Here is a 57,671-nt window from a genome sequence, read left to right as displayed (position 1 = left end):
GGGTGGGGTGGGGCGGGTTGGGTGGGCCGGGGTGAGTGGGGGACAGGCGGTTGCGTACGAGGAGGGCGGCGCCCGCGACGGCGGCCGGCATCGCGATCACCGCCGCCAGTGGCACCAGGAAGAGCAGGAACACCGCCACCCCGAACCCCAGCGCGCTGGCCTTGTTGGCGCGCAGCAGCGCGAACCGCTGCTTGCGGGCCATCCCGCGCCGCTCCAGGGCCAGCGTCGTGAGCTCCACGGTGAGGAAGAACCCGGACACCGCCGCCCCCAGCACCGGCACCACGGTCTGCCCCACGACGGGCACGAAGCCCAGGACGAACAGCGGAATCGTGAACATCAGCACATAGCACAGCGTCACCAGGCTGTCCCTGATCGAGCGCGGCAGCGTACGCCACCACGGCTGCTCGACCTCGTGCTCAAGCACGTCCACCGCCGCCGACAACCGCTCGTAGAACGGCTCCCCGATGACCAGCGTGACGGCCGCGAACGTGATCACCGCCAGCGTCAGCCCTCCGAGGAAAAGGGCGATCCCCACGAGCGTGCGGAACAGCTCCCGCCAGCCCCACGAATCCGCGAACGGCGTGAGGAACGTGGCCAGCTCGGCGGCGTTGGTGCCCAGGAAGATCAACGCCGCCACGTAAACGGCGAACGCGATCAGCGCCGGGATGAGCCCGAACGCCCACCACCGCCCGTTCCTGGCCACCCAGCCGAACCCCTGGGCGAAGAAGCCGACCCCAGAGGTGAAATCACGCAGTGATCGCATGCCCGGCAGGCTAGCGCAAACAGTCGTTCCATACGCCTGCCGGTGAGCCAGGGCGGGCCCACGCTCGGCGCTCTACCGGGCGAGAACCTCGTACCTGACCCTCATGACGCCCGCGCCTTTGTTGCCGATGGCGGCGAAGGCGGCCGCGGAGAGGTCGAGGCAGCGGCCGCCGATGTACGGGCCGCGGTCGTTGATGCGGACCGTGACCGATTCGCCGGTGTTCGGGTTGGTCACGCGGACCTTGCTGCCCAGGGGGAGGGTCTTGTGGGCGGCCGTCATGGCGGAGGGGTTGAAACGCTCGCCGCTGGCCGTCATCTGGGGTTCGTCGTAGAAGGACGCGCCGCACGAGCCGGACGCGAGCACGCGGGCCCTGGGCTTCGCGGCCTTGGTCTCGGCCTTGACCGGCCGGCGGGACGTGGCCGGCTCCGCCGCGGGCTTGGTGGGGTTCGGGCGGGAGGCCGACAACGGCGTGGGGGCGGGGGAGGGAGTCTTCGGGGCGGGCTGGCGGGCGGCTTCGTTCGGCGTCGCCGGCTCGCGGGCCGGGTCGGTGGGCTTGCCGGTCGGACCGGTCGGGCCCTGGGCCGTGGAGGGCGTGGGGGAGTCGTCGGCGAAGGCCGCCCAAGCGGCGGACGAGGCGGTGGCGATGACGGCGACGCCCGCTGCGATGGCGGTCCAGCGCCGCGTGCCGGAGGGGGACGGCTTCTGGGAGTGCTGGCCCAACGGAGACCACGTTCCTAGGTAGGGGACAGGGGCAGGGAAAGGCCAGGCCGACGGGGGATGGAGGCGTACGGTGGCCGATCCGCCGACGCGGTGGGGGTCCGCGCGATGAGGTAGAACATATGGGGTAAATAGGGCACAAAGGGACATTAAACCGACATAAAGTGATATATCTCACTTAGTGCGCAAGATTGCCCATAGTGCCAAACCGACGCCATGGATCTTCCACGTTCCGGGAAAACGCGGGCATGCCGCTTGATCGCGAGACCGGTGCCGGGCCCCGCGACAGCCGGCGGCGTCGAACCCTGAGAGCCTCAGAACATGAGGGAGCGGACCGTGTCGACCGTGTCGGCCTCCTCGACGCGCTTGTCCAGGCGGTAGCGCAGCACCCGGGCGAACCGGAGCGCCATGCCGCCGGGATAGCGGGGCGAGCGCTGGACCCCGTCGAAGGCGATCTCCACGACCAGCTCGGGCCGGAGATTGACGGTCCACGTGTCCGTCGGCCCCTCGGCCAGCTCCAGGAAGCGCTCGGTCTGCCAGGCCAGCAGCTCGTCCGTCAGGCCCTTGAAGGTCTTGCCGAGCATCACGAAGCCGCCCTCCGGGTCGCGGGCGCCCAGGTGGAGGTTGGACAGCTTGCCCTCGCGACGGCCGTGGCCCCACTCGGCGGCCAGGACCACCAGGTCGAGGGTGTGACGGGGCTTGACCTTGATCCAGCCGGCGCCCCGGCGACCGGCCGCGTACGGGGACGACAGGGCCTTCACCACCAGGCCCTCGTGCCCGGCCTTCACCACGTCGGCGAAGAACCTCTCCGCCTCCGCCACGTCGTCGGTGACCAGCCGCGGCGTCAGCAACGTCTGCGGGACCGTGCGGGCCAGCGCCTTCTGGCGCTCCGAATAGGGCAGGTCGAGCAGGTCGGCGCCGTCGACCCGCAGCGCGTCGAAGAAGAACACGCTCAGCGGCGTCTGCTCACGCAACTGGGCGACGTTGGTCTTGCTGGTGGCGCGGCTCGCCGTGACCTGGAACGGGTGCGGGCGTCCGTCGGGACGCAGCGCGATCACCTCGCCGTCCAGCACGAGGTCTTCGGACGGCATCTCCAGCACGGCCTCGACCAGTTCGGGGACCTGCGGCGTGATGTCGTCGAGCGTACGGGTGAAGACCTTCACCTCCGAGCCGGAGCGGTGGGCCTGCACGCGTACGCCGTCGAGCTTCCACTCCAGCGCCGCCGGCGTGCCGGCCTTCTCCAGCGCGGCGGCGACGTTGGGCGCGCTGCCGGCCAGCATGGGCGAGACCGCCCGGCCCACCTCCAGCTTGAACTCCCGCAACGCCGCCACACCGCCGCGCAGCGCGGCCGCGCCGACGGCGGGCAGCCAGCCCCGCAGCGTCAGGGCACGCCGCACGTCCGCCGACGGCGCGCCGGACGCCTTGGCCACCGCCTCGATCATGACGCCGTCGAGTGCGCCCTGCCGCAGCTCGCCGAAGAGCAGCCGCCGCATGAACTGCTGCTCCTGGCTCGTCAGGCCGGCGAACAGCTCGGCCACCAGGGCCTTGCGCGCCGCCTGCGAGCCCGGCCCCGACACGGACTTGATCCTGGTCAGCAGCGCGTCGACCGCAGTCAGCGTGGCGGTGGCGGCCAGCTTGGGCTGCGGGAGATCCTCCAGCGTGCGCCAGCCCACGCCCACCTGACGCTGGGGCAGCTCGCCCGACAGGTAGGAGATCGCGATCTCCGCTTCGTCGGGGCCGACCCGGCCCAGCAGCTCTGCCAAGTGGGCGATCTTGCCTAGCCTGGCGGACGTGCGCGTCACCGCCTCGGAAACTCGGACCACGTCGATCAGAAGCACACGCCTATCGTGCCTCACGCGGCCGACATTCCCTACCCATATCAGCGGTGTCCGACGAGCCTGACCGGCCCCGGATCCCACCCACTCGGCCACACGGTCCCGCCCGCCCCGTCGCCGGGCGGCGTCCGCGTTCGAGGCGCTCGACTGACGCCGCCCTCAGATCCCCGGCCCTCTCGGTGCCCCACAGCTCGTGCGGAGAGGGGGCGCGGTGCCGGGATGCGCCGCGTCGTGCCGAAGGGCGGCTGCGGGGGCGCGACGGCGAGACCCGCATGCCCTCATGCCGGATGCGGGACGCCGAGCGGGCGGCTCGGACCGAGACGGGCCGCGATGGCGGAGACAGGGGTGGGGAGTCGGGCAGGGAGACGGGCAGGGTGGAGTCCGCCAGCCGGCGAAAGAGCGATGATCGTCAGCTGACGGACGCGGATGTTCGTCAGCTCACGGCGAGCAGGTCGACGACGAAGATGAGCGTCTCGTTCGGCTTGATCGCACGGCCCGCGCCACGGCTGCCGTAACCGAGGTGCGGCGGGATGACGAGCTTGCGCCGGCCGCCGACCTTCATGCCGGCGACGCCCTGGTCCCAGCCTGCGATGACGCGTCCGCCGCCGAGCGGGAACTCGAAGGGCTGGCCGCGGTTCCACGACGCGTCGAACTCCTCCCCGGTCGAGAAGGACACGCCCACGTAGTGGACGCGGACGTTGTGGCCGGGCTTGGCCTCGGGGCCGTCGCCCTCGACCAGGTCGACGATCTCCAGGTCGGCGGGCGGGTTGCCCTCGGGGAAGTCGATCTCGGGCTTTTCGAGTGCCACGAAAGTGCTCCAATTGCGATTGTCGGCGTAGAGATACGGACCCGACGACTCTATGCGGTCGGGATATCGTCATCGTTCATGGCCGCCCTGTCTCCCGACGCGATCCTGCTCACCGGCCGCGTGGCCGTCGTCACCGGGGCGGCCCGCGGCATCGGGCTGGCGATCGCCGAGACGTTCGCCGCGTTCGGCGCCCACGTCGCCGTCTGCGACCGCGACAAGCCGGACGCGGAGCTCGCGATGACGCTCGACGTGCGCGACCCGGTGGCGGTGGAGGTGTTCGCCGAGGCCGTACGCGAGCGCTGGGGCCGCGTCGACGTGCTCGTCAACAACGCGGGCGGCACCTTCCACGCCGCGTTCGCCGACACCTCGCCGCGCGGCGAGCAGACCCTTGTCGCGGAGAACTTCACGCAGGTCACCGGCATGATCCGGCGGGTGCTGCCGATGATGCCGCCCGGGTCCTCGATCATCAACGTCACCTCGAGCGAGGCGCACCAGGCGGCGCCGGGGTTCGCGGTGTACGCGGCGATGAAGGCCGCGCTGGAGAGCCTGACGAAGTCGCTGGCCCTGGAGCTGGCGCCGATGGGCATCAGGGTGAACGCGATCGCCCCCGACGCGATCCCGACCGAGGGCGAGGCGGGCGTGCGCGAGCGCATGCTGGCCCGCCCGCTGCCCTACGAGCCGGTACGCGTCCCGCCGCTCGGCCACCTCGGAGCCCCCGAGGACGCCGCGGCCGCGGCCGTGTTCCTGGCCAGCGACCTGGCCGCGTTCGTCACGGGCACGACGGTGCACGTGGACGGCGGGATCAACGCGGCCGGCGGCTGGCGGCGCACCTGACCCGGATCACCAGCTCTGGTGCAGCGGCATGCCTTCGGCGTACCCCGACGAGCCCTGGACGCCCACGACGGCCTGCGCGTGGAACTCCTCCAGATTCGACGCCCCCGCGTACGTGCACGCCGACCGCAGCCCGGCCACGATCGCGTCGATCTGGTCCTCCACACTGGGCCGCTTCGGATCCAGGTACATCCTGGACGTCGAGATGCCCTCCTCGAACAGCGCCTTCCTGGCCCGTTCGAACGCCGAGTCCTCGGCCGTCCTGAGCCGCACGGCGCGTGCGGAGGCCATGCCGTAGTTCTCTTTGTACTTGCGCCCGTCCGCGTCGGTGTGGGTGTCGCCGGGCGACTCGTACGTGCCCGCGAACCAGGACCCGATCATGACATTGGAGGCCCCGGCGGCCAGCGCCAGCGCCACGTCGCGCGGATGGCGCACGCCGCCGTCCGCCCACACGTGCCGCCCGAGCCTGCGGGCCTCGGCGGAGCACTCCAGCACGGCCGAGAACTGCGGCCGCCCCACACCGGTCATCATCCGCGTGGTGCACATCGCGCCCGGCCCCACCCCGACCTTGAGGATGTCGGCCCCGGCGTCGACCAGGTCGCGCACACCGGCGGCCGTGACCACGTTGCCCGCCGCGACGGGCACGCCGGGATCGAGGGCCTTGACGGCCTGCAGGGCCGAGAGCATCTTGTCCTGGTGGCCGTGCGCGGTGTCGACGACCAGGCAGTCGATCCCGGCCTCCAGCAGCTCCTTGGCCTTGGCGGCCACGTCGCCGTTGACGCCGACGGCCGCCGCGACGCGCAGCCGGCCCTGGGCGTCGACCGCGGGCTGGTAGAGGGTGGCGCGCAGCGCGCCCGTGCGGGTGAGGATGCCGACCAGGCGGCCGCTCCCGTCCACGATGGGCGCCAGCCGGTGACGGCCCTCGTGCAGCCGGTCGAACGCGCTCCGCGGGTCGAGCCCGGTGGGCAGCGTCAGCAGCTCGCTCGACATGACCTGGGAGAGCTGCGTGAACATGTCCACGCCCTGGCAGTCGGCCTCGGTGACGACGCCGACGGGACGGTTTTCCCAGTCGACCACGATGATCGCGCCGTGCGCCCGCTTGGGCAGCAGGTGCATGGCCTCGCCGACGGTGTCGTGGGGGGTCAGCGTCAGCGGCGTGTCGTGGACGAGGTCGCGTTTCTTGACCCAGTCGACGACGTCGGCCACGACGTCCAGCGGTATGTCCTGGGGGATCACGGCGATGCCGCCCCGCCGGGCCACGGTCTCGGCCATGCGCCGGCCGGCGACCGCGGTCATGTTGGCCACGACGATGGGGATGGTGGTGCCGGTGCCGTCGTTGGTCGACAGGTCGACTGCGAGCCGGGACCCGACGGAGGAACGCGACGGGACCATGAAGACGTCGCTGTAGGTCAGGTCGTGGTGCGGCTCGAGGTCATTAAGAAACTTCACGTTCATCCATCTTATGTGGTGACAACGTCAACAAGGGGTTTCCCCCTTTCCCGGGGCCTTATGATCGGCCGGGACACTTTTGGGGGAGGGAGGGCCTGTGGACGTCACCGAGCGACCCGAGCTGACCGTGGTCGGCTTCGTCGTACGCACCACCAACGCCGACGAGATGGATCCGGAACGCGCCAAGTTGCCCGCGTTGTGGCAGCGGGCGGGGGCGCCGGGGGCCTTCGCGCACGTGCCCGGCCGCGTCGACGAGAACCTCTACGCCGTGCTGACCGACTACGAGAGCGACCACAACGGGGCCTACACGCAGATCGTCGGCATCGGCGTGCGCACGGTGCCGCGGTTGCCCGAGGGCATGGTGGCCGTGCGCGTGCCGGCCGGGCAGACGCTGAAGCTGGAGGTCCGCGGCCCGATGCCGCAGGCGCTGATCGAGGCGTGGCAGCAGGTGTGGAAGCACACCGAGGCGGGCGGCACTCCGTCCCGCGTGTTCACGACGGATCTCGAGGTGCACCACCCGGGGGGCGTGGACCTCTATCTCGCCGTCTGAGACGGTCCTAGCGCGGCGGCCGCCGCCTCGACGGCCGTCGCCTTGACCTCCTGCATCGGCAGGTGGGCGTATTCCACCGTGCAGTCGGACATCCCGCCCAGCGCCACCGTCGCCCTGATTCGCTGGGCGTGCGTGAGTTCGGCGCCGAACAGCAGGGCGATCAGCCGGCGCCGCCAGTCGAACATGCGCTCGCCCAGGTCCGTGTAGCCCAGCACGGACATCTCGCGCACGAGCATGACGAGCACCTCGCGGTGCCGCCAGATCAGCTCGAAGTAGTCCTCCAGCAGCTCGCGGGCATCGCCGGGCTCTCGCGTGGACAGGAACCGCTCGACGTCCTCGACCATCGGCTGGACGATGCTGCGCACCAGGTCCTCGCGCGAGGCGAAGTGGTAGTACAGCGCCGGTTTGGTGATGCCCAGCCGTTCGGAGATCTGGCGCAGGCTCGTGTTCTGCACGCCCTGCTGGACGAACAGCTCGCGGGCCACGGCCTGGATGCGCGCTTTGGTGTCACTGGGCATATGCGAAGAATACCCCTTACCTATCGTTAAGTAAGAACGTATGCTGGTATCGACTTACCTTCCGTTAAGTAAGGGGATCGGCATGAGAATCCTCATCTCAGGCGCGAGCGTCGCGGGACCGGCTCTCGCGTACTGGCTCAACCGGTACGGCTTCGACGTCACCGTCGTGGAGCGGGCCCCGGCGCTCCGCAAGACGGGCGGCCACGCGATCGACCTGTTCAGGCCGGCGATGGACATCGTCGAGCAGATGGGCGTCCTTGAGCGGGTGCTGGCCAGGAAGACCGGTACCGAACGCCTGACGATGTACCGCGAGGGCCACGACAAGCCCGTCGAGCTGGAGATCCGCCGCGTCATCGCGGCCGTCTCCGACCGGCACGTCGAGATCATGCGCGACGACCTGAGCGAGATCTTCTACGACGCCACCCGCGACGACGTCGAGTACGTCTTCGGCGACTCGATCGCGTCGATCTCCGGCACAGGCGAGGTGACGTTCGACAGCGGCAGGGAGGAGCGCTACGACCTGGTGATCGGCGCCGACGGCCTGCACTCCAACGTGCGCCGCCTCGTCTTCGGCCCCGAGTCGCAGTTCGCCACCTGGATCGGCGCCTACCTGGCCGTCGCCTCGGTGCCCAACTACCTGGGCTTCGACGGCCGCATGGAGGGCATCACGGGCGTCGGCAGGATGGCCGGCCTGTACGGCGCCGCCCGCCTCGACGACGCGCGCGCGTTGTTCCTGTTCCGGACGCCGGAGCCGCTCGACTACCACTACCGGGACGTCGCCCGCCAGAAGGAGCTGCTCCGCGAGCACTTCGCGGGAGTCGGCTGGGAGGTGCCGAGGCTGCTGGCGGAGCTGGACCGCGCGCCCGCGTTCTACTTCGACTCGATCACCCAGCTGCGCCTGGACACCTGGTCACGGGGCCGGGTGACGCTGGTCGGCGACGCGGGCTACTGCCCGGGGCCCGCCGTCGGCGGCAGCACGAGCCTGGCGGTCGTGGGGGCGTACATCCTGGCGGGGGAGCTGGCCTCGTACGGAGGCGACCACACGCGCGCCTTCCCGGCCTACGAGGCGGAGATCGGCGACTACGTGCGCCGCAGCCGCACGTTCGCGATCAACGCCGCCCGGCGCATCGTCCCGGGCAACGCCTTCGACCTGTGGGCGCTGGCCCGGATGGCCTGGCTGATCGGCCACCTGCCCGCCGGCCTCACCAGGGCCGCCAGCAAGATCGGCAGCAAGGGCGTGCGCCTGCACGACTCGATCGCCCTGAAGGACTATTCGGCCTTCACCGCGGCCGCAGCTCGACAGGGAACGACGTCACGCCCCTGACGAAGGCGTTGGGCTGGATCCGCGGCCCGGCGTCGTCGGCCCAGGCCGCCTCGCCCACCCGCGCGACCCACTCCTCGAAGAAGATCCGCAACTCCAGCCGGGCCAGCGCGGCGCCCAGGCAGAAGTGGGTGCCGAGGCCGAAGGCGATGTGGCCACCCGGCTTCCGCCGCACGTCGAACACGTCGGGGTCGGCGAACACGGCGGGATCCCTGTTCGCCGACCCGTACATCAGCAGGACCTGCTGCCCCTCAGAGATCAGCCGCCCGTGCAGCCACGTGTCGCGGGTGGCCGCCCGGCACATGTTGAGTATCGGCGTCGTCCACCTGATGAACTCCTCGACCGCGCCCTCCATCAGCGCCGGGTCCTCGCGCAGCAGCCGCCACTGCGCGGGGTGGCGGATCAGCGCGTCGATCGCCGTGGCGATGACCGTCCTGGTGGTCTCGGCGCCGCCGTCGAGCAGCAGCAGCGCCTCGCTCGCCAGGTGCTCGTCGTCGTAGACGGGGCTGGCGCACCACAGCGACAGCAGGTCGTCGCGCGGGCGCTCGCGGCGCTCGGCGACCAGCTCGAGCACGGCCTGCGCGTACTCGCCGGCCGCGGCCGCCGCCTCATGCGTCACGTAACGCAGCCCGCCCCCGGCCACGATGGTGGTCTCCGACCAGTGCTTGAGCCGCGGCCAGTCCTCGTCGGGGAACCCCAGCAGCCAGCCGATCATGCGGGCGGGCAGCGGCGCGGCCAGCTCCGCCACCGCGTCGACCGTGCTGCGCTCCAGCGCGCGGTCGAGCAGCTCCACGACGACCTCGCGGGCCCGATCGGCGTAGCGTTCGTGCACGTGGCGCGGGGTGAAGCGGCGGTAGACCAGGCGGCGGCGCTCGGCGTGCTCGGGGTCGTCCATGCCGATCATCGACGGGTCGGACGGCAGCTGCGGCCGGTAGCCGACGGTGCTGGTCCACAGCTTGGGGTCGCGCTCGATGGCCGAGATGTCGGCGTGGCGGGAGACGCCCCACAGCCCGTTGGCCTCGTCCCAGTAGGCGGGGGCGTGCTCGCGCAGCCAGGCGTAGACGGGAGTGGGGTCACCGGCGTATAAGTCACCGTCGAGTAAGTCGATCATGCGAGCACTCCTTGGCCGCGCAGCTTGTCCGCCTGCTCCTGCGACAGACCCCATCCGGACAGGTCGGTCAGTCGGGTGGCGGGGGAGAGGTCCTGGGCGGGCACGCCCAGGAGGCGGGGCGCCGGCATCGGCTGGGTGACGCCGCCGACCTCGGTGAAGCTGCCCCGGGCGACGTTGTGCGGGTGGGCGGCGGCCTCGGACATCGACAGGACGGGCGAGACGCACGCGTCCGAGCCCTCGAAGAGAGCCTCCCACTCGGCCCGTGTCCTGGTCTTGAACTCCTCGGACAGGCGGGCCTTCAACGCGGGCCACTGGGACCGGTCGTTCCTGTCCGGCAGGTCCGTGAGCCCCATCAGGGTCACCATCGCCTCCCAGAACTGCGGCTCCAGCGATCCCACCGCCACGTATCCGCCGTCGGCGGTCTCGTACGTGTCGTACTGCGGGGCGCCCGTGTCCAGCAGGTTCGTGCCGCGTGGCCCCCAGAAGCCGCTCTGCACGCCGTGGTAGAACATCGCGAACAGGATCGCCGCCCCGTCCACCATGGCCGCGTCGATCACCCGGCCCTTCCCGGTGCGCTCGCGCTCGAACAGGGCCAGCAGCACGCCGTAGGCGAGCATGAGCCCGCCGCCGGCGAAGTCGCCGAGGATGTTGATCGGCGGCGTCGGCTTGTCGCCCTCGCGGCCCAGCAGCGACAGGATCCCGGAGATCGCGATGTAGTCGATGTCGTGCCCGGCAGTGGGCGCCAGCGGCCCGTCCTGCCCCCAGCCGGTCATCCGGCCGTAGATCAGCCGCTCGTTCACCGCGTGCAGGTCGGCGGGGCCTATGCCGAGCCGCTCGGCCACGCCCGGCCGGAACACCTCGATCACCACGTCGGCGTGCCGGGCCAGCTCCTTGAACGCCGCCACGCCCTCGGGCGCCTTCAGGTCGAGCCCGATCGTGTGCTTGCCCCGGTCCATGACGTCCGCCCGCGGCCGGTCGGAGACCGCCTTGACGCGGTCGACGCGCAGCACTTCGGCCCCGTGGTCGGCCAGCATCATCCCCGCGAACGGACCGGGTGCCAGCCCGGCGAGCTCCAGCACGCGTACCCCGGCCAGTGGACCCCGGCGAACTTCACTCATACGCACAGTAGAACAACATTCGGTGATCTCTGGCAAGCAGCCTTCGCGAGCTTCCCCTCGCACGCCCTATCGGGTGTGGGAAACTTGCCCACTGTTCGTGGTGGTCTACAGGGGACGGACATGGTTTCGGATAGCAACCGGCTCATCGCCAGGCGCTACGAGTTAGTGCGCGAGCTGGGCCGCGGGGGGATGGGCGTGGTCTGGGAGGGCCGCGACACGCTGCTCAACCGGCAGGTCGCCATCAAGGAAGTGGTGCTTCCCGAGGGGTTGTCGCCGGGCGACCAGGAACGCCAGCTCATGCGCACCGTCCGCGAGGCCCGTACGGCCGCCAAGCTCAACCACCCGTCCGTCGTCGGCATCTACGACGTCGTCGAGGAGGGCGGCCGCCCCTGGATCGTCATGGAGCTGCTGAGCTTCCCCACGGTCGAGGAGGTCGTGCTCAGCAGCGGCGCCCTGCCCGTGCGGGAGGCGGCGGACGTCGGCAGGCAGGTGCTGTCGGCGCTGAAGGCCGCCCACGCCGCCGGCATCCTGCACCGCGACGTCAAGCCCAGCAACATCCTCATGACCGACGACGGCCGCGCCGTGCTCACCGACTTCGGCATCGCCACCGTCGAGGGCGACCCGTCGCTCACCAGGACTGGCATGGTCACCGGCTCGCCGGGCTTCCTGGCCCCCGAACGCGTCCGCGGCGAGGACGCGGGACCGCCCTCCGACCTGTGGTCGCTGGGCGCCACCCTCTACGCCTGCATGGTGGGGCGTTCGCCGTTCGAGCGGGGCGACCCCATGGCCACGCTCAACGCGCTGCTCACCGAGGAGCCCGACTACCGGCGCATCCCGCCGATCTTGCATCCCATCCTGCGCGGCCTGCTGCGCAAGGAGCCCGCGGACCGCGTGGACGCCGAGGAGGCCGATCGGTTGCTGGCCGCCATCGCGGCCGCCAAGCCCGCTTCGGCCGACCGCGACGTGCCCGAGCGGACGGGCGGAGGCCGGGGGCGGACGCTGCTGGCGATGGGGGCGGCGGCGGTCGTGGTGATCGCGGCCGGCGCGTTCGGCTACTTCAAGTTCGCCTCCCCCGCCGAGGGCACGCCGCGCGCGACCGCCCAGCCCGCCGCGGCGACGAGCCCGCTCACGCCGAGCGCGACCCCGCCCCCGACGACGGAGCCGACCACGACCTCCACGCCGACGCCCAGTGTGAGGCGGACGGCGCAGGGCGTGCGGGCCTGGCAGTCGCGCGACGGCTGGTCGATCATGCGGCCGGTCGGCTGGAAGGGGGCGCGCGGTGAGGCGTACACCGAATGGACGCGCCGGGACGGAAACGCCCATCTCGGGGTCGCGGCCGTCTACTCCACCCTCGACCTGAACGAGCTCCTGCAGAGCGAGGAGGACGAGCTGCGGCAGAGCGCGGAGAACGTGGTGAACCGCGGCCGCCGCGCCGTCGCGCACCAGGGCGTCAAGGCCCTGCAGCAGGAGTTCGCCTGGACGGCGGGCACGGAGGGCCGGCCGCGCTGGGCCACCGCCGGCACCCGCTACCGCGAGATACGCAGGGCGGTGGCGATCGGCGACACCGCGTACATCCTGTCCTGGACCGTCACCGAGGACCAGTGGCTGCGCAACAGGGGGCTTATGCGGCAGGTGATCAACAGCTTTACTGTGGGGGCATGAGCCCCTGGAACCTGCTCGCCCTGCCCCCGCTCCCCGAGGAGCTGGTGCGCCGCCTGCTCGCCCCGCTCGGCGACCGGGTGGACATCCGCGTGCCCGCGGCCCGCGACCGGGACGCGCTGCTGGCGGCGCTGCCGGAGGCGGAGATCGTGCTCGGCGACTGGACCGCCACGCTCGCGCTGGACGCCGAGGCGGTCAAGGCCGCGCCTCTGCTGGCCTTCGTGCAGCAGCCGTCCGTGGGCGTGGACGGCCACGACCTCGACGCCCTGGCCGTCGCGGGGGTGCCGCTGGCCAACACACCGGGCGTCAGCGCTGTCGCGGTCTCGGAGTGGTGCCTGGCCGCCACGCTCTCGCTCTCGCGCAAGCTCGCCGAGGCGGACGCCGCCGTACGCGCCGGCGAATGGCCCCAGCAAGGCCTGCAGCCGCACGAGCTGCGCGGCCGCCGCGTCGGCGTGGTCGGCTACGGCCCGATCGGCGCGACCTGCGTCGAGATGTTCCGCGCGCTCGGCTGCCAGGTGTCGTTCTGGACCCGCACGCCCCGCGAGGACCCCGCGTTCGAGGACCTCTCCGCGCTGCTCTCGGCCAGCGACGTCGTGGTCGTCGTCATCGCGCTGTCGGACGAGACCCGTGACCTGATCGACCCGGCCCGCATGAAGCCCGGCGCCCTGCTCATCAACGCCGCGCGCGGCGGCGTGGTGAACCAGCAGGCGCTCGTGGACGCCTTGCGGAGCGGGCATCTGGCGGGGGCGGCGCTGGACGTGTTCGAGGTCGAGCCGCTGCCGGCCGGCGACCCGCTGCGCGACCTGCCGAACGTCCTGCTCTCCCCGCACGTCGCCGGCGTCACCCCGGAGGCCACGGGCCGCCTTCTCACCGCCACGCTGGAGAACCTGACCGCCGCCGTGGAGGGCCGAGAGGTGGACGGAGTGCTCAACGGTGTATCTCCCGTTGTGCGGAGGAAGTTTACGCAATCACCTACCAATTAGGCATTTCACCTGGCACGATGAACAGTTTTCGTGTCTTTAACGACCCCGGTCTGTTCGAGGTCGCGCGCGAGAGATACGGTCTTCTGGACGATCTCTACCGGCTCTAGGGGGTGCTTTCGTGACGACGACGATGTCGGCTCACCAACGGGCAGTAGAGCAGATCCGGCAGTCGTACGCCGAGATCCCAGGTGGCGCCGCCCCGCGGCTGGCCAAGTCGACGTCCAACCTGTTCAGGTTCCGCGACTCCGCGAAGACGGCCAAGCTCTCGGCCAGGGATCTCGACGAGGTCATCAGCGTCGACCCCGAGACCATGACGGCCGAGGTCCAGGGCATGACCACCTACGAGCACCTGGTCGACGCCACGCTTCCGCACGGCCTCATGCCTTACGTCGTGCCGCAGCTCAAGACCATCACGCTCGGCGGCGCCGTGACCGGGCTCGGCATCGAGTCCACCAGCTTCAGGGACGGCCTGCCGCACGAGTCGGTCGAGGAGCTCGAGATCCTCACCGGCGACGGGCGCGTCATCGTGGCCCGCGACGACAACGAGCACCGCGAGCTCTTCCGCGCCTTCCCCAACTCCTACGGCACGCTCGGCTACGCGCTCCGCATCCGGATCAAGCTCCGCAAGGTCCAGCCGTACGTGCACCTCACGCACGTCAAGTTCACCGACGCGGCCAAGTGCATGCTGGCCATGCAGGAGATCTGCGACAGCATGGTGCACGACGGCGAGAACGTCGACTTCGTGGACGGGGTCTACTTCAGCCCCGGCGAGATGTACCTCACGGTCGGCCGCTTCGCCGACCGCGCTCCCTACGCCTCCGACTACACCGGCATGCGCATCTACTACCAGTCGATCAGGCAGCGCAAGCGCGACTGGCTGACCGTCCGCGACTACCTGTGGCGCTGGGACACCGACTGGTTCTGGTGCTCGCGTGCCTTCGGCGTGCAGCAGCCCGTGGTCCGCTCGCTCATGCCGCGTCGCTGGATGCGCTCCGACGTCTACCGCCGCCTGGTCGCCCTCGACCGGAAATTCGGCGTGACCGCCCGCATCGACCGCTGGCGCAACCAGCCCGTCCAGGAGTCGGTCATCCAGGACGTCGAGACGCCGGTCGAAAGGGGCGCGGAGTTCCTGGAGTTCTTCCACGACAAGGTCGGCATGACGCCGGTGTGGATGTGCCCGCTGCGGGCCGGCTCCCGCTGGCCGCTCTACCCGCTGGAGCCCGGCAAGCTCTACGTCAACTTCGGCTTCTGGGGAATGGTGCCACTGCCACGGGGGCAGTTCGACGGCTACTACAACCGGCTCATCGAGAACGCCGTGCATGAGCTCGACGGTCACAAGTCGCTCTACTCGACGTCCTTCTACGCCCGTGAGCGGTTCTGGCAGCTGTACAACGGCGACGCCTATTGGCCGGTCAAGCGGGAATACGACCCGAACGGTCGCCTGCTGGACCTGTACGACAAATGTGTACGGGGAAGGTGAGTCGATGGCTCTCGCGAGCATCTTTGAGAAGATCGTCGGCACGGACGCAAATGTCGCGTTCACAGCCTATGACGGAAGCAAGGCGGGGCCGGACGGGGCCGACCTCGCCATCGAGGTCAAGTCCCCGATCGCGGTGGCCTATCTGGCCCAGGCCCCGGGGGAGCTGGGTCTCGCCAGGGCGTTCGTCTCCGGTCATCTCGACGTGCACGGGGACCTGTACACCCTGCTCGACCGCATGTGGAACATCACCACCAATGACCTGACGACCGCCGAGAAGCTCGCCGCGGTCCGCGCGCTGGGCATGAAGCCGCTGCTGATGCGCGTGCCGCCGCCGCCGCAGGAGGTGCGCCAGAGCACCCTGGCCCGCCTGGGCTCCCGCCACGCCAAGCAGCGTGACGCCGAGGCCATCCACCACCACTACGACGTCTCCAACCGCTTCTACGAGTGGGTGCTCGGGCCGTCCATGGCCTACACCTGCGCCGTCTTCCCCGCCGAGGACTCCACGCTCGAAGAGGCCCAGTACACCAAGTTCGACCTGGTCGCCCGCAAGCTCGACCTCAAGCCCGGCATGCGCCTGCTCGACGTGGGCTGCGGCTGGGGCGGCATGGTCATGCACGCGGCCAAGCACTATGGCGTCAAGGCCCTGGGCGTGACGCTGAGCAAGCAGCAGGCCGAGTGGGCCCAGAAGGCCATCGTCGAGGCCGGCCTGCAGGACCTGGCCGAGGTCCGCCACATGGACTACCGCGACGTCAGGGAGACCGGCTTCGACGCGGTCAGCTCCATCGGCCTCACCGAGCACATCGGCAAGGCCAACGTCCCGTCGTACTTCGAGTTCCTCCACGGCAAGCTGAAGCCCGGCGGCCGGCTCCTGAACCACTGCATCACCCGCCCGACCGGCAAGGAGAAGACCTTCAACAAGGGCGGCTTCATCAACAAGTACGTCTTCCCCGACGGCGAGCTGGAGTCGGTGGGCTGGCTGATCCGGCAGATGGAGGACCTCGGCTTCGAGATCCGCCACGAGGAGAACCTCCGGGAGCACTACGCGAAGACCCTGCGGCACTGGTGCGACAACCTGGACGCCAACTGGGAGGACGCGGTCCAGGAGGTCGGCATGGGCACGGCCCGGGTGTGGGCGCTCTACATGGCCGGCTGCATCGTGGGCTTCGAACGCAACAAGGTCCAGCTCCACCAGGTCCTGGGCGTCAAACTGGACGAGCACGGCCGCTCCGGCGTCCCCCTCCGCCCTGCGGTCAACTGGCCCTGAGACCGGCCCGAGGTGAGAGGGCGTGCTTGACCGGCCCTCTCACCCCTTCCGGCTCTCGAACGGCCGAAGAACCCATCAAAAGGGCGGCATCGAATCGATGACTTTGGCCGCGACCTCCGTGATCGCTTCGACCTTCGGTATGTCGGCGCGAACATCATCCGCGCTGAAGCCTGGCGAACCGAGCCGCGGATACTCCGCCTCGTTCCGACGCCGTCGCATCCGGTCGAACGACCGCAGGGTCTTCCCCAAAGGGGGATCGAGCTGCGCATTGACCGCTTCGTACACCGCGATGTGCCCACCCCGGCTGGTCGCCCGAAGGCCCTGATTCTCCAGAACGGCGCACAACGCTTTCCTCGCCGCGTCGTACAACAACTGATAGGCGCCGATCGGATCAGACTCCATCGCCAGACGGGCCGTTGTGAGGTGCTTCGCGGCCTGATCAAGCAGTTCCTCTGCCTGTGAACGACTGGCCACCACCTTCTCGATCTCACCCCGGCTCAGCATGCCTTCGATCGCGGCACGCCCTTGCCCCCATCTCATCTCTTCCCCTCATCGATCTTGAGGCGTACCAACGGCCGTGCCTTGATCGTTTTCAGGAACGGATCATCCTGCGAAGACTGCCATTCGTCACGGCTCAGGCGACGGATGTTCACCTCTCTGCCGAGTTGTCGCTCCGCATCCCTGGCGACGTCATAGAGATCATCTTCATCGGCGGAGCCGATGACCAGAACATCCACGTCGTTCGGCACCCTGCCTGGTTCACCTGAATACCGCGCGGCCCACGAACCATAGATGTAGGCCTCCTCGATGCCGTCCACGTCGGACAACTGTTCGCCCAACACCGCCGCGGGCCCGTAGGTCAAGGCGAGCAACTCGGTGAGAGGGCGAGCCACGGCCACATCCGTATCCGCGCGGACCATCCGCATGTTTCCGGTTCGTCGAGTGACCACCAGGCCTGCTGCCGCCAGACGATCCACTTCGCGCGTCACGGACGATGGTGACACCTCGAATCTTTTGGCGAGCTCGATCTGCGGATACTCGACCTCTGGATGCAAGAAGAGCCAGGCCAGCAGCTCTCCTTGGAACGGGGAGCGCAACAGAGGAAGCAGGCTAGGAGGAGGTTGTTTCATAACCTGAAACATAGCTTGCAGTTTGCGCAAGTCCATAGCTTGCTCGCGGCCTGTAATCGAAAATATTCGCTCGGTGAGATATGGTCTTGCGGTCGGCTCGCCGTGGCGCTGCTCATGCTGGCGGCGCTGCTGGGTGCGTTCACGTACCTCACGCTGTACGTGCAGGGTCCTCTGGGCGCGAGCCCGGCGGAGGCCGGGGCGCGGTTCCTGGCCTTCGGCGTGGTGGCCGTCATCGGGCCGCGCCAGTCCACCTCCGGCGACAGCCTTCCGGCCGCGACGAACCCGAGCAACGTCCCCAGGTCGGGGCCGACCTCGTGGACGTCGCCGAACGTGCTCATCGTCTTGGCAGGGCCGATGGAGAACAGCGAGTACGGCTCGAACACCGCCGGCTCGTCGGACGCCCATCCGATGTTCTGCACCCCGCCGCCCGGCGCGAGCAGTTTCCAGGCGGCGGCCAGCTGCGGTCCGCCCACATTGTCCAGGATGAGATCGACCGGCCGGTCGACGCCGTCCAGGCCGATCACCACTTCGTCGGGGCCCAGTTCGGCGAGGCCGTCGGCGCGGGCCGGCGAGCCGACCGAGGCGATGACGTGGGCGCCGCCGAGTGCCGCCAGCTGGACGGCGTACCGGCCCACTCCGCCCGCCGCGCCGGTGATCAGCACGCGCCGCCCCCGAACGCCGCCACCCTCGTGCCCGCGGCCGGTCCGGTGCCGTGGGCCGCCGCCCGCACGACGATCCCGCGGCGTCGTAACCGTGGACCGTGCCGGGCGGTCGCTGCCCGGCGAACGCCACTTCGCCGCGATTGAGCGAGATGTGCCGGACGTCGAGCACCACCTGGTGGGACGCGGGCACCAGCTCGGCGGCCGTGCCGAGGCGCGAGGAGAGATCACGCGACCTGTGCGAGGCGGTCTCGAACGGCCCTCCACCGCTCGGCCCCGGGGCGCCCGCACGGGAGCGGCTGCTCGCGTTCCCCAAGGGGTTGGGCGCGATCGCCGAGGGCAACGCCATCCTGCTGGCCGCGCACGAGCAGGCCTGCGCCGAGGACAAGTACGCCGGCCCGAGCTACCGGTTCTGGCACCGCCACCTCAGCGGCCTGCTCGCCGCGGAACGCCCCGATCTCGACGCGGACTTCCTTGCCCACGCGATCCTGGCCGTCTTCGACGGAGCCCTGATCCGCCACCTGACCCAGCCCGGCGGCCCCCGCTGCTTCACCCGCTCCGTCCAGGAGATGGCCACGGCCTTGATCGGCGATACCCCATAAGGTGGGGTTCATGGGGGTGCTCAGTGATGCGTACGGCGTCCGGGTGCCCACCGCGCCGGGGACGGACCAGCCGATGCTCCGGCGCTGGATGTTCGCCGTGGCGGCCGGGGCGCTCCTCGTCTACAACGCGCTGTTCTTCGCCATCAGCGCCGGGTTCGGAGTGCTGGCCGTGCCCGCCTCCGCCCTGCTCGCCGGCCCCGTGCTCTGGGCGTGCTACCGGCCCCTGCTCGCATGGGCCGTCATGACGGCCGCCGTGCCCCTCGTCACCGGCCTGGGGCTGGCGCTGGACAGCGAGATCGTCCCGCAGCCGTGGCTGTTCGACGAGACGGCGGCCCAGCTGCCCGTCTTGTACGTGCTGGCACTGTCGTCCACATGGCGCGTGACGGCGATCGCCTTCGCGGTCACCGTCGTGAGCGGGCTCGCCGTGACCGTCCCCCAGGACATGGCGCCGGACAGACTCGCCAGGAGCCTGCTGGCCTGGGTGCTGGCCCTGCTCCTCGCCGTGGTCCTCGGTCACGCCAGGCGGCTGCGGCGCCAGGCCACCTTACGGATCGCCGAGGAGTACGGGCGGGTGCGGCTCCTGGAAGAGCGGGCGCGGATCGCCAGGGAGCTGCACGACGTGGTGGCCCACCACATGTCGGTGATCGCCGTGCAGGCAGCCAGCGCGCCGTACCGGATCGAGGGCGGGGTGAGCGAGGCGGCGGCGCGGGAGTTCGCGGCCATCAACGCGGCCGCCCGCGAGTCCCTGCGTGACATGCGGCACCTGCTGGGCGCGCTGCGCGGCTCCGACGACGAGCCGCGGACCGAGCCGCAGCCGGGACTGGGCGATCTCGGCCGGCTGGCGGAGTCGGTACGGCGGGCAGGGGTGCCCGTCGAGCTCACCGTGCCCGAACCGGCGCCATCGCTTTCGCCCGTGGACTCCGTCACCGTCTACCGCATCGTCCAGGAGGCGCTGAGCAACGTCGTACGCCACGCTCCCGGCGCCCGCACCACAGTCTCCGTTCACGCGGGCGACGGCGCCGTGACAGTGACGGTGCGGAACGAGCGCCCCGCCCGGCCGGTCGGAAATGGGCAGCCGGGGACGGGACTGGGGCTGGTCGGCATGCGGGAGCGGGTGGCGGCGATCGGCGGGGAGCTGACGGCTGAGGCGAATGACAGCGGAGGCTTCACGGTGCACGCGAGGCTCCCAGCGGAAGACGGAGGCGACTGGGCCGCGCGGGCACCGGCCGAAGACGGAGGCGACCGGGCCGCGCGGGCGCCGGCCGGGGACGGCGGACGGTCCCCCGAGCCGCCGAAGGGAGACGACGAATGATCACCGTGGTGGTCGCCGACGACCAGGCGATGATCAGGGCCGGCTTCGCGGCCCTGCTCGCCGCGCAGCCCGACCTCCAGGTGGTGGGCGAGGCGGCCGACGGCCTCGAGGCGGTGGCGGCGGCCCGCGCCCTGCGGCCGGACGTCGTGCTCATGGACGTCCGCATGCCCAACCTCGACGGCCTGGAGGCCACCCGGCGCATCACCGAGGCGGGCCGCGAGACGAAGGTGCTGATCCTCACCACCTTCGACATCGACGACTACGTCTACGCCGCCCTTCGCGGCGGGGCCAGTGGCTTCCTGCTCAAGGACGCGCCCCCGGCCGACCTCGTCACGGCCGTACGCGTCGTCGCCGCCGGTGACGCGCTGCTCGCACCCTCCGTCACACGCCGGCTCATCGAGGAGTTCGCGACCAGGCGGCCCGTCGACGAGCGGGAGGCGCTGCGGCTGAACGCGCTGACCGCCCGCGAGCTGGACGTGCTCAGGCTGGTGGCCTCCGGGCTCGCCAACGCCGAGATCGCGGCCGAGCTGACGATCGCCGAGGAGACGGTGAAGTCGCACGTGGGACGGATCTTCGCCAAGCTGGGCCTGCGCGACCGGGCGCAGGCGGTGGTGCTCGCCTACGAGAGCGGCCTGGTCGTGGCCGGTCATCCCCCTGCGGGGGCACGCCGGGGCCCGAGACTGCGCTCCTGAGGGGGATCCGCCTCTCTGCACTCCCTCCCTACCGTCACCGGCATGATCAGAGTGGGAGCCGCGGCCACTGTGCTGCGGGCGGGGGCCAGGATGTCGCTCAGCGAGCCCGAACTGCTCGGGTTGGCCGGGCTCGTCCGGCCGGGAGCGGTCTGCTTCGACGTCGGGGCCGCCTACGGGATGTACACCTATCCGCTGGCCCGGCTCGCCGGACCGGCCGGTCAGGTGCACAGCTTCGAGCCGCTGCCGGTGCCGTACCGGATCCTGGAGGCCGGGTGGCGCGTGTCCGGGGCGCGCAACGTGCGGGTGACCAACGCCGCGCTCGGGTCGTCCACCGGGTATCAGCGGCTACGGCTGCCGTACCGATGGGGGCTGCCGATCCACGGCTGGGCTCACCTGCAGGAGGGGCTGAAGCGCCCGGGACGGTTCGCCGCCGCCAGGACACTGGAGGTGCCCGTCTATACCGTCGACCGGGTGTGCGAGCTGCGGGAGATCTCGCGGGTGGACTTCATCAAGCTGGACGTGGAGGGGTATGAGGCGGAGGTGCTGAAGGGGGCGGAGTGGACCATCGAGCAACACCGGCCCGCGCTGCTGCTGGAGATCGAGGACCGCCACCTCGGCAAGTACGGCAGGACCTCCGCCGAGGTGGCGGACTCGCTGATCGAGCGCGGCTACCGCATGCACGTCTGGCGCGGCCGCCGCTGGACCAGGACGGACCTGATCACCACGCGACGGCGCAACTACCTCTTCACCGCCGCGCCGTGACCTACTTCTTGTCCTTCGGCGGGGCGGCGTGTTTGCCGCGGCTCTCCTGATGCTGGTTGGCGGTGGAGCCTTCTTCGGTCTCGTCCGGCTTGTCCTTGGGGCTGTGGGGCTTCTCGTGCCGGCCCACGCGACCTCCTCTTGCATCTCATGATTGCGTGCCGTTACCGAAAGATTACAATCAGCTCCGGTCGAAGGCGAACTAGTCAGCGGCCGAGCAGCGCGAGCACACGGCCAGTCAGCGGCCGAGCAGCGCGAGCCCGCGGCCGTGCGCCTGCCCCGGGTCTGCCCGGACCTAGCGCGCCAGGCCTTCCAGGGTGGCGGTGAGCCCGTTCCAGCTCTGCTCCGCGTCCGGCGTGCGGCCGTGCGGCGAGCGGAACCAGGCCACGAACTCGGCCACGTCGTCCAGCGCCCACCGCAGCCGGTAGAGCTCCAGGGCGGCCGGATCCGGGACGCGGCTGGTGGCGTCGGCGTATCGGTCGAGGTCGGCGGAGGTCTTGGCGACGTGCATGAGGTCGCGTTCAGGGACGGCCAGCCCGACGGTGTCCCAGTCGACCAGCAGGAGCCGCCCGGCTCCCGCCCGCAGCAGGTTTCCCGGGTGCGGCTCGCCGTGCGTGACGACGGGTTCGCCGATCTTCTCGGCCCGCCGGTCGAGCTCGTCGAGGCGGCGGCGCAGCGTCCCGGCGTGGCCGGCGATCAGGGCTCTGGCGGGCTCGGCGTACGGGCCGCCCAGCCACGGCCGGTTCGTCTCCCTGATGGCGTCCTCCAGCCAGGCTCGCCCCGCCAGCTGGACCGGCCGGACAGGGGTCGAGATCGGCGGAGGTGTGCGGTGGAGCTCGGCCAGCAGGTCGATGACCAGGCCGCGCTCCTCGGGTGACCGCTCCTCGCCGAAGTGCCCGGAGGCGCCGTCCTCCAAGGGGAACACGCTCATGGCGTAGCGGTGACGGTCGAGCCGCCGCAGCGTCGTGCCGTCGGCCGCGCGCAGCGGCGCGACCACGAAGCCGAGCCCGGCCTGCTCGCGGAGGGCCGCCGCCGTCTCCATGGCCATCTGGAGCCCGTCGTACGGCCTGCGCCGCACGTCAGCGACGGTGACGAACCACCGCCCGTCCGCGACCCAGTGATAGTCGCCGAACCCCACCGGCGCGTAGTCGAGCGTGACCGCGTCGACGCCCCACTCGCGCAGCGCGGGCCTCAGCAGTTCTTCGTCGAGGTCCTCCGGCCGATCTCGCATGACCACGACGCTATCGGTCCGGGGCGCCGGATCTCATCCCATTAACACGTCGATGGCGGCGACCACGTCGGCCGCGACGTGATCGGCCCCGTCCGCCGGGCCGGCGAGGCCGCGGTCGATCCAGATCGTCCGCAGCCCGGCGGCCCGCCCGCCCGCGACGTCCTTCTCCGGGTCGTCGCCGACCATCCAGCCGCCGCCGGCCAGCGACGTGCCGCACCGTGCGGCGCCGATCTCGAACAGCCGCACGTCGGGTTTCCGCACGCCCTCCGCACCGGAGATCGCCCACCCGTCCACCCGCTCGGCCAGCCCCGTACGCCGGATCTTGCCTGTCTGGTTGTCGGCCATCCCGTTCGTCACGATCCCGATCGCCCACCCGGCCGCCCGCAGCCGATCGAGCCCGTCGAGCGCCTCCGGCCGGCACGTCACCAGGTGCGGCAGTCGCGTCCGGTAGGCGCGCCACAGGTCCTCCGCCGGCTCGGCCAGCCCGAAGTGCTCGCGTACCAGGCCGAAGAACACGTCCATGGGCATCGACCCGTCCGCGTCCGTCTCCACCAGCCACGCCGCCCCGTCCGGCCCCAGCCCCCGGGCGGCGGCGAACTCGGCGGCCCACTGCTGGAACGCGGCCAGCCGGTCGATCAGCGTGTTGTCCAGGTCGAAGAGGACGAGCGGCCGCATCATGATCAGCAGTCTAGGCCCGGCGGCATCCCCGACCTTGAGGCTCCGCATGCGCTCGCAGATCTCCGCCCGGCCGGTGGTGCGGCGGGGTAGGCGAGCCGGGCACGAAGCACGCCGGTCGCCGGTCAGGAGCGGTCGGCGCGACCTCCTCGGGAACGTGCGGAAAGGCGCGAGCACCCACCCGCGCCTTTCCATGGGGCACGACCGATTAGCGCAGTTCGCGCTTGAGGATCTTGCCCGTGGCCGTCATCGGCAGGCTGTCGCGGAACTCGACGATCCGGGGGTACTTGTAGGCCGCCATGTTCTCCTTGCACCAGGCGACCAGCTCCTCCTCGGTGATCGTCGCCCCAGGCGTCCTGATGACGTACGCCTTGACCTCCTCGCCCAGGGACTCGTGCGCGACCCCCACCACGGCGGCCAGCGACACGGCCTCGTGGGTCATCAGGACCTCTTCGAGCTCGCGCGGATAGACGTTGAACCCGCCACGGATGATCATGTCCTTGGCCCGGTCGACGATGGAGTAGTACCCGTCGGCGTCCCGCGTGGCGATGTCGCCGGTGCGGAACCAGCCGTCCTTCATGACCTCGGCCGTCGCCTCAGGGCGGCCGTAGTAGCCCTTCATGACGTTGTGCCCGCGGATCGCGATCTCGCCCGGCCCTTCGCCCTCGACGGTCTTCCAGTCGCCGTCGATCAGCTTCATCTCCACGCCCCAGATCGGGGTGCCGATCGTGCCGGGCTTGGTCGGCCGGCCCAGCTGGTTGAAGCTGGCCACCGGCGAGGTCTCCGACAGCCCGTACCCCTCCAGGATGCCGATCCCGAAGGTCTGCTCGAAGTCCTTGAGCACCTCCACCGGCGACGACGCGCCGCCCGCCACCGCGACGCGCAGCGAGCGGGGCACCTCCACGCCGTCGGCGTGGATCTTGGACAGCATGCCCCAGTACATCGTGGGCACCCCGGCGAAGAACGTCACGTTCTCCTTCACCATCAGGGCGAGCGCCTCGCCCGGGTCGAAGCGCGGCATCAGCACGACCGTCGCGCCACGCAGGAAGCCGGTGTTCATGACGACGCTCTGGCCGAAGGAGTGGAACAGCGGCAGCACCGCCAGATATGTGTCGCGGCCCTCCTCGCTCCGGGGGAACATCTTGTCGCTGACCAGGGCGTTCATCAGCATGTTCTGGTGGCTGAGCTCGGCCCCCTTGGGCTGGCCGGTCGTGCCGGAGGTGTAGAGGATCACGGCGGTGTCGTCCGGCGCCGTCTGCGCGGTCTCGAACGTGTTCGCCATCCCGCCGAGCGCCGCCCAGATCGACTCGCCGTACGGGGACTCGGTCGCGAGGGGCGTGGCCGGGAGCACGAAGAAGTGCTCGCATCCCGCGGCCGCCTCGAAGCCCGCCTTGCCGCGCTCGCCCAGCGGCAGCTCCGGCGTGCCCTCGAAGCAGAACAGCGCCTTGGCGTCACTGTCGTCGAGGTGGTAGGCGATCTCACGCGACTGGAGCAGCACGTTGAGCGGCACCACCGTCGCGCCGGCCTTGAGGATGCCGAAATAGACGAACGGGAAGTACGGCAGGTTGGGGCAGGCCAGCGCGACCTTGTCCCCTCTGCCGATGCCGCGCGCCACCAGCAGGTTCGCCACCTGGTTGGCGACATCGTCGATCATCTTGTACGGCAGTCGCATGTCGCCGAAGACGATGGCCGTGCCGTCCGGATTGTTCCTGGCGCTGTCCTCCAGGACGATCGACAGATTGAGCATGACGCCTTCCTCCCTCTGTAGCCGCCTTCGGCGCCATCTAAGCAGGATCCACAAACCGACTGGTAGGTAACAGAGGTCACAAGTGGATATGGACGCGCCCTGCTACCTGGAGTAAGCAAGTGGTTATGGAGTACGACTATGTGATCGTCGGCGCCGGCTCCGCGGGGTGCGTGCTGGCCAACAGGCTGTCGGCGGATCCGGACGTGTCGGTGGCGCTGGTCGAGGCGGGCGGGCAGGACGACAAGCTGGAGATCCGCATGCCCGCGGGCTTCGCGAAGCTGTTCAAGACCGACTACGACTGGAACTACACCACGGCCAAGCAGAGCGAGATGTCCGGCCGGGAGCTCTACTGGCCGCGCGGCCGGGTCATCGGCGGCTCCTCCTCGATCAACGCCCAGATGTGGGTGCGCGGCTGCCAGCTCGACTACGACCAGTGGGAGGTCCCCGGCTGGTCGTACGACGACGTCCTGCCGTACTTCACCAGGGCCGAGCGCCGCGTCGGCAGCAACCACGGTCACGTCTACGGCACCTCCGGCCCCCTCTACGTCTCCGAGCTGCGCAGCCCCAACGTCACCACCGCGGCCTTCCTCAAGGCGTGCGAGGAGCTCGGTTTCGAGCGGTTGAACGAGCTGAACGGCCGCTCCAACGAGGGCTACAGCGCGACCCCCGTCACCCAGAACCGGGGGCGCAGGTGGAGCTCCGCCGACGCCTACCTGCGCCCGGCGGCCGGTAGGCCCAACCTCACCGTGATCACCGGGGCCACCGTCGACCGGGTGGTGTTCGACGGCAGGCGCGCCACCGGGATCCAGCACAGCGGTGGCGCCCAGGTCAGGGCCAGGCGCGAGGTGATCCTGTCCGCGGGCGCGATCGGCTCGCCGTACCTGCTCATGCGCTCCGGCGTGGGCGCGGCAGGCGAGCTGCGCGACGCGGGGGTCGAGGTCGTGCACGACCTGCCCGAGGTCGGCAAGAACCTCCAGGACCACCTCGCCTCCGGTGTGTACGTCGAGTGCCGCCAGCCGGTCACCCTGACCAAGGCCGAGTCGATCGGCAACCTGCTGCGTTACATCGTGCTGCGCTCCGGCATGCTCACCTCGAACGTGGGCGAGGCGGTCGCGTTCATCAGAACCTCGGCCGAGGAGCCCGCGCCCGACATCGAGCTGATCTTCGCGCCGGTGCCGTTCAAGGACCACGGCCTCACCCCGCCGACCGGCCACGGGCTCACCGTCGGCGTCGTGCTGCTGCAGCCGGAGAGCCGCGGCAGGATCGGGCTCAACGGCAGGGACGTGGTGATCGACCCCGGCTACCTGACCGCGGAGGCCGACGTCAAGCGGCTGGTGTCCGGGCTGAAGACGGCCAAGCAGGTCTTCGCCACGGCCGCGATGAAGCCGTACGCGGGCGGCCCGATGGCGCCGTACTGGGCGCCGGAGAGCGACGAGGAGCTCGCCCAGTGGGTACGCGAGCGCGGCGAGACCCTCTACCACCCGGTCGGCACCTGCCGCATGGGCGCCGACGAGGCGTCGGTCGTGGACCCGTCCCTGCGGGTGCGCGGCGTCGAGGGGCTGCGCGTGGTGGACGTGTCGATCATGCCGACGCTCAACCGCGGCCACACCCACGCCCCCGCCATCATGATCGGCGAGAAGGGCGCCGATCTCATCAGGCACTCTTGACGTAAGTGGGCACTTGCACAAATCCTTGAGGGTATGACGCTGTCCGCGGACCTGGACCTGTCGCAGATCCCGTTCTGGGGGTTGCCGCAGGCCGAGCGCATGGAGGCATTCCGGAGACTGCGCGCGCTGGAGCATCCGGTGTTCGTGCCCGAGCAGGAGGTGCCGTTCGTCGGCGGCGGGCCCGGCTACTACGCCCTGGTCCGCCATGCCGACGTGACCGAGGCCAGCAGGAACGCGGCCGTGTTCAGCAGCGAGCCGTGTTCCAACAGCATCCCCGACATGCCGCGCTGGCTGAGCGTGTACTTCGGATCAATGATCAACATGGACGATCCGCGGCACGCGAGGCTGCGCCGGATCGTCTCCAGGGCGTTCACGCCCCGCATCCTGTCCAAGATGGAGGAGGACCTGGCCAGGGCCGCCGCCGAGATCGTGGACCAGGCCATCGCGGAGGGGCCCGGGGACTTCGTGGCGCAGGTGGCGGCGCGGCTGCCCGTACGGGTCATCTGCGACATGATGGGGATCCCCGCGAAATATCACGACATGGTGCTGCGGCGGACCAACGTCATCCTCGGCAACGCCGACCCCGAGTACACCGGCCTCGCCCCGAACTTCAGCCGCGTCAACGTCGCCCGCGGCCTGGCCAAGCTGCTGCACGCCGGCTTCTCGCTCAACCGGCTGGCGGCGCGGCTGGGCGACGAGCGGCGAAAACGGCCCACGGGCGACCTGGTGAGCCTGCTGGTCAACGGGGACGAACGGCTCTCCTCACAGGAGCTGGGCTCGTTCTTCATCCTGCTCGTGGTGGCGGGCAGCGAGACCACGCGCAACGCGATCGCGTACGGGCTCAAGCTCTTCACCGACCACCCCGAGCAGCGGGAGCTGCTGCTGAGCGACTTCGACCGGCGCATCGTCGGGGCCTGCGACGAGATCGTCAGGTACGCCACGCCGGTCATCCAGTTCCGGCGCACGCTCACGCGGGACCACGAGATGAACGGCACCGCGTACAAGAAGGGCGACAAGGTGCTGCTGTTCTACAACTCCGCCAACCGTGACGAGTCCGTCTTCACCGACCCGGACGCGTTCGACATCACCCGCGACCCCAACCCGCACGTCGGCTTCGGCGGGCCGGGGCCGCACTACTGCCTGGGCGCCCACCTGGCGCGCAGGGAGATGACCGTGATGTTCCGCGAGCTGTTCACCCGCCTGCCGGGCATCAGGTCCGTGGGCGAGCCCGACTTCCTGCTGTCCAACTTCATCAACGGCGTCAAGCACCTGCGCTATACCTTCTGACCGGCGCGAGCACCTGTCCCCGTCGCATGCGATCTCCTTCGCCGGCGGCCCGTTGTGTAGTTCGTACTCCTGCGCGGGGGGCGAGTGCTAGGTTTCGCAGTCATGGAGATCAGGACTATCCACGCCAATGGGGTGGAGTTCGCGTATCTGACCCTGGGGGAGGGGCCCCTCGCCCTGTGCCTGCACGGCTTCCCCGACACCGCGCACACCTGGCGCCACCTGATGCCGGCGCTGGCCGAGCGCGGTTACCGCGCGGTCGCGCCGTTCATGCGCGGCTACGCGCCCACAGAGGTCCCCGCCGACGGCGCGTACGAGGACGCCGCGCTGGTCGCCGACGTCCGCGCCCTGCACGAGGAGCTCGGCGGCGACGCCGACGCGGTGATCATCGGCCACGACTGGGGCGCCTTCCCCGTCTACCACACCGCGGGCCGCTTCCGCCGCGCCGTCACGCTGGCGGTGCCGCCGCCCGGCTCGCTGGTGAGCACCTTCCTCGACTACGAGCAGCTCAAGCGCTCGTTCTACATCTTCCTCTTCCAGACCTCGCTGGCCGAGACGGCCGCCGCCATCCCCGGCTTCATCGAGAGCCTCTGGCGCGACTGGTCTCCCGGCTACGACGCCGGGGAGGATCTGGAGTTCGTCCGGCGCAGCATCGGCGACCCCGCCAACCTGAGCGCGGCGATCGGCTACTACCGCGCCATGCTCGGCACCACCCCGCGCTCCGGCCGCTACCCGGCCGTCGAACCCGGCGTCACCGGGCCCGTGCTCTATCTGCACGGCGCCCAGGACGGCTGCCTGGGCGCCGAGCTGGTGAAGGACGCGCCGAGCCACCTTCCGCCCGGCTCCAGGACCGAGCTGGTGGCCGGCGCCGGCCACTTCCTCCACCTCGAACGACCGGCCGAGGTCAATCAGCTCATCCTGGACTGGATCGGCCCCGCTTCCTGAGCACCGCGATCACGGGGTGCCGACCCGACAGGCTGACCCGGAGCGCCTCCTCCACGGCGAACCCGCGTGGGATCACGTCGTCGGCCAGCGCCACGGCGAGCCCGTCGGCGGCCAGCACCCGCCGCACCTCCCGCCACAGCAGGCCGAGGTCGGCGGCGAGCAGCCCCCGCGGCGGCACCTGGCGCCCCCAGGGCGGGTTCACCAGTACGCGATCGGCACTGCCGTCGGGCACCGGGATCCGCCCCGCGTCCGCCACGGCCCACCCGAACCTGCCTTCAGGCGAAAGGCGCAGGGCGGCGCGGGCGTTGGCGGCGGCCGCCGCGAGCGCGGACGGGTCGTGATCGAAGCCCAGCAGCCGCGGGCCCGCCGCACCCCCGGCCGTCTCCATGGAGGCGTGGGCCTCGATCAGCGTGGTGCCCGCGCCGCAGCACGGGTCGAGCACCGTGCCCGCCCCCTCCAGCCGCGCCAGCTCCGCCATGGCGGCGGCCACCGGCGGGTGCAGGGTGCCGCGGATGGAGGCCGTCTTGTACGGCCTGCGGTGCAGCGGCCGGTCGGCCACCCGGAGCGCGATGACGGCCTGGTCGCCCTCGATGGTGACCCGCCACGACATCGCCTCCCGCGGCGGCCGCCCGCCGTCACCCCTGGAGTGGTACGGCAGCCCCAGCGGCCGCGCCAGCTCGGCCCCGACCGCGTCCTCGATCTCGAACCGGGTGTAGTTGCGGCGGCCGACGAAGGACGCCGACACCTCCAGCCCGTCCCGGTCCACGCCCCTGCCCGCCAGGCGCACCAGCCGGTGGGCGTCCAGCTCGCGGGCCGCCCTGGCCAGCCGGCGCAGCGCGGCCCGTTCGCAGCCGATCCCGTCCACGACGGCGGCGGCCAGCAGCACGTCGTCCGCCGTACGCAGCCCCAGGAGCCCGGCCTCGTCCGCGGTCTCGAACCACACCTCGCGGTGACGCAACCCGCGCACCACGCCCAGCCGGGAACGTCGAATCTCCGTGGCCACCAGGGGCTCGATGCCATGCACGGCCCTGGCCACGGCAAAAGTAGCCAATTGTCCTTCTCCCACGTCGCGACCCGGGACGGCGGTCGCTCAGCCGTCCCGCATCGCCGGCGGTGGGTCGTCCGCGACCCGCCGGCGGCTCGCTAACGCAGGTGGAAGAAGGTCATGGAGATCACCTTAGGGCCGGGCGGCTCAGGGCTGCCACACATTTTTCCGACATGACATACGTACGGCGTACGTGTCAGCCATTGACGTAAGTGGCCACTTTTCGAATGATTGCCTCATGAGTGTCGTCGACTTCGACCTGTCGGACCGTGACTTCTGGGCCAGGCCCATGGAAGAGCGCGAGGTGGCGTTCGACCGCCTGCGCTCGCTCGAGAGCCCCGCGTTCTTCGAGGAGATGGACATCGGCTTCGCCCCCAAAGGGCCGGGCTACTACGCGCTGGTCAAGCACGCCGACATCCTGGAGGCCAGCCGCAACCCGGAGGTCTTCTGCTCGGGCGACGGCGGCGCGACGGGCATCCCGGACATGCCGGCCGAGTTCGCGGAGTACTTCGGGTCGATGATCAACATTGACGACCCCCGTCACGCCAGGCTCCGCAGGATCGTCTCCCGTGCGTTCACGCCCAAGATGATCAAGCAGTTCGAGGCGGACGTCGAGGAGGCCGCGGTCGGCATCGTGGACGACCTCCTGGCCAAGGGGCCCGGCTGCGACTTCGTGACCGAGGTGGCCGCCCGCCTGCCCCTGAAGATCATCTGCGACATGATGGGCATCCCCGAGAGCGACTACAAGTTCGTCTTCGACCGCTCGAACACGATCCTCGGCGGCTTCGACGCCGAATACGGCGGCACCGACGTCGACGAGATCGCCACGCGGCTGCTCCACGCCGGCATGGAGCTGCAGCAGCTGGTCCAGGACCTGGCCGCACACCGCGCGGAAAAGCCCACCGACGACCTGACGTCGTCCCTGGTCAACGCCAACATCGACGGCGAGCGGCTGTCGCTGCAGGAGCTGGGCTCGTTCTTCATCCTGCTCGTGGTGGCCGGCAACGAGACCACCCGGAACGCCATCTCCTACGGCCTGCGCCTGCTCACCAAGAACCCCGACCAGCGCGCCCTGTGGCTGGAGGACATCGACGGCCACGCGCCCCAGGCCGTGGAGGAGATCGTCCGCCTGGCGTCCCCGGTGAACTTCATGCGCCGCAAGCTCACCAGGGACTACGAGATGAACGGCAACCTCTACCGCAAGGGCCACAAGGCGGTCCTGTTCTACTGGGCCGCGAACCGGGACGAGTCCGTCTTCGAGGACCCGTACCGCTTCGACATCACCCGCGACCCCAACCCGCACGTCGGCTTCGGCGGCCCGGGCCCGCACTTCTGCCTGGGAGCCCACCTGGCCCGGCGGGAGATCACGGTGATGTTCCGCGAGCTGCTGCGGCGCGTGCCGCACATCGAGGGCGGCAAACCGGACCGGCTGCACTCCATGTTCATCAACGGCATCAAGCACATGGAGTGCAGGTTCTAGCGGCTAGCCCTGCGTGGAGAGCCTGAGCTGGTTCATCACCGTGCGGATGTCGGGGAGGAGCTGCTTGCTCTCCGACGGGATCGACATGTAGACGATCGCCGGGACGTCGCCTCCGGTGTTGACCGCCATCGTGACGATCGTGGCCTTCTCCGTCTGTGACGTCAGCGAGTACGCGATCAGCCGTCCCGTCTGGTCGCCCACCTTGATCGACTGCTGGGCGATCTTGCGGACCTTGTTGTCGGCCGGGAAGAAGCTCTTGCGGGCGTTCAGCACCACCTGCTTGATGACCGGCTCCAGGTTGTCCTGCTCGTAGTAAGAGGTCAGCCTGGCCGGCAGCGGGCCCGACATGAGCTGGGCGAACTTCTCCGGCGCGATCTGGACGTACTGCCGGGTGGTGTAGTTGTAGGTGCCCTTGATCGTGACCGAGCCGCGCTGGTCCAGCTGCCAGTTGCCGCCCAGGCGCGGGACGGAGATCCCGGCCGCGACGTCCGGCACCCTGCCGATCACGGGGGAGGCCTTGCCCGGGAATTTCGGCAGCGCGCCGATGCTGGTCGGGGGCTTGGTGGTAGGCGGCTTCGGCGGCTCGGTGGACTGGCCGGAGGCGGCGGCGGACGAGGGCGCCTCCTCGCCGGCCAGCGGACCCGCCAGGAACGCCCACAGCAGCGCGGCGACCAGCGCGATCGCGACGGAGCCGCCGAGCGCGTACATCCAGACGGGCTTGCCCTGGTCCGCGTCGTCGTCCAGGACCTCCTGGTCGCCCATGGCCTGGTAGTTGTCGCCGAAGACGGTGTTCCAGAGCTCCTGCTGGCGCTCGGGCGGCGGGGTGCGGGAGCCGCTGATCTGGCCCGCCGTCACGAACCGGTGGTCGGGGTCCGACGGGTCGCGGCTCAGGTTCGATCCGGGGCGGGGGGCGCCGGGGGGCTGGTCGTTCTGGTCTTCGGCGGGGGGCGTGCCTATGTGGGTGGAGTCCATGGGGGTTGAGGGGACCGCGCGATCGTTGAGGAGGTTCTGGGAGTGCTGAGCGTACGTGACCGTCCGCTCTTCGGACGGGTGGATCTGGGGCGGAGGGCCGTGTGGCTCGGCCGGCACGTCGTGCGGCGGCGGACCGGGCGGGGCGGCCTGGTCGTACCCCGTCGCACGCTGCTCCGGCGCGTCGGCCGCCGGGCCGCGGTCGCCCTGCGGCCACGGAGCGGGCGTGGACAGGTTGGCCCAGGCGCCGGGGTTCGGCGACGGCGGCTGCTGCCACGCGGGCACGGGGTCCGGCAGGGGCGGCTGCTCGGCCCGGGAGCCGTTTCGTGAATCGGTCCTGGAGCCGCCCAGGGAATCGGCCCGGGAGTCCGTCCGCGAGCCGGCCGAGGCCCCGGCCGCCCCCTGCGGCGCCGCGTCCGGCCAGGCAGGCGCGCCGCCCTGAGGGGTCGCGTCGGGCCACCCGGACGGTCCGCCCTGCGGCGAGGCATCGGGCCAGGAAGGCCCGCCCTGCGGCGGGCCGTCGGGCCATGAGGCCGGCCCGGCCTGCGGCGAGGCGTCCGGCCACGCGGGCGCGCCGCCCTGCGGGGTCGCGTCGGGCCACGACGGCGGGTCCTGGCGCGGCGGTTCGGGCCAGGAGGCGTCCTTGCGCGGCGGCTCCGGCCAGCCTGCGTCCGGACGGGGCGGCTCCGGCCAGGAGGGACCGGAGTCATGAGAAGAGGCCCGGGAGTCGCGACGGGAGTCGACCCCGTGCGACGGCTCATGCCTGGAGCGGTCCCCGCGGGACGGTTCGGGCCAGGAGGCGTCCGAGCGCGTCGGCTCCGGCCACGCGGGATCCTGCCGCCCTGGCGAGCTCGGTGCATCCGGCCAGGACACCGGCGCCTCGGCCCTCGCAGACCCGGACCAGGAGGGACTCTCCGCGCCTGAGGAGCCCGGCCAGGAGGACGGGGCTTCGCGGTGGGACGCGTCCGGCCAGGACGGGGGCAGGTGTGGTCCGGAATTATCCGTTGCCATTGCTGCCGGCCCTCCTGAGGTTGTGTCCGGATCAACCCTTATATCCGGATTTGACGTACCAAGCATGATCTCATGGGATTTTCCAGGAGATACAGGTGGTTCCGCAGCGAAACGAGTGAAGCCATGAGGATCGGTGGGCGGATCCTGCAGGGGCAGGCCGTCCTCCGGTCGATCATGCTCAGCTCGGTACACCACGGTGGCAAGAGTATTCTTAAGGGACGAATGAGGTCACAACGGATACATCACCATCAGGTCTCGCTAGACCTGAAGAGCCCATTGTGCCCGCGCACCTCGATCGAGTGCCTGCATTCAACTGAAGAGGTGCGCTAGGCTTGACACATGCGTTCCGCGACCCTGCTTCTTAGCGGGCCGCGACGGCCCTGAGATCTCGCCGTCGCGGCTACCCCTCGTTGTGTTCACGGGGGGTTTTCTTATGGGTCCGAGTCAAGCCAGAAGGACAGTAGCCGTGAGTGAGTACGACCCGCAGGCGCTGCAGGCCAAGTGGCTGCAGCGATGGGAGGAGCAGGAGCCCTATCGGGCGAGCGAAGACGCCGCCGACCCCCGCGAGCGCCGCTACATGCTCGACATGTTCCCCTACCCGTCGGGCGACCTCCACATGGGCCACGGCGAGGTGTTCGCCCTGGGTGACGTCGTCGCGCGCTACTGGATGCAGAAGGGCTACAACGTCCTGCACCCGATCGGCTGGGACTCCTTCGGCCTGCCCGCGGAGAACGCCGCGATCAAGCGCAACGCCCACCCGGCCGAGTGGACCTACGCCAACATCGAGACGCAGGCCCACTCCTTCAAGCGTTACGCCATCTCCTTCGACTGGTCGCGCCGCCTGCACACCAGCGACCCCGACTACTACCGCTGGAACCAGTGGCTGTTCAACCGCTTCTTCGAGCGCGGCCTGGCCTACCGCAAGGGCGGCCTGGTCAACTGGTGCCCCAACGACCAGACCGTGCTGGCCAACGAGCAGGTCGTGGCCGGCAAGTGCGAGCGCTGCGGCGCCGACGTCGTCCGCCGCGAGCTGACGCAGTGGTACTTCAAGATCACTGACTACGCGCAGCGGCTGCTGGACGACATGGAGCAGCTGACCGGCTGGCCCGAGCGGCTGCTGACCATGCAGCGCAACTGGATCGGCCGCTCCGAGGGCGCCGACGTGCTGTTCCAGATCGAGGGCCGCGACGAGCCGGTCCACGTCTTCACCACGCGGCCCGACACGCTGTTCGGCGCCACGTTCTTCGTGGTCGCCGCCGACGCCGCGCTGGCCGACGAGATCGTCACCGACGAGCAGCGGCCCGCGTTCGAGGCCTACCGCGCCGAGGTCGCCCGGCTGAGCGACATCGAGCGCCTGGCCACCGACAAGGAGAAGACCGGCGTCTTCCTGGGCCGCTACGCGATCAACCCGGTCAACGGCGAGCGCATCCCGGTCTGGGCGGCCGACTACGTGCTGTCCGACTACGGTCACGGCGCCATCATGGCGGTGCCCGCCCACGACCAGCGCGACCTGGACTTCGCGCTGAAGTTCGACCTGCCGGTGAAGGTCGTCGTGCACACCGGCCTGGCCGACCCGGGCGAGACCGGCGAAGCCACGCCCGGCGAGGGCACCCTGGTCAACTCCGGCCCGCTGGACGGGCTGTCCAAGGCCGAGGCCATCCGCACGATCATCCAGATCCTGGAGCGCGACGGCAAGGGCACGGGCGCGGTCAACTTCCGGCTGCGCGACTGGCTGCTGTCCCGCCAGCGCTACTGGGGCACGCCGATCCCGATCATCCACTGCCCCGACTGCGGCGAGGTGCCCGTCCCCGACGAGCAGCTGCCCGTCACGCTGCCCGACCTGCGGGGCGAGGCACTGGCGCCCAAGGGCGTCTCCCCGCTGGCCAGCGCCACGGAGTGGGTCAACGTCGAGTGCCCCAAGTGCGGCGGCCGCGCCCAGCGCGACACCGACACGATGGACACCTTCGTCGACTCGTCGTGGTATTTCCTGCGCTACTGCTCGCCGGGCTACACCGACGGCCCGTTCGACCCCGAGCAGGTGCGCAAGTGGGGCCCGATCGACCAGTACGTCGGCGGCATCGAGCACGCGGTGCTGCACCTGCTCTACTCCAGGTTCTTCACCAAGGTCCTGCACGACATGGGCATGCTCGACTTCACCGAGCCGTTCCAGCGCATGCTCAACCAGGGCCAGGTGATCAACGGCGGCAAGGCCATGTCGAAGTCCCTGGGCAACGGTGTCGACCTGGGCCAGCAGATCGACGACTTCGGCGTCGACGCCGTGCGGCTGACCATGGTGTTCGCCGGGCCGCCCGAGGACGACATCGACTGGGCCGACCTCTCGCCGGCCGCCTCGCAGAAGTTCCTGGCCCGCGCGCTGCGCGTGATGTCCGAGGCGACCAGCGAGCCCGGTGTCGCGTTCGACGGCGGCGACGTCGAGCTGCGCAAGGTCACCCACCACACGATCGACGAGGTCACCAAGCTGATCGAGTCCTACCGCTTCAACGTGGCGGTGGCGCGCATGATGGAGCTGACCTCGGCCGCGCGCAAGGCCATCGACTCGGGCTGCGGCCCCGCCGACCCGGCGGTCCGCGAGGCCGCGGAGACGCTGGCGATCATGCTGTCGCTGGTGGCCCCCTACACCGCGGAGGAGGGCTGGGAGCGGCTGGGCCGCACCGGGCCCGTGGCCTTCGGCGGGTGGCCTGCCGCCGATCCCGCGCTGCTGGTGCAGGAGTCCGTCACCTGCGTCGTGCAGGTGGCCGGCAAGGTCCGTGACCGCCTGGAGGTCTCGCCCGGCATCTCCGAGGAGGAGCTGAGGGCCCTGGCCCTGGCCTCGGAGAAGGTCTCCGCCTACCTGACGGGCATGCCGCGCAAGGTGATCGTCCGGGCGCCGAAGCTGGTCAACATCGTCCCGTGACGTCGTCCCGGCCCCTGGTGTGGTGGGGCCGGGACGCCTCGGGAAGCCCCGGGCACGTCCGGAGGCCTCTCAAAGGGTGCGCAGGGCGGGGAGGAGCTCCTTCTCCGCCCAGTCGAAGAACGGCTGCTGCTGGTCGTGCCCGATCTGCACCAGCGCCACGTGCGTGAAGCCGCCGTCGGCGAACTTCTTGACGGCCTGCACGACCGCGTCCACGTCGTCGCCGCACGGCACGCTCTGCGCCACGTCCTCGGGGCGTACGGTGCCGGAGGCCGCGGCGAAGTTCACCGGACCGGGCAGCTCGGCCATGACCTTCCAGCCGCCGGAGGCCGCCCATCGCCACAGGCGGTGGGCCCGCTCCTTGGCGGCCTCCGGATCGGGGTCGTAGGCGATGGGCAGCTGGCCGTAGACGGGCTTGCCCTGGCCGCCGGCCGCGTTGAACTGCTGGACGACGTCCGGCATCGGCTCGTTGACGACCAGCACGTCGCCGTGCTCGGCGGCGATCTCCGCGGACCTGCCGGCGGAGGCGGCGATGCCGATCGGCACGGGCTCGTCCGGCAGGTCGTAGAGCTTGGCCGAGTCCACGTCGAAGAATTCGCCTTGATAGGTGACGTAGTCGCCGTCGAACAGCTCCCTGATGATCTGCACGGCCTCGGCGAACATCCGATGCCTGGTGTCCACGGACGGCCATCCCGCGCCGACGACGTGCTCGTTCAGATTTTCGCCCGAGCCCAGGCCGAGCGTGAACCTGCCCTGCGTCAGCACACCCATGGTGGCGGCCTTCTGCGCCACCACGGCGGGGTGGTAACGCAGGATGGGGCAGGTCACGTACGTCATGAGCGGCAGCCGCTCGGTGACCTGGGCCGCGGCGCCGAGCACCGACCAGCAGTAAGGCGAGTGCCCCATCTCCTCGAGCCACGGGAAATAGTGGTCCGAGATGACCGCGTAGTCGAAGCCGATCCGCTCGGCCGCCGAGGCGTAGTCGACGAGCTCGCGGGCCGGCGTCTGTTCGGACATCAAGGTGTAGCCGATTTGTACCATGCGCCCGGAGCTACCCAAGTATGTCCGGATTAGTGCAGATCATGCACGAGGGCGTCACCGTCCCAGCTCGTCGAGCACCAGCCCCAGGCCGATGCCCAGCAGCCAGATGTCCTTGGAGACCCCGATGCCCTCCGGGGACGGCCGCAGGCTGCCCTCGCGGCGCATTCCCGGCGTCTTGAGATACAGGCCGAGCAGCCCGCCCGCGAACCCGGTCAGCGCGGCCCCGGTCAGCAGCGACGGCACGAACGGCAGCAGCAGGGCCGTGCCGAGGGCGATCTCGGCCCGCGAGAGCAGCCGGGTGAAGGTCACCGGGTCCATGCGGCCGAGGAACGGGTACGTGCCCGCGGCCATCCCGTGCAGGCCGGCGGCGGCCTGTTCGTCGGCGCCCGACTTGTCGAGGCCGGAGTTCAGGATGATGGCGGCGGCGGCCAGGCGGGGCGGGAGTTGGTGCGGTCGAGCGAAGATCCTCATGGTTCCCTCTGTTGCATGAAATATCGGTATTCACCTCCTTCCCGCGCATTTCCGAACAACCCAGGATTGACCGTTCCGGGGACGCCGCAGGTCCGCCGGGAGGAGAATCGATGGGCCGGGCTTGGCGCCGCGCATTAGTGTGCAGCTGTGACAAATGGCGCATACCTGAGATATCCGCATCTGCACGGTGACCTGGTCACCTTCGTCGCCGACGACGACGTCTGGCTGGCCCCGCTGTCGGGAGGAAGGGCCTGGCGGTTCACCGCCGACCGCGTACCGGTGTCGGATCCGAGATTCTCGCCCGACGGCGCCCGCATCGCCTGGACCGGCGGCCGGGAAGGCGCTCCCGAGGTGTTCGCGGCCGAGATCGACGGCCCCGAGGGCGAGCGGCTGACCCACTGGGGCAGCGCCTGGACGGGAGTGCGCGGCTGGACCGAGGACGGGCAGGTGCTGGCGATCAGCCCGACGGGGCAGAGCAGTCGCGTCCGGAGCTGGGCGTATGCGGTGCCGCTCGACGGCGGGGCGGCGACGCGGCTGCCGTGCGGATGGGTCAGCGACGTGGCCGTCAGCGGCGGGCGGGTCGCCACCGTGTCGCCGATGTGGCGTGAGCCCTCGTACTGGAAGCGGTACCGGGGCGGGACCGCAGGCAAGATCTGGGTGGACGCCGACGGCGACGGGGAGTTCGCCAGGCTCTTCACCGACAGCACGGCGCAGTACTGGTCGGTCAGCTGGGTGGGGGACAGGATCGTCTTCCTGGCCGACATCGACGGCGTCGGGAACCTCTACTCCGCCCTGCCCGACGGCTCGGACCTGCGCAAGCACAGCTCACACGAGGAGTTCTACGCCCGCCACGCCACCGGTGACGGGCAGCGGGTGATCTACAGCCACGCCGGTGACCTGTGGCTGCTGGAGAGCCTGGACGCCGAGCCGTACCGGCTGGACGTGCGGCTCGGCGGGCCGCGCCCGGGGCGGTCCAGGCGGCCGGCGCCGCTGCGGGCCGGCTTGTTCTCGCCTGACGCCACCGGACGGGCCAGCGCGGTCGAGATCCGCGGCACCGCGCACTGGGTGCCCCACCGCGACGGGCCCGCGAGCGCGCTGCGCGTGCAGCCCGGCGTCCGCGTACGGCTGCCGCAGGTCCTCGACGCCGACGGGCGTGCCGTCTGGGTGTCGGACGCGAGCGGCGAGGACGCGCTGGAGATCGGCACGCCCGGCGGCGATGTCCGCACGCTGGCCGCCGGGGAGCTCGGGCGGGTGCTGGAGCTGGAGGCCGCGCCCGACGGCAAGCACGCGGCCGTCGCCACCCACGACGGGCGGCTGCTGATCGCCGACCTCGAGACCGGCACCTTGCGCCAGCTCGACCGCACCACACAGGGGGACATCAGCGGTCTGACGTTCTCGCCCGACTCCGGCTGGCTCGCCTGGGTGCACCCGCACCACGAGCCCTTGTCGCAGATCAGGATGGGGCGGGTGGACGGCACGTCGGTGATCGACGTGACGCCGGTGCGGTTCGCCGACTACGACCCCGTTTTCACCAAGGACGGCAAGCACCTGGCGTTCCTGTCGGTGCGGACCTTCGACCCCGTGTACGACGCGCACGTCTTCGACCTGTCGTTCCCCTACGGGTGCAAGCCGTACATCGTGCCGCTGAAGGCCGACACCCCGTCGCCGTTCGACCCCTCGCTGCAGGGACGCGGCTTCAACGGCGAGGACGACAAGCCCAACAAGGATGACAAGAAGGACGACTCGCCGCCCCGCACCGAGGTGGACCCGGAAGGGCTCGCCTCGCGCGTGGTGCCCGTGCCGGTGCCGGCCGCGCGGTACGGCAATCTGCGGACCGCCAAGGACGCCCTGCTCTGGCTGCGCCACCCGCTGGCCGGCCAGCTCGGCGACGGCACCGAGCAGGCGCAGGAGACCGTCCTGGAGCGCTACGACCTCAAGAAGCGCGCCAAGAGCGAGCTGGGCAGGGAAGTGCGCTCGTTCGAGGTCAGCGGCGACGGCACCAGGCTCGTCACCAACGGCAAGAACGGCCTGCAGACCCGCGCCGCCACCGAAGGCGACGAGGTCGTCACCGTCGACCTCGACCGGATCACCGTCCAGATCGACCCGGTCGCCGAGTGGAGGCAGGGCTTCCAGGAGGCCGGGCGGCTCATGCGCGACCACTTCTGGCGCGAGGACATGGGCGGAGTGGACTGGCAGGGAGTGCTCGACCGGTACGCGCCGCTGGTCGAGCGCATCGGCGCGCATTCGGAGCTGATCGACCTGCTCTGGGAGACGCAGGGCGAGCTGGGCACCTCCCATGCCTACGCCATCGCGCCCAACGGCGGCTCCGACCCTCGCCGCCGCCAGGGGCTGCTCGGCGCCGACCTGACCAGGGACGCCGACGGCGTATGGCGGGTCGAGCGCATCCTGCCCGGCGAGACCTCCGACCACGCCGCCCGCTCTCCCCTCCTCGCCCCCGGCGTCGCCGTCCGCCCCGGTGACGCGATCATCGCGGTGGGCGGGCGCCCGGTGGATCCCGTACGCGGGCCGCTCGCCCTGCTGGCCGGCACCGCGAACCAGCCCATCGAGCTGACCGTGCGCCCCGCCTCCGGCGGCGACCCGCGCCGCGTCGTGGTCAGCCCGATCGCGGACGAGTCGCCGCTGCGCTACCACGACTGGGTGGAGAGCCGGCGGGCCGTCGTGCGGGAGGCGTCCCGCGGGCGGCTCGGATATCTGCACATGCCGGACATGGTGGCGTCGGGGTGGGCGCAGTTCCACCGCGACCTGCGTACCGAGATGGCGCGCGACGGGCTGATCGTCGACATGCGGGAGAACAGCGGCGGGCACCTGTCGGAGCTGGTGCTGGAGAAGCTGTCCCGCAAGGTCACCGGGTGGGCGCTGGTCCGCGGGTACGAGCCGATGCGGTATCCGGAGGACTCGCCGCGGGGGCCTGTCGTGACGGTCACCGACGAGTTCGCGGGCTCGGACGGGGACATCGTGAGCGCCGGGATCAAGAACCGCGGCATCGGGCCGCTGGTGGGGACGCGGACGTGGGGCGGGGTGATCGGCATCGACTCCCGCTACACCCTCGTGGACGGCACTCGGGTCACCCAGCCCCGGTATTCGTTCTGGCTCGACGGGCCTGGATGGGGGGTGGAGAACCACGGGGTGGAGCCGGACATCGAGGTGGTGATCACTCCCCAGGACCGGGCGGCCGGACGGGACCCGCAGCTGGAGAAGGCGATCGAACTGGCGCTCGCCGCCCTCGAAGAACACCCGCCCGCCACCCCGCCGGACCTGCCACCCCTGTCCTGACCGGCACCGGACCTTCCGGGGATCGCGTCCTGCGCCGACGCGCGGGTCTCGCCGGGTGGGGCGCAGGTCGGCCGCGGCACGCTCTCTCCAGTGGGGCGCAGGTAGGCCGCGGCACGCGCTGCCCGGTGGCGCGCACGTCGAGCGCGGCACGCGCTGCCCGCCGGGCGGTGCCGCTGCCCCGGAAGGCGCCCGGACGATGCGAAGCCGGGTGCGGGCTTCGGTGCGGCGGCGGTCGCGCCGAAGCCACGCACCGTAGGCCGGCCCGCTGCGCGCCTGCTCGAAGGGCCGGTCAGGACTGACACGGCCGGCACGAAGTGCTCCTCCGGCCGGGGCGAGCCGGGCCGGCAACGGCGCGGCACCGCATGCGCGCCACCCCAAGCTCGCCTGACCTAGGGACGGGGGGCGCGCCGGCCGCTCGCTCTTCGACCGTCGTGCCCGGGTCGCGTCTTCCGTCCCTCAACCGTCGCCCGCCGCAGACCCCGCGAGCTCACCGTCAGGTGAGGGTGAGGTCACCGGAAGCGGGACAGGCGGTCGAGGATCTCGGCGAGGATCGGCTCCGTGGTGGCGAAGTTCAGCCGGACGTACTCCGCCCCGCCCGGCCCGAAGGCGGCGCCGTCCGTCAGCATGACCTTGGCCTCGCGTTCGATGACCTCCGCCATCCCCTCCCGCCCGACGTGCAGCCAGGCCAGGTACGTGGCCTGTGGGATCCGGTACCCGAACGTCTCCGGCAGGCGGGCGGCGAGCGTGTGCCGGTTGCGGTCGAGCAGGGCGCGGACCCGCTCCAGCCAGGCGTCCCCGTGCCGCCACGCCGCCACCGTCGCCTCCACGCCGAACAGGTTCGCCGAGCCGTACACGAACGGCGGCTGCGCCTCCAGGGCCTTGAGGACGCCCCGGTGGCCGAGGTGGGCGACCGAGACGCGGATGCCTCCGAGGTTGAACGCCTTCGTCGCGGACGTGAGCGTGACGGTGCGTTCGGGGAGGATCGTGGCGAACGGGATGTGCCGGTGCGGCTCGAACGTCAGGTCGGCGTGGATCTCGTCCGCGATGACGAGCAGGTCGTGGCGCTCGGCCTGCTCGGCCAGCTCGGTCAGCTCCTCCCTGGTGAACACCCGGCCGGTCGGATTGTGCGGATTGACCAGGAGTAGCACCCTGCAGCCCGACAGATCCGGCACCTCGAAACGCCACGAGTCGCCGTCGGGCTCGGCCTGGATGGGATGCAGGGGACGCTCCATGATCTGCAGCGTCGTCAGGAACGGGTGGTACGCGGGCGTGTGCACGGCCACCCCGTCGCCGGGCCGGGTCCACAGATGGAGCAGCACCTGGAGTGCCTGGTTGAGGTCGCTGAACGTACGGACGAGCGAGGGATCGGGGGACCAGCCGTACCTGCCCGCCATGCGCTCGGCGAACGCCTCCGACAGCGGCCCGGCGTTGGGCTGGTCCAGCCAGACCGGATAACCGAGGTCGCCGCCGGCGCGCCGCCGCAACGCCTCGATCACTTCGGGCGCGGTCGGCAGATCCATGTCGGCGATCCAGGCGGGAATGACCCCTGGACCGGCCTTTGCCCATTTAAATCCATCATTTTGCGCCTTGAGGTCTTCTGGGCGGTATGCGTCGTTCACCCGAACATTCTAGGATTTTGCAATGTCGTGAGGTGGTGAGGTGGATTGTGGCAGGCTGGGCGGCGATGACGCCTCACCCGAAGATCGATGCCATTGTCGAGACGTACCTGTCCCTGGCCGACGCGGAGGCGCCCGGACTGGTCGAAGGGCTCTATCTGGAGGGGTCGGCGGCCCTGGACGACTACCGGCCGGACACGAGTGACGTGGACTTCGTCGCCGTGACGGCCGCCGAACCACCCATCGGGGCGCTCGCACGCATCCACCACCGCCTCGGCGCCCATCCGTTCGAGGGCGTCTACCTCACGTGGGACGACCTCCGCCGCAACCCCTCCGACCTCGGCGAACGCCCCCAGGCCCACGCCGGCAAGCTCGCGCTCAGAGGCGGCGTCAACCCGGTCACCTGGCACACACTGGCCCACCACGGCGTGACCTGCCGCGGCCCCAAACCGGCCGAACTCGACATCTGGACCGATCCCGCCGCCCTCGCCGCCTGGACCGACGACAACCTGGACCGCTACTGGCGGCGTCTGGTGACCCGCGCTTCCCGGCTGCCCTCCCCGTGGGGGCTGGCCACTCTCGGCGGGTACGGCGCCGTGTGGATCGTGACGGGCGTCTCCCGGATGCACTACACGCTGGCGACCGGCGACGTCACCTCCAAGACGGGTGCGGCCCGGCACGCGCTGGAGGTGTTCCCTGAGCGCTGGCACCGGGTGGTCGACGAGGCGCTGCGCCTGCGCGCGGACGACACCGCGCAACCGTCGTTCGTCAGCCTGGTCTCGGGGCTGAGCGAACACTTCGGCGCGGACCGGCGCTCGCTGTACGCCTCCCCCTTCGAGCGCCGGAGCGACGTGCTGGGCTTCGCCGACCAGGCGATCGTCGCCGCGCACGAGTTGTACGCCGCCCGCTGAGCCCCCTGTCTCGCATGGCGGAACGGATCAGGCGAGAACGGGCCGGGCGGACGGGGGATTGACGGCCGGGTCGGCCGCAGGATACGAATACGCCCAAACGAGCTCACCGTGTCGATTCTGACCAGGTGAGATGTTAGCGCTAACATCGCGGAGGGCCGCTGGATGCGTACACATCGAGGCCATGGAAGGGCGTTATCCGGCGTCCTCGCGCTGCTCGTAGCCGTCGCGACCGTCGTGTTCGCGCCGGGCATCGCCCACGCCGCCGGCCCGGCGCCGCACTACCTGATGACCGCGTTCACCAACAGCAGCGAGTCGAACATGTACGTCTACGACTCGGTGAACGCCACCACCTTCAGCCTCGTCCGCGCCAACGCCTACACCCCGCCGTCCGGGCTGATCCGCGACCCCAGCGTGCTGCGGCACACCGACGGCTACTACTACCTCGTCTACACCACCAACTGGACCGGCGACACGATCGGGTTCGCCCGCAGCGCCGACTACGTGAACTGGACGTTCCTCCGCAACGTCACCGTCGGTCTGAACGGCGCGACCGGCAGCACCTGGGCACCGGAGTGGTTCAGGGACTCCGACGGGAGCGTCCACGTGATCTACTCGGCGTCCACGACGGGCACCGCGGGGCAGTTCCGGCCGTACCGGATCACCGCCACCAACAGCGCGCTGTCGTCCTGGAGCGCCCCGACCCCGCTCGGCATCCCGGCGAACTACATCGACAGCTTCGTCGTCAAGGTCGGCTCCACGTACCACAACTTCCTCAAGAACGAGACGACCAAGTACATCGAGCACGCCACCGCCACCTCGCTCAACGGCCCCTGGCAGTTCGTCGGCACCGGCAACTGGGCCGGTTGGGGCTCGGGGCTGGAGGGCCCGGCGCTGACCCGGCTGCCCGACGGCCGGTGGCGCATCTACTTCGACAACTACACCGGCGGCCGCTACTACTACGCCGACAGCTCGATCCTCACCTCGTTCGGCGCCAAGGTCGAGTTGCCCGGACTGTCCGGCACCGCCCGGCACTTCACCGTGCTGCGCGAGGATGTCGGCGACACGACGGCGGTGCCGACCGGCAACCGCTCGCTGCGCTCGGCCAACTTCCCCGACCGGTACGTACGCCACCGCGACTTCCTCGCCTACGTGGACCCGCTCAGCGCCTCCAGCCCGCTCGCCGATCGCCAGGACGCCACGTTCGCCGTCGTCGCCGGGCTCGCGCACTCGGGCTGTTACTCGTTCCGGGCGATCAACCACTCCGGCTACTACCTGCGGCACTACAACATGCGGCTGACCCTGCAACGCGACGACGGTTCGGCGATCTTCAAGGGCGACGCGACGTTCTGCGGCCGCTCCGGGCCGGTCGGCGGCGGCACGCTCTCGTTCGAGTCCTACAACCTGCCCGGCCGCTACCTGCGCCACTACAACCACGAGATGCGGCTGGACCTGTGGGCGTCCGGCTCGGTGTTCGCCTCCGACGCCTCGTACACGGTCACCTCCCCCCTGGCCTGAAGGACATCCGATGCCCTTGCGGAAAACAGCCATCGCCGCCCTGGCTACGCTGCTCGTCGTGTTCGCCAACCTGCTGTCGCCGGGCCCCGCCCACGCCTCGCCCGCCGTCCAATACACCAACCCGCTGGCCGCGCAGCGCGCCGACCCGCACATCTTCCGCCACACCGACGGCTACTACTACTTCACGGCGACCGTCCCCGAGTACGACCGCATCGTGCTGCGCCGGGCCACCACCATCCAGGGCCTGGCCGGCGCGCCGGAGACGGTCATCTGGCGCAAGCACGCCACCGGCGAGATGGGCGCGCACATCTGGGCACCGGAGATCCACTTCATCAACGGCAAGTGGTACGTCTACTTCGCCGCCGGCCGAGCCGATGACGTGTGGCGGATCCGCATGTACGTGCTGGAGAGCTCCAGCGCCAACCCCCTGACCGGCGCCTGGACCGAACGCGGCCGGATCGTCACGCCCTGGGACACCTTCTCCCTGGACGCCACCACATTCGTCGCGAACGGCGTCCGCTACCTGCTCTGGGCGCAGCAGGAGCCCGGCATCGCCACCAACTCCAACCTGTACATCGCCCGCATGGGCGCCAACCCCTGGACGATCACCGGCACCACGACACGCCTGACCATCCCCACGCTGGCCTGGGAGACGCGTGGCTTCAAGGTCGCCGAGGGGCCGTCGGTGCTGCAACGTAACGGCCGGCTCTTCCTCACCTACTCCGCCAGCGCCACGGACGCCAACTACTGCCTCGGCCTGCTGACCGCCTCGGCCTCGGCCGACCCGCTGCAGGCGTCCTCCTGGACCAAGAGCCCCGACCCGGTCTTCGCCTCCAGCGCCGCGACCAGCCAGTACGGCCCCGGCCACAACTCCTTCACGGTCTCGGAGGACGGGCAGAGCGACATCCTCGTCTACCACGACCGCAACTATCGCGATATTTCAGGCGATCCTCTGAACGATCCGAACCGACGGACCCGCGTCCAGAAGGTGTACTGGCGCGCCGACGGCACTCCGGACTTCGGCATCCCGGTGCCCGACGGGGCGACGCCGGTGCGGCTGATGTCGTACGACACGCCGGGGTCGGCGATCCGGCACTACGACTTCCGCGCCCGCCTGGACGCCAACGTCACGCCACTCGCGGACTCCCAGTTCCGGATCGTCACCGGCCTCTCGGGCTCCGGGACGGTCTCCCTGGAGTCGACCAACTTCCCCGGGTACTACCTGCGGCATCGCAACTACGAAGCGTGGGTGCAGCAGCGGGACGGCACCAGCCTGTTCAACGCGGACGCCAGTTTCCACCGCCGCACCGGGCTCGCCGGCTCGGGCACGGTCTCGTTCGAGTCGGTGAACTTCCCCGGGTATTTCGTCCGGCATCGTGCCGGCCAGGTCTGGCTGGAGCGGAACGACGGCACGAGCGCGTACCGAAACAGCGCCAGCTTCATCCTGGAGTGAACGTGCCGTCGACATGCGCCTGGCCGGGCGACGTAAAGACCCGCCCAGGCGCATGTCGACGGGGATGCGGTCAACGCATGGGACACCTGTCGGAGATGGCGGCCCGACGCGACGTGCCGAGACCACGCAGCACTGTCACGTACGGTGCCGCCACGAACGGTGCCGCCTGAGGCGGTGAGCGGAACCCGACGCCATGGACGAGTTGGGCCCGCATTCCCACGATCATCACTCCACCTGTGCTTCCTGATGTCCCCTGTGGCCGGTGTGACGGCCAAAGGGGGTGAAGGCAGGCGCGGAGCCGATCATGCGAGGGAACGGAGCCGGGCGTATGAGAGGTGTGGACTCGAGGTGTGTTACCCAAGCGAGGGATGAGGGCGGTGGGCATCCTCCATGCGGGGTCGGCGGTGCGGTGCCGTACCCCGTCGGTGCCTTGTTTCGGCGCGCGCCGGAACGCGGCGCGGCGATGTGGACGCGCGCCCGAGCCATCGCCCCTAGAGCCGGCGCAGGACCGCCACGACCTTGCCCAGGACGCTGGCCTCGTCGCCGGGAATGGGCTCATAGTTGGGGTTGTGGGGCACGAGCCAGACGTGGCCGTCCTTGCGCTTGAAGGTCTTGACGGTGGCCTCGCCGTCGATCATGGCGGCGACGATGTCACCGCTCTCCGCCACCGGCTGCTGGCGGACGACCACCCAGTCGCCGTCGGCGATCGCGGCCTCGATCATCGAGTCACCGGCGACCTGGAGCAGGAACAGCGTGCCCTCGCCCACGAGCTGCTTGGGCAGGGCGAAGACGTCCTCCACGCTCTCCTCGGCCAGGATCGGTCCACCGGCGGCGATGCGCCCGACGAGCGGGACGTAGGCGGCCGTGGGCCGGTTGACCGTGGACTCCTCGTCGGCCGCGTCAGGGTCGACCCAGAGCACCGGCTCGCCCGGCAGGCGCACCTCGAGGGCGCGCGGCCGGTGGGGGTCGCGCCTGAGGTAGCCCTTGCGCTGCAGCGCCGTCAGCTGGTGTGACACGCTGGACGTGCTGGTCAGCTGTACGGCTTCGCCGATCTCCCGCATGGAAGGCGGATAGCCGCGCTGTTGCACCGAGTCGCGAATCACTTCGAGGATCTTGCGCTGCCTGGGCGTCAGGCCCAGGGAGTCGCGTCTGCGCACCGCGAGGTCGCTGACCCCGTTTGCGTCATCCCGCTCGGTCATGCTCTTCCTCCTCGCCGGGCGGCCCGCCTCACCGGCGAACCTCCCGTTCTGTGGTCTCGATGTCGCACACAGCGACGTTATCGCTGTTGAAGATCATCTTCAAACAATTGTTCGAGTCTTCCTCGAAATTGTTGCCAGTGTGGTGTACAACATCGTACGGGAGTTCGATCGACACCGTGTTCGATTTGCTGATCTTTATTCGGCCTTTTCCTCGGGCCACACGGCAGGAGGTCATCCGTGCGAGCGACCACAAACACGAACACGACCAGCGAAGACGCCAAACAGCTCACACTCATCGCCGACGCCACGCAGAGTAAGGACCGACGGGGAGACAATACGCGGGGTGAGAGCGGCTCCCGGGTAAATTCCGGCAAGAGGTTGGGGCTCCGTTCGAGCGGTATGGGAAGGCGCGGAGGATCTTCATCCGGGGGCGGCGCGGGACGGGGTCAGGGGAGGCCCCATTTGCGGCTGGTTCCTCCACCGCGGTCCAGTGCAGACGCGGGCGAAACCGCCCCGAGGAGCGAAGTGCCGGCACGTTCGCCCCGCGGCGACACGCCCGCCGCCCGAAGGCGCGGCGACACACCTGCCGCCCGTAGAGCCGGCCCCGCCGGTCCGGCGTCGGAACCGCGTGGAGCGCTGGAGGCCGGGGCTCGACGGCGAAGGGCTCCTGTGGAGGGGCGCGGCGACCCGACGGGAAGACCCGGCGGTCGAGAAGGGTCCGGCATCCGGAAAGCCGGACGTCCGATCGACGGCGGCCCGGCCGGTCCTCCGGACGCCGAGCGGTGGCCGCCCGCTCAAGCCGGCAGAGGACGCCAAGGGATGGGAGCCGGTACGGGTAGGGGAGGACCCGGCACCGGCGCGAGGCCGCTCTTGGGCGCTGTCCGCGGCGGCTCGCGGACAGGCACAACGCGTGGAGGCGGTACGGGGGGCGGGCTCGCATCAGGCATGGAGCGGGGCGACGGCGTACGCGGCTCCGGCGCGGTCGCAGCGCCGCGCGGTCGCTGGTTCGGCGGGCGCGGGGAGCGAAGCGGTCGCGAGTCCGGCGGAGGCGTGGAGTCGGTCGGTCGCGGGTCCGGCGGGGGCGTGGAGTCCGGCGGTCGCGAGTCCCGGGTGGGTGCAGCGCCGCGACGTCGCGGGTCCGGTGCGGGCGCGGAGCTGCGAGGTCGTGAGTTCGGTGCGGGCGCGCAGCCGGGCGGCGATGTGGTGCGGGCGGGCAGGCGACGTGGAAGGGCTCCCGGTGCCGGCAAAGTGCGTGGTCGGCTTGTGGCGGCCGACGGACGGCCGGGATCCGGCGCTCGCAAACGGCGGGGAGGTGCCACGCCCGCCGAAGCGGCCCGTCGGCGGTGGGGGCGTCGTGGCATGGGGTGGCGGGATCGGCGGCGCTCTGGCCGGCTCGATCGCCGTTCCGCGCCGCCGGTGCGGCTGACCCGGCGCGGACGGGTCGTGCTGGTGGTCGCGGTGGCGCTGTTGTCGCTGGGCGGGTTCTGGCTCGGCACGCGTGCCGCCGGTCATGCGGCGGTGCAGGTGGTGGTGCCCAGCCATGCCGGGCTGCCATGGGTGGAGGTCCGTCAGGGCGACACGTTATGGGCGATCGCCGACGTGCTGTCCGGGGGTGAGAATCCTGGGGCTGTGGTAGAGGCGATCAAGCGGCTGAACGGCCTGCCGGACTCGATCATCCACCCCGGCACCCGGCTCTACGTCCCGAGAGACATCGCCGCCGTGGTGCGCTGATCCACCCTGGCGCTTGCTCGATCGGCGGGCTGCTCGGCTTCCCACCCGACGTCGCTCCTATCTGGTCACCGGTCGGAGGAAGCCAGACCACGGCGCCGAGGGCCCGAGGCGGCGCTGGGTCGGAGCGGCGCTGGGTCGGAGCGGCGCTGGACCGGGGCGAGGAACGGCGCCCGCTCCTGCCGTGCGATGCGGGTTATCGGATACCTGCCCCGGCCGGCCGGCAAGGGCGGCTGCCCCGGGTCGTCGCCCAGGGCTGCCTGCTCGAGCCCAACCCCCCGCCGAGGAGGTGGCCCGCAGAAGCGGTAGGCGGAGGAGGGTGCGGCGCAGTTCGCCTCACGGCGTGGCGCCCGAGGCGGCACCAACGCGGTTCACTCTCACGGCGTGGGGCCGAAGAGGGTCATTGGGTCGGTTCGCCTTACGGCAGGGTGTGCCGGTGGGGGAGTGTGTGTCGTTCGGTACGGTTGTGAGGCTCCTTCACGGACGTGTCGCAGCGCAATCCATGTGACGAAATCCAGGCGTCGACCTCGCCTCCCGCGCACGGCGACGACCTCGACACGCCGGAGGATTCGGAGGACCGGGGGCTGATCAGCGACTTCATCAGGATCGGCGGGCTCAACTTGCGTTCATGGTCGCACGCTTCTACGGTTGGACCACAACATCTAGTAGTTACACCGATGTAGTTCACCACACCTTGTGTTTCCGTGACCGCTCCATGGTCAGCCGTGGAGTGTGCGCGAGCGTCCCGTGACGACGGTTCCGGGCGGGTGGTGGCCGCAGGTCTAGGAGGCGAAAAGCGTGCACTGTCCGTTCTGTCGCCACCCTGACACCAGGGTCATCGACAGCCGCTCCACGGACGACGGCGCGGCCATCCGGCGCCGCCGGACCTGTCCGGAGTGCGGGCGCCGGTTCACCACTCAGGAGACCGTACTGCTCATGGTGAGCAAGCGCAGTGGAGTGACCGAGCCGTTCTCACGGGACAAGGTCGTCGCGGGCGTGCGGCGGGCGTGTCAGGGCAGGCCGGTCAGTGAGGATTCGCTGGCGCAGCTCGGGCAGCGGGTGGAGGAGGCGATCAGGGCCAAGGGCGCGGCCGAGATCCCCTCCAACGAGGTGGGGCTGGCCATCCTGGGTCCGCTGCGGGAGCTGGACGAGGTGGCCTACCTGCGTTTCGCATCGGTGTATCGCGGTTTCGAGAGCCTGGCGGACTTCGAGGCCGAGATCAAACAGTTGAAGGCGGAGAAGGGGGAGTCATGACGGAGACAGCCAGCGGTTCAGTCGCGCGCGGGGGCAAGCGTCCGCGTAAGGGGCTGAAGATGAAGCGGATCTTCACCAAGCCCGGCGTTCACCCGTATGACGAGATCCAGTGGGAACGCCGCGATGTCGTCATGACGAACTGGCGCGACGGCTCGGTCAACTTTGAGCAGCGGGGCGTCGAGTTCCCCGAGTTCTGGTCGGTCAATGCGGCCAACATCGTGACGACCAAATACTTCCGCGGCGCCGTGGGCACCCCGCAGCGTGAGTGGAGCCTGAAGCAGCTGATCGACCGGGTCGTCGGCGTCTACACCCGCACCGGCCTCGAGCACGGTTACTTCGCCGGCGAAGAGGATGCCGAGATCTTCGATCATGAGCTGAAGCACGCGCTGGCGCACCAGGTGTTCGCGTTCAACTCGCCGGTCTGGTTCAACGTGGGCACGCAGTCGCCGCAGCAAGTGAGCGCTTGCTTCATCCTCTCCGTGGACGACACGATGGAGTCGATCCTGGAGTGGTACAAAGAAGAGGGCGTGATCTTCAAGGGCGGCTCCGGCTCCGGGGTCAACCTGTCCAGGATCCGTTCCTCCAAGGAGTTGCTCTCCAGCGGCGGCACGGCCAGCGGGCCGGTGTCGTTCATGCGCGGCGCCGACGCGTCGGCGGGGACGATCAAGTCGGGCGGCGCCACCCGGCGGGCGGCCAAGATGGTCGTGCTCGACGTCGACCACCCCGACATCGAAGAGTTCATCGAGACCAAGGCGCGTGAGGAAGACAAGATCCGCGCGCTGCGGGACGCCGGCTTCGACATGGACCTCGGCGGCAAGGACATCGTCAGCGTCCAATACCAGAACGCCAACAACTCCGTGCGCGTCTCCGACGAGTTCATGCGCGCGGTGGAGAAGGGCGACAAGTTCGGCCTGCGCGCCCGCCTCAGCGGCGAGGTGATCGAGACCGTCGACGCCAAGGACCTGTTCCGCAAGATGGCCAAGGCCGCCTGGGAGTGCGCCGACCCCGGCCTGCAGTACGACGACACGATCAACGACTGGCACACCACCCCTGAGACGGGGCGGATCACGGCGAGCAACCCCTGCAGCGAGTACGTCCACCTGGACAACTCCTCCTGCAACCTGGCCAGCATCAACCTGCTGAAGTTCCTGAAGGACGACAACTCCTTCGACGTCGCCAACTTCGTCAAGCTGACCGAGCTGATCATCACTGCGATGGACATCTCGATCACGTTCGCCGACTTCCCGACCGAGAAGATCGGCGAGACGACGCGGGCATACCGTCAGCTCGGCATCGGCTACGCCAACCTGGGCGCGCTGCTGATGGCGACCGGCCACGCCTACGACTCCGACGGCGGCCGGGCGGTGGCCGGAGCGATCACGTCGCTGATGACCGGCGTGTCCTACCGCCGCAGCGCGGAGCTGGCCGGCGTGGTGGGGGCGTACGAGGGATATGCCAGGAACGCCGAGCCGCACAAGCGCGTCATGCGCAAGCACGCGGCGGCGAACGACGACCTGCGCACGATCGGCTCGATGGACGCCAAGATCCACGCGGAGGCGTCGCGGCAGTGGGCGGAGTGCCTCAAGCTCGGCGAGAAGAACGGCTACCGCAACGCCCAGGCGAGCCTCCTGGCCCCGACCGGCACCATCGGCCTCATGATGGATTGCGACACGACCGGCATCGAGCCGGACCTGGCGCTGGTCAAGTTCAAGAAGCTCGTCGGCGGCGGCTCCATGCAGATCGTCAACCAGACGATCCCGCGGGCCCTCAAGCAGCTCGGCTACCAGCAGGAGCAGATCGAGGCCATCGTCGAGTACATCGCCGAGCACGGCCACGTCGTCGACGCGCCGGGCCTGCGCAACGAGCACTACGAGGTGTTCGACTGCGCGATGGGCGAGCGGGCGATCGCGCCGATGGGGCACGTCCGCATGATGGCGGCCACCCAGCCGTTCCTGTCCGGCGCCATCTCCAAGACGGTCAACCTGCCCGAGTCGGCCACGGTCGACGACATCGAGCAGGTCTACATGGAGGGCTGGAAGCTCGGGCTCAAGGCCCTGGCCGTCTACCGCGACAACTGCAAGGTCGGCCAGCCGCTGTCGGCCGGCAACGGCTCCAAGAAGGAGGAGCCCGCGGAGCCCGAGGTCAAGGTCGTCGAGGTGCACCGGCCGACCCGGCGGCGCATGCCCAACCAGCGGCCGAGCATGACCACCCGCTTCACGGTGGGCGGCGCCAAGGGCTACATGACCGCCTCGTCCTACCCGGACGACGGGCTCGGCGAGGTGTTCCTCAAGATGTCCAAGCAGGGCTCGACCCTGGCTGGCGTCATGGACGCGTTCTCCGTCGCGATCTCCATCGGGCTCCAGTACGGCGTGCCGCTGGAGACGTACATGAGCAAGTTCGTGAACATGCGGTTCGAGCCCGCGGGCATGACGGACGACCCGGACATCCGCATGGCGACGTCCGTGATGGACTACATCTTCCGCCGGCTGGCCCTCGACCACCTGCCGTACGACGAGCGGGCGGCCCTGGGCATCTTCTCGGCGGCCGAGCGGGCCGCGCAGCAGCGCGGCGAGGACCCGGCGGCGCTGCAGGAGACGGTTGACCGGGAGGCGCTGGCGCAGTCGGCGCCGATCGAGGAGAAGCCCAAGGAGACGGCGGCCGACCCGGTGTCGGCGGCAAAGGAGCTGACGCTGGAGAGCCACCAGCGCTTCACGGCCGACGCCCCGCTCTGCATGACCTGCGGCACCAAGATGCGCCCCGCCGGCAGCTGCTACGTCTGCGAGGGCTGCGGCTCCACCAGCGGCTGCAGCTGACTCCCCGAAGTCATCCGGTCTAACCGGAACTCGGCGCTTCGGCTGAGGTCTTGCTGATGTTGGGTTTACAGGGAGGTTCGGCCTTTGGGCCGGACCTCCTTGCTATTGACGCAGGGCCCTCACATGCTAGTCTCCGGTTTAACCGGCACATCGCCGGTTAAACCGGAAGAGGTATTGTGGCGGATAGTCACCTTCGTCTCGTGCAGGGAACCCCTCAACAGGGGGTGCATGCGGAGCTCTTCGCCGACATGCTGCGGGGCTACGGCACCATGCTTTTGGCGGCCGGCAGGGATCGGCAATCGACCGGCAAGCTCCTGCAGATGCTTCGTGGATTCGTCGTGTGGTCGGACGCCTGGCCTTGGGAGTGGACTGCTCAGGACGTCGATGAGTGGTCGGCCGACATGCGTGAGCGTGAGATCGCACTGTCTACGCTGCGCAGCCGCCAAGGTGTAGTTCGCCGGTTCTGCGAGTATGCCGTCAACCCGCAGTACCCGTGGGTCGAGCGGTGTCAGGAGGCGTTCGGCCAAGTGCCGAAACAGGTCTGCCACGAATGGAACACCACCCGGCACATCGAAGAATACGATCACCGGCCGGAACGGCGCGAGGTCAGCCGAGACGAGCTGCGGGTGCTTTTCGACCACGTCGACGACCGGGTTGAAGAACTCGTGGCCGCCAACCACAAGGGCGCGGCGATCGCCTGGAGAAACGCGACCATGTTCAAGATTCAGTACGCCACTGGCGTGCGGGCGGGCGAACTCGTCAAGATCCAGACCTGCGATCTGCTGCCCCATCCGGTGGCGCCGCAGTTCGGCCGCTTGGCCGTCGTGAGAGTCCGCTGGGGCAAGCGTAGTAAGGGCGGCACTTACCGCCAACGCGGAGTGCAGATGGTCTTGGACTGGGCGGTCGAGGCGCTTCGCGTCTACTTGGAGGACGTCCGGCCGGTCTTCCCCGAAGGGCCTTGGCTGTGGCCCTCCGAGCGCTGCGACGCCTCCGGCCGTCAGCAGCCGCTCACGACCCGTACCTATCAGAGTGCCTTCGCGGACCGCCGCGATGCTTGTGGCCTGGACACCAACCTGACGCCGCACTGCCTGCGTCACAGCTATCTGACACATACCGCCGAGGCAGGCCGCGATGCCGCATGGCGGCAGCGCCAGGCCGGGCACAAGCTGGCATCGACGACCTCGAACTACACCCACATCGGCGAGGACCATATGAACCGTGAGATGACGGCGGCAATCGCCGACCTGACCGCGCGGACCCGGTAGCGGCAGCGGAGGAACCATGGCCCAGGCGACAGCCAAGAACGACGCCGGCGGTACTGCGCGCGGACCGCTGGTGCGGACCATGCCCTGGGGGCAGGCGGTGCGGTGGCAGCTGCCGGTACTGATGGCCAATGCCCAAATCCGGTTCGCCAAACAGGTCCAGGAACTGCTGACGGCCCAGGGGGTCAAGATCGGACACAGCCGCGTTCACGAGCTAGTGACCCAGGCACCGACACGACTCACCGTCGAGGTTCAGTTCGCGCTGTGCCGGATCTTCGATTGCACGCCGTCCGATCTGTGGCTCGACCTTGGTCAGGTCGCAACTGATCACGAGCCCGACCCCGCAGCCCGGCAACGGCTGCGCGGTGCGAAAGTCGTTCGCGCCGGTGAGTTCCTGTGACGGCCGCCAAGACTGCAGCCGAGATGGCTGAGGCTGTCCACGCTCGCCTTTCCGGCACGACGCTGGATGCTGTCACCGCCGCTATCAAAGCTTCCGGGCTGGCCCAGAGCGGTCTTGCGCGCTTCGTCAACCGTCTACAGAGTCCCGCGGGGGCAGAGTGGCCGAATGTCGCCATGACAGGGGAGGTCGCATATCAGCTGGCGGTTGCACTGCACGAGGCTGGCATCATCGACCGCATTCCCCCGTGCACGCATTGCGGACGCCCCCGTCGGGTGAACTCGCGAGGATCATCGCAGCCGACCTGCAAGGCTTGCGGGCCCCGCAATGCCGACGGGTCCAAGGCCCGGAGCGTTGATCCCGGCAGATCGACGTGCCCTGCCGGACTCCACAGGATGCCGGCATTGGCCTCACACTGCGACAACTGCGCTGACGATCAGGACACCGCTCTTGTCGAGCACGCGATCGTGCAGCTCGGTGCCAGCACCGACGCAGCGCAAAAGGTCATCGTAGACGTCCTTATTCACCGGATATCCCGACGCCGAGTGGCGGAATGGCTGCGCGCTGGCGGGTCACTGACTCAGGACAACGCACCCCCGCCGCTGGTTCAACGGCTTCGGCACGCCCTTGCTGCCGAACTGCCGCATCTTGCCCGGACCCGGTGCGCGGGCTGCGGAAGAGAGCGGCGTGTCCTTCCCCATCGAAGTGAAGACGGCCGTATCTGCGAGAACTGCTATCGGAAGACCTCAGCACGAATCGAGACCTGCCGGTCCTGCCGAAAGGAGCGCCACGTCGCCTGGCGCGACGAAGACGGCTGGCCCTGGTGCGCCCCATGCCGCCGACGCCATCCCGATGTCGCCAAACCATGCTGCCGCTGCGGGAAGACCGGACATGTCGCCGCGCGAACACCGGACGGGCCAATCGGACTCTGCTGCTATCAGACCCCTGTGGAGCAGTGCCATGGCTGCCTACGACACCGCCCTGTCTCCGCCCGGACCGGTGACGGACCGCTCTGCAAGTCCTGCGCCCGACGCCCCTTGGAAACCTGCGCCAATTGCGGACAAGAACGGCTGATCCCTCGGCTGAGGACCCGTGGCCGTCCCGGCTGGTGCTTCGGCTGCATCGCGCAGGCCACAGCGACGTTCGCCACGGTTGGCGAAGACCCTGCGGAGGCCGAAGACGTCGACAACCTGCGGTTAGCAGTATGCGTCGCCTGCGGCAGAGACCACGGCATCAGCTTCCTCCCAGACGGCCCGAGATGCTCCAGCTGCCGAGATCGGGCCATGCGTCGACGGGAGGAGTGCAGCCGCTGCGGGAAGACCAGACGCGTCTTCTTCATCCCCGGAGTCTGCAGCGAATGCCTCGGCGTCGACGTCGGTGGCACCTGCACTGGATGCAGGCTAGAGGACCGGCTCCACTCGGGCGGTCGTTGCGAAAGATGTGTGCTGACCGAGCGCCTCAGCAAGGTCTTCAACGATTGTGGAGACGCAGGCCGCGCGGTCGCCGAGCGGTTGGCCGCCAGCCCCAACCCCAGATCCAGCCTGAACTGGCTCGAGCAGAGCCCCACGGCGCAGATTCTTATCGGACTTCTTCGGCGCGAGCACAAACCCGCTCACGAAGATCTCGACGCGATCGCAAGCCTGGAGCGTGCCGATGGCAAAGCAGATCGGCGCCAAGCCGTCGAGAACGCCAGGATGATCCTCGTCGCGACCGAAGTTCTCGAACCCCGACATGCTCTCGCTGGCCGTTACGAAGCCTGGGCACGACAGGTGCTGGTCAAGGTCGAGCAGGCCGCCGACCGCTGGACTCTCCAGCAGTTCCATCGTCACCGGCTCCTACCATCCGTCGAAGGTCCATGTGAAGCAGGCAAGGCAACTCGTGGCACTGTGAGGCGAGCCCAGAACCAGCTACGTGCTGCGATCGACCTGCTGGCCTGGACTCAACTACGAGGCGGACTGACCGAGCTCGACCGATCAGGCGTCGACGAGTGGCTGGCAGGCCCGAGCACCCGCCACTGGGCCCGGGAGTTCTTGCTCTGGGCAATCCGCCAACGTCTGCTGGACCTTGAGGTGCCCCGGATCTTCCGGACAGGTCCCCAACTAAGGTTGAGGGAGAACCGGAAGGGAAGGCTGTGGCGGGGCGTAACCGACGATTCAGCCAGGAGTTCAAGGACGAAGCGGTCCGCATGGTG

The 57,671-nt window shown here is 70.1% G+C and carries 47 protein-coding genes (1 of these 47 running past the window's edge); 25 read left to right on the top strand and 22 right to left on the bottom strand.

The annotated features are described in order from the left end of the window. The 4 genes from ID574_RS48145 to ID574_RS48130 form a co-directional block, all read right to left on the bottom strand. A protein-coding gene (locus ID574_RS48145; protein ID WP_188195792.1) for an EI24 domain-containing protein crosses the window boundary here: on the bottom strand, nucleotides 1-763 show its 5' portion. 5 nt of this gene lie to the left of the window's left edge; 763 of the gene's 768 nt are visible here — the first part of the coding sequence; the start codon lies at nucleotides 761-763; its stop codon lies beyond the left edge, outside the window. A gap of 72 nt (nucleotides 764-835) precedes the next feature. Continuing rightward, the gene (locus ID574_RS48140; RefSeq protein WP_188195791.1) at nucleotides 836-1,483 is read right to left on the bottom strand and encodes a septal ring lytic transglycosylase RlpA family protein; all 648 of its coding nucleotides are present in this window, start codon (nucleotides 1,481-1,483) and stop codon (nucleotides 836-838) included. A gap of 311 nt (nucleotides 1,484-1,794) precedes the next feature. Continuing rightward, entirely contained in the window at nucleotides 1,795-3,318 is a 1,524-nt protein-coding gene (locus ID574_RS48135) for an ATP-dependent DNA ligase (RefSeq protein ID WP_188195790.1), read from the bottom strand. Nucleotides 3,319-3,748: 430 nt separating this feature from the next. Then, a complete protein-coding gene (locus ID574_RS48130; protein ID WP_188195789.1) occupies nucleotides 3,749-4,123 on the bottom strand; it encodes an FKBP-type peptidyl-prolyl cis-trans isomerase in 375 nt (124 codons plus the stop codon). Between the two features lie 78 nt (nucleotides 4,124-4,201). Here ID574_RS48130 and ID574_RS48125 point away from each other — a divergent pair, with 78 nt between their 5' ends. Further along, a complete protein-coding gene (locus ID574_RS48125) occupies nucleotides 4,202-4,957 on the top strand; it encodes an SDR family NAD(P)-dependent oxidoreductase (protein WP_188195788.1) in 756 nt (251 codons plus the stop codon). A gap of 6 nt (nucleotides 4,958-4,963) precedes the next feature. Here ID574_RS48125 and ID574_RS48120 read toward each other — a convergent pair whose 3' ends face one another. Continuing rightward, nucleotides 4,964-6,403, bottom strand: a complete 1,440-nt coding sequence (locus tag ID574_RS48120) for a GuaB1 family IMP dehydrogenase-related protein (protein WP_188195787.1) — start codon at nucleotides 6,401-6,403, stop codon at nucleotides 4,964-4,966. A 97-nt stretch (nucleotides 6,404-6,500) separates the two neighbouring features. Here ID574_RS48120 and ID574_RS48115 point away from each other — a divergent pair, with 97 nt between their 5' ends. Beyond that, nucleotides 6,501-6,953 carry a GyrI-like domain-containing protein gene (locus tag ID574_RS48115; protein WP_188195786.1) on the top strand — a complete coding sequence of 151 codons (453 nt, stop codon included), beginning with the start codon at nucleotides 6,501-6,503 and terminating at the stop codon, nucleotides 6,951-6,953. On the opposite strand, the gene ID574_RS48110 is transcribed toward ID574_RS48115, so the two are convergent. Further along, the gene (locus ID574_RS48110) at nucleotides 6,938-7,471 is read right to left on the bottom strand and encodes a TetR/AcrR family transcriptional regulator (RefSeq protein WP_188195785.1); all 534 of its coding nucleotides are present in this window, start codon (nucleotides 7,469-7,471) and stop codon (nucleotides 6,938-6,940) included. The genes ID574_RS48115 and ID574_RS48110 overlap by 16 nt on opposite strands. Nucleotides 7,472-7,553: 82 nt before the next feature. Between ID574_RS48110 and ID574_RS48105 the strand changes: the two genes are divergently transcribed. Then, complete coding sequence (locus tag ID574_RS48105) at nucleotides 7,554-8,795, top strand: FAD-dependent monooxygenase (RefSeq protein ID WP_188195784.1); 1,242 nt, start codon at nucleotides 7,554-7,556, stop codon at nucleotides 8,793-8,795. Here ID574_RS48105 and ID574_RS48100 read toward each other — a convergent pair. Together ID574_RS48100 and ID574_RS48095 are read right to left on the bottom strand one after the other, a co-directional pair. After that, nucleotides 8,752-9,903: a cytochrome P450 gene (locus ID574_RS48100; RefSeq protein WP_188195783.1), complete on the bottom strand. Its 1,152-nt coding sequence runs from the start codon at nucleotides 9,901-9,903 to the stop codon at nucleotides 8,752-8,754. The genes ID574_RS48105 and ID574_RS48100 overlap by 44 nt on opposite strands. After that, the gene (locus ID574_RS48095; RefSeq protein WP_188195782.1) at nucleotides 9,900-11,021 is read right to left on the bottom strand and encodes a CaiB/BaiF CoA transferase family protein; all 1,122 of its coding nucleotides are present in this window, start codon (nucleotides 11,019-11,021) and stop codon (nucleotides 9,900-9,902) included. Before ID574_RS48095 ends, ID574_RS48100 begins: the two co-directional genes overlap by 4 nt. A gap of 120 nt (nucleotides 11,022-11,141) precedes the next feature. On the opposite strand from ID574_RS48095, the gene ID574_RS48090 reads away from it, so the two are divergent. From ID574_RS48090 to ID574_RS48075, 4 genes are all read left to right on the top strand, one after another. Beyond that, on the top strand, nucleotides 11,142-12,683 hold the full coding sequence (locus ID574_RS48090) for a serine/threonine-protein kinase (RefSeq protein WP_188195781.1): 1,542 nt from the start codon (nucleotides 11,142-11,144) through the stop codon (nucleotides 12,681-12,683). Then, nucleotides 12,680-13,663, top strand: coding sequence for an NAD(P)-dependent oxidoreductase (locus ID574_RS48085; RefSeq protein WP_188195780.1), 984 nt, complete (start codon nucleotides 12,680-12,682; stop codon nucleotides 13,661-13,663). Before ID574_RS48090 ends, ID574_RS48085 begins: the two co-directional genes overlap by 4 nt. Before the next feature lie 130 nt (nucleotides 13,664-13,793). Next, nucleotides 13,794-15,143, top strand: coding sequence for an FAD-binding oxidoreductase (locus ID574_RS48080; RefSeq protein WP_188195898.1), 1,350 nt, complete (start codon nucleotides 13,794-13,796; stop codon nucleotides 15,141-15,143). A 4-nt stretch (nucleotides 15,144-15,147) separates the two neighbouring features. After that, nucleotides 15,148-16,407: an SAM-dependent methyltransferase gene (locus ID574_RS48075; RefSeq protein ID WP_188195779.1), complete on the top strand. Its 1,260-nt coding sequence runs from the start codon at nucleotides 15,148-15,150 to the stop codon at nucleotides 16,405-16,407. A 75-nt stretch (nucleotides 16,408-16,482) separates the two neighbouring features. Here the strand turns inward: ID574_RS48075 and ID574_RS48070 are convergent, their stop codons facing one another. Genes ID574_RS48070 through ID574_RS60895 form a run of 3 tightly spaced genes read right to left on the bottom strand, consistent with a single transcriptional unit; the run spans nucleotide 16,483 to nucleotide 18,199 of the window. Beyond that, the gene (locus ID574_RS48070) at nucleotides 16,483-16,947 is read right to left on the bottom strand and encodes a HEPN domain-containing protein (protein ID WP_188195778.1); all 465 of its coding nucleotides are present in this window, start codon (nucleotides 16,945-16,947) and stop codon (nucleotides 16,483-16,485) included. Further along, nucleotides 16,944-17,537, bottom strand: coding sequence for a MarR family transcriptional regulator (locus tag ID574_RS48065; protein WP_188195777.1), 594 nt, complete (start codon nucleotides 17,535-17,537; stop codon nucleotides 16,944-16,946). The genes ID574_RS48070 and ID574_RS48065 overlap by 4 nt, the downstream gene beginning before the upstream one ends. After that, nucleotides 17,534-18,199: a zinc-binding dehydrogenase gene (locus ID574_RS60895; protein WP_223167832.1), complete on the bottom strand. Its 666-nt coding sequence runs from the start codon at nucleotides 18,197-18,199 to the stop codon at nucleotides 17,534-17,536. The genes ID574_RS48065 and ID574_RS60895 overlap by 4 nt, the downstream gene beginning before the upstream one ends. A gap of 149 nt (nucleotides 18,200-18,348) precedes the next feature. Here ID574_RS60895 and ID574_RS60890 point away from each other — a divergent pair, with 149 nt between their 5' ends. Genes ID574_RS60890 through ID574_RS48040 form a run of 4 tightly spaced genes read left to right on the top strand, consistent with a single transcriptional unit; the run spans nucleotide 18,349 to nucleotide 21,564 of the window. Continuing rightward, entirely contained in the window at nucleotides 18,349-18,798 is a 450-nt protein-coding gene (locus tag ID574_RS60890; protein WP_223167831.1) for a hypothetical protein, read from the top strand. 10 nt (nucleotides 18,799-18,808) lie between these two features. Beyond that, a complete protein-coding gene (locus tag ID574_RS48050; RefSeq protein WP_188195775.1) occupies nucleotides 18,809-20,110 on the top strand; it encodes a sensor histidine kinase in 1,302 nt (433 codons plus the stop codon). Then, complete coding sequence (locus ID574_RS48045; protein ID WP_188195774.1) at nucleotides 20,107-20,802, top strand: response regulator; 696 nt, start codon at nucleotides 20,107-20,109, stop codon at nucleotides 20,800-20,802. The genes ID574_RS48050 and ID574_RS48045 overlap by 4 nt, the downstream gene beginning before the upstream one ends. A 42-nt stretch (nucleotides 20,803-20,844) precedes the next feature. Beyond that, on the top strand, nucleotides 20,845-21,564 hold the full coding sequence (locus ID574_RS48040; RefSeq protein WP_223167830.1) for an FkbM family methyltransferase: 720 nt from the start codon (nucleotides 20,845-20,847) through the stop codon (nucleotides 21,562-21,564). Between the two features lies 1 nt (nucleotide 21,565). On the opposite strand, the gene ID574_RS62075 is transcribed toward ID574_RS48040, so the two are convergent. The 4 genes from ID574_RS62075 to ID574_RS48025 form a co-directional block, all read right to left on the bottom strand. Then, entirely contained in the window at nucleotides 21,566-21,691 is a 126-nt protein-coding gene (locus ID574_RS62075) for a hypothetical protein (protein WP_262496145.1), read from the bottom strand. A 165-nt stretch (nucleotides 21,692-21,856) separates the two neighbouring features. Continuing rightward, a complete protein-coding gene (locus tag ID574_RS48035; RefSeq protein WP_188195773.1) occupies nucleotides 21,857-22,792 on the bottom strand; it encodes a phosphotransferase in 936 nt (311 codons plus the stop codon). Between the two features lie 33 nt (nucleotides 22,793-22,825). Continuing rightward, the gene (locus tag ID574_RS48030) at nucleotides 22,826-23,470 is read right to left on the bottom strand and encodes an HAD family hydrolase (RefSeq protein WP_223167829.1); all 645 of its coding nucleotides are present in this window, start codon (nucleotides 23,468-23,470) and stop codon (nucleotides 22,826-22,828) included. A gap of 205 nt (nucleotides 23,471-23,675) precedes the next feature. Continuing rightward, entirely contained in the window at nucleotides 23,676-25,214 is a 1,539-nt protein-coding gene (locus tag ID574_RS48025) for a long-chain-fatty-acid--CoA ligase (protein ID WP_188195772.1), read from the bottom strand. 125 nt (nucleotides 25,215-25,339) lie between these two features. Here ID574_RS48025 and ID574_RS48020 point away from each other — a divergent pair, with 125 nt between their 5' ends. From ID574_RS48020 to ID574_RS48010, 3 genes are all read left to right on the top strand, one after another. After that, nucleotides 25,340-26,881, top strand: coding sequence for a GMC family oxidoreductase (locus ID574_RS48020; protein WP_188195771.1), 1,542 nt, complete (start codon nucleotides 25,340-25,342; stop codon nucleotides 26,879-26,881). Between the two features lie 33 nt (nucleotides 26,882-26,914). Next, the gene (locus tag ID574_RS48015) at nucleotides 26,915-28,168 is read left to right on the top strand and encodes a cytochrome P450 (protein ID WP_188195770.1); all 1,254 of its coding nucleotides are present in this window, start codon (nucleotides 26,915-26,917) and stop codon (nucleotides 28,166-28,168) included. A 102-nt stretch (nucleotides 28,169-28,270) separates the two neighbouring features. Continuing rightward, nucleotides 28,271-29,110: an alpha/beta fold hydrolase gene (locus tag ID574_RS48010; RefSeq protein WP_188195769.1), complete on the top strand. Its 840-nt coding sequence runs from the start codon at nucleotides 28,271-28,273 to the stop codon at nucleotides 29,108-29,110. Here the strand turns inward: ID574_RS48010 and ID574_RS48005 are convergent. Continuing rightward, complete coding sequence (locus tag ID574_RS48005) at nucleotides 29,079-30,161, bottom strand: TRM11 family SAM-dependent methyltransferase (RefSeq protein ID WP_223167828.1); 1,083 nt, start codon at nucleotides 30,159-30,161, stop codon at nucleotides 29,079-29,081. The two genes, ID574_RS48010 and ID574_RS48005, sit on opposite strands and share 32 nt — an antisense overlap. Before the next feature lie 232 nt (nucleotides 30,162-30,393). Between ID574_RS48005 and ID574_RS48000 the strand changes: the two genes are divergently transcribed. Then, nucleotides 30,394-31,635, top strand: coding sequence for a cytochrome P450 (locus ID574_RS48000; protein WP_188195768.1), 1,242 nt, complete (start codon nucleotides 30,394-30,396; stop codon nucleotides 31,633-31,635). Nucleotides 31,636-31,638: 3 nt separating this feature from the next. On the opposite strand, the gene ID574_RS47995 is transcribed toward ID574_RS48000, so the two are convergent. Next, complete coding sequence (locus tag ID574_RS47995) at nucleotides 31,639-33,477, bottom strand: hypothetical protein (protein WP_188195767.1); 1,839 nt, start codon at nucleotides 33,475-33,477, stop codon at nucleotides 31,639-31,641. 571 nt (nucleotides 33,478-34,048) lie between these two features. On the opposite strand from ID574_RS47995, the gene leuS reads away from it, so the two are divergent. After that, nucleotides 34,049-36,529: a leucine--tRNA ligase gene (gene leuS, locus ID574_RS47990; protein ID WP_188195766.1), complete on the top strand. Its 2,481-nt coding sequence runs from the start codon at nucleotides 34,049-34,051 to the stop codon at nucleotides 36,527-36,529. A gap of 69 nt (nucleotides 36,530-36,598) precedes the next feature. Here leuS and ID574_RS47985 read toward each other — a convergent pair whose 3' ends face one another. Together ID574_RS47985 and ID574_RS47980 are read right to left on the bottom strand one after the other, a co-directional pair. After that, the gene (locus ID574_RS47985) at nucleotides 36,599-37,567 is read right to left on the bottom strand and encodes a TIGR03557 family F420-dependent LLM class oxidoreductase (protein WP_188195765.1); all 969 of its coding nucleotides are present in this window, start codon (nucleotides 37,565-37,567) and stop codon (nucleotides 36,599-36,601) included. Nucleotides 37,568-37,621: 54 nt separating this feature from the next. Next, nucleotides 37,622-38,038, bottom strand: coding sequence for a hypothetical protein (locus ID574_RS47980; protein WP_188195764.1), 417 nt, complete (start codon nucleotides 38,036-38,038; stop codon nucleotides 37,622-37,624). A 147-nt stretch (nucleotides 38,039-38,185) separates the two neighbouring features. On the opposite strand from ID574_RS47980, the gene ID574_RS47975 reads away from it, so the two are divergent. Next, a complete protein-coding gene (locus tag ID574_RS47975; RefSeq protein WP_188195763.1) occupies nucleotides 38,186-41,332 on the top strand; it encodes a S41 family peptidase in 3,147 nt (1,048 codons plus the stop codon). Nucleotides 41,333-41,841: 509 nt separating this feature from the next. Here ID574_RS47975 and ID574_RS47970 read toward each other — a convergent pair. After that, the gene (locus ID574_RS47970; protein ID WP_188195762.1) at nucleotides 41,842-42,852 is read right to left on the bottom strand and encodes a MalY/PatB family protein; all 1,011 of its coding nucleotides are present in this window, start codon (nucleotides 42,850-42,852) and stop codon (nucleotides 41,842-41,844) included. A 164-nt stretch (nucleotides 42,853-43,016) separates the two neighbouring features. On the opposite strand from ID574_RS47970, the gene ID574_RS47965 reads away from it, so the two are divergent. From ID574_RS47965 to ID574_RS47955, 3 genes are all read left to right on the top strand, one after another. After that, complete coding sequence (locus ID574_RS47965) at nucleotides 43,017-43,859, top strand: aminoglycoside adenylyltransferase domain-containing protein (protein WP_188195761.1); 843 nt, start codon at nucleotides 43,017-43,019, stop codon at nucleotides 43,857-43,859. Between the two features lie 162 nt (nucleotides 43,860-44,021). After that, nucleotides 44,022-45,374, top strand: coding sequence for a glycoside hydrolase family 43 protein (locus tag ID574_RS47960; RefSeq protein WP_188195760.1), 1,353 nt, complete (start codon nucleotides 44,022-44,024; stop codon nucleotides 45,372-45,374). Nucleotides 45,375-45,384: 10 nt separating this feature from the next. Then, complete coding sequence (locus tag ID574_RS47955; RefSeq protein WP_188195759.1) at nucleotides 45,385-46,827, top strand: family 43 glycosylhydrolase; 1,443 nt, start codon at nucleotides 45,385-45,387, stop codon at nucleotides 46,825-46,827. A gap of 491 nt (nucleotides 46,828-47,318) precedes the next feature. Here ID574_RS47955 and lexA read toward each other — a convergent pair whose 3' ends face one another. Next, entirely contained in the window at nucleotides 47,319-48,026 is a 708-nt protein-coding gene (lexA, locus tag ID574_RS47950) for a transcriptional repressor LexA (protein WP_223167826.1), read from the bottom strand. Nucleotides 48,027-49,442: 1,416 nt separating this feature from the next. On the opposite strand from lexA, the gene ID574_RS47945 reads away from it, so the two are divergent. The 5 genes from ID574_RS47945 to ID574_RS47925 all read left to right on the top strand — a co-directional run bounded on the left by ID574_RS47945 (nucleotide 49,443) and on the right by ID574_RS47925 (nucleotide 55,483). Further along, nucleotides 49,443-49,757, top strand: coding sequence for a LysM peptidoglycan-binding domain-containing protein (locus ID574_RS47945; protein WP_188195758.1), 315 nt, complete (start codon nucleotides 49,443-49,445; stop codon nucleotides 49,755-49,757). A gap of 795 nt (nucleotides 49,758-50,552) precedes the next feature. After that, nucleotides 50,553-51,008 carry a transcriptional regulator NrdR gene (nrdR, locus tag ID574_RS47940; protein ID WP_043614619.1) on the top strand — a complete coding sequence of 152 codons (456 nt, stop codon included), beginning with the start codon at nucleotides 50,553-50,555 and terminating at the stop codon, nucleotides 51,006-51,008. Beyond that, entirely contained in the window at nucleotides 51,005-53,821 is a 2,817-nt protein-coding gene (locus ID574_RS47935) for a vitamin B12-dependent ribonucleotide reductase (protein WP_188195757.1), read from the top strand. Before nrdR ends, ID574_RS47935 begins: the two co-directional genes overlap by 4 nt. Before the next feature lie 200 nt (nucleotides 53,822-54,021). After that, the gene (locus ID574_RS47930; RefSeq protein WP_188195756.1) at nucleotides 54,022-55,086 is read left to right on the top strand and encodes a tyrosine-type recombinase/integrase; all 1,065 of its coding nucleotides are present in this window, start codon (nucleotides 54,022-54,024) and stop codon (nucleotides 55,084-55,086) included. 16 nt (nucleotides 55,087-55,102) lie between these two features. Beyond that, a complete protein-coding gene (locus tag ID574_RS47925) occupies nucleotides 55,103-55,483 on the top strand; it encodes a helix-turn-helix domain-containing protein (RefSeq protein WP_188195755.1) in 381 nt (126 codons plus the stop codon). 1,397 nt (nucleotides 55,484-56,880) lie between these two features. On the opposite strand, the gene ID574_RS47920 is transcribed toward ID574_RS47925, so the two are convergent. Beyond that, nucleotides 56,881-57,303, bottom strand: a complete 423-nt coding sequence (locus ID574_RS47920) for a hypothetical protein (RefSeq protein ID WP_188195754.1) — start codon at nucleotides 57,301-57,303, stop codon at nucleotides 56,881-56,883. Nucleotides 57,304-57,671: the final 368 nt, after the last annotated feature.

Source organism: Nonomuraea sp. SYSU D8015 (assembly GCF_008065375.1).
In the GTDB taxonomy this organism is placed as follows: Bacteria; Actinomycetota; Actinomycetes; order Streptosporangiales; family Streptosporangiaceae; genus Nonomuraea.
The sequence above is the reverse complement of the archived record's forward strand: the minus strand, read 5'-3'. Positions and strand labels throughout refer to the sequence as shown.

What these genes read in the sequence shown, in the direction of transcription:
- leuS (WP_188195766.1), top strand. Translation starts at nt 34,049, where the DNA reads ATGGGTCCGAGTCAAGCCAGAAGGACAGTAGCCGTGAGTGAGTACGAC.
- ID574_RS48085 (WP_188195780.1), top strand. Translation starts at nt 12,680, where the DNA reads ATGAGCCCCTGGAACCTGCTCGCCCTGCCCCCGCTCCCCGAGGAGCTG.
- ID574_RS48045 (WP_188195774.1), top strand. Translation starts at nt 20,107, where the DNA reads ATGATCACCGTGGTGGTCGCCGACGACCAGGCGATGATCAGGGCCGGC.
- ID574_RS47935 (WP_188195757.1), top strand. Translation starts at nt 51,005, where the DNA reads ATGACGGAGACAGCCAGCGGTTCAGTCGCGCGCGGGGGCAAGCGTCCG.
- lexA (WP_223167826.1), bottom strand. Translation starts at nt 48,026, where the DNA reads ATGACCGAGCGGGATGACGCAAACGGGGTCAGCGACCTCGCGGTGCGC.
- ID574_RS60890 (WP_223167831.1), top strand. Translation starts at nt 18,349, where the DNA reads ATGTGCCGGACGTCGAGCACCACCTGGTGGGACGCGGGCACCAGCTCG.
- ID574_RS48015 (WP_188195770.1), top strand. Translation starts at nt 26,915, where the DNA reads ATGACGCTGTCCGCGGACCTGGACCTGTCGCAGATCCCGTTCTGGGGG.
- ID574_RS48110 (WP_188195785.1), bottom strand. Translation starts at nt 7,471, where the DNA reads ATGCCCAGTGACACCAAAGCGCGCATCCAGGCCGTGGCCCGCGAGCTG.
- ID574_RS48030 (WP_223167829.1), bottom strand. Translation starts at nt 23,470, where the DNA reads ATGATGCGGCCGCTCGTCCTCTTCGACCTGGACAACACGCTGATCGAC.
- ID574_RS48010 (WP_188195769.1), top strand. Translation starts at nt 28,271, where the DNA reads ATGGAGATCAGGACTATCCACGCCAATGGGGTGGAGTTCGCGTATCTG.
- ID574_RS47955 (WP_188195759.1), top strand. Translation starts at nt 45,385, where the DNA reads ATGCCCTTGCGGAAAACAGCCATCGCCGCCCTGGCTACGCTGCTCGTC.
- ID574_RS47920 (WP_188195754.1), bottom strand. Translation starts at nt 57,303, where the DNA reads ATGGAACTGCTGGAGAGTCCAGCGGTCGGCGGCCTGCTCGACCTTGAC.
- ID574_RS47970 (WP_188195762.1), bottom strand. Translation starts at nt 42,852, where the DNA reads ATGGATCTGCCGACCGCGCCCGAAGTGATCGAGGCGTTGCGGCGGCGC.
- ID574_RS48090 (WP_188195781.1), top strand. Translation starts at nt 11,142, where the DNA reads ATGGTTTCGGATAGCAACCGGCTCATCGCCAGGCGCTACGAGTTAGTG.
- ID574_RS48095 (WP_188195782.1), bottom strand. Translation starts at nt 11,021, where the DNA reads ATGAGTGAAGTTCGCCGGGGTCCACTGGCCGGGGTACGCGTGCTGGAG.
- ID574_RS48065 (WP_188195777.1), bottom strand. Translation starts at nt 17,537, where the DNA reads ATGAAACAACCTCCTCCTAGCCTGCTTCCTCTGTTGCGCTCCCCGTTC.
- ID574_RS47925 (WP_188195755.1), top strand. Translation starts at nt 55,103, where the DNA reads ATGGCCCAGGCGACAGCCAAGAACGACGCCGGCGGTACTGCGCGCGGA.
- ID574_RS47965 (WP_188195761.1), top strand. Translation starts at nt 43,017, where the DNA reads ATGACGCCTCACCCGAAGATCGATGCCATTGTCGAGACGTACCTGTCC.
- ID574_RS48080 (WP_188195898.1), top strand. Translation starts at nt 13,794, where the DNA reads ATGTCGGCTCACCAACGGGCAGTAGAGCAGATCCGGCAGTCGTACGCC.
- ID574_RS48035 (WP_188195773.1), bottom strand. Translation starts at nt 22,792, where the DNA reads ATGCGAGATCGGCCGGAGGACCTCGACGAAGAACTGCTGAGGCCCGCG.
- ID574_RS48020 (WP_188195771.1), top strand. Translation starts at nt 25,340, where the DNA reads ATGGAGTACGACTATGTGATCGTCGGCGCCGGCTCCGCGGGGTGCGTG.
- ID574_RS48025 (WP_188195772.1), bottom strand. Translation starts at nt 25,214, where the DNA reads ATGCTCAATCTGTCGATCGTCCTGGAGGACAGCGCCAGGAACAATCCG.
- ID574_RS48000 (WP_188195768.1), top strand. Translation starts at nt 30,394, where the DNA reads ATGAGTGTCGTCGACTTCGACCTGTCGGACCGTGACTTCTGGGCCAGG.
- ID574_RS47980 (WP_188195764.1), bottom strand. Translation starts at nt 38,038, where the DNA reads ATGAGGATCTTCGCTCGACCGCACCAACTCCCGCCCCGCCTGGCCGCC.
- ID574_RS47960 (WP_188195760.1), top strand. Translation starts at nt 44,022, where the DNA reads ATGCGTACACATCGAGGCCATGGAAGGGCGTTATCCGGCGTCCTCGCG.
- ID574_RS48075 (WP_188195779.1), top strand. Translation starts at nt 15,148, where the DNA reads ATGGCTCTCGCGAGCATCTTTGAGAAGATCGTCGGCACGGACGCAAAT.
- ID574_RS47985 (WP_188195765.1), bottom strand. Translation starts at nt 37,567, where the DNA reads ATGGTACAAATCGGCTACACCTTGATGTCCGAACAGACGCCGGCCCGC.
- ID574_RS48100 (WP_188195783.1), bottom strand. Translation starts at nt 9,903, where the DNA reads ATGATCGACTTACTCGACGGTGACTTATACGCCGGTGACCCCACTCCC.
- ID574_RS48125 (WP_188195788.1), top strand. Translation starts at nt 4,202, where the DNA reads ATGGCCGCCCTGTCTCCCGACGCGATCCTGCTCACCGGCCGCGTGGCC.
- ID574_RS48070 (WP_188195778.1), bottom strand. Translation starts at nt 16,947, where the DNA reads ATGAGATGGGGGCAAGGGCGTGCCGCGATCGAAGGCATGCTGAGCCGG.
- ID574_RS48105 (WP_188195784.1), top strand. Translation starts at nt 7,554, where the DNA reads ATGAGAATCCTCATCTCAGGCGCGAGCGTCGCGGGACCGGCTCTCGCG.
- ID574_RS48050 (WP_188195775.1), top strand. Translation starts at nt 18,809, where the DNA reads ATGGGGGTGCTCAGTGATGCGTACGGCGTCCGGGTGCCCACCGCGCCG.
- ID574_RS48040 (WP_223167830.1), top strand. Translation starts at nt 20,845, where the DNA reads ATGATCAGAGTGGGAGCCGCGGCCACTGTGCTGCGGGCGGGGGCCAGG.